Below are 57,671 nucleotides of genomic sequence, written 5' to 3'. Positions count from 1 at the left end.
GCTTCAGTTTCTACTACACGCATTACTGTCTACGAGAAACTGCCGCTGACCTGCATCGGATGCGCATCACCTTTGCCGACCCGTCACCGATTGACGGAACTAAGAAAAGACGTTGAGTTCCACGTGTGGTGGTGTCCATCGGAAGTATGCGCGTCAACACAAATTACTAAATATGGCATATCTCACACTCTAGGAAGTGTCCCCTATAGTGTAAACGGGGTGCCCGAAAGCACCCCGTTTACACATTATGACGTTTTAGTACTCGTCTAAGAGGTCATCCAATTCGTTGATTTCATCGGCACTGAGCTCATCGTCGATGTCATCTTCAGATTCCTGAACAGATTGACGAGACCAGCTCGGTGATTCAATGTCTCGGCGAATGGCGTCAAGGATGGCGTTGACGAAGCCCGCAGACTCTTCGGTGGAAATCGACTTGACGATGGAAATCGCCTCATCAATCGCAATCACCGGAGGAACGTCTTCGGAGTTTGACAGCATTTCCCACACCGCGACGCGCAAAACTGCGCGGTCGACCGCAGGAACTCGATCTAAGCCCGTTCGCGCATGAGAATCAATGAGCCGATCAATCCGATACAGCTCATCGGCAACTCCTTCGATAATTTGAATCGAATAGTCGGGCAGCGGAGTCAGTGCGGCGGTGATTACCTTGCGTTCGCGAAGGAGATCGCGCAGCACGCTCGCATTCCTGCCCATGCCACGCTGGTCGGCCTCGTAAACGACGTCGGCAGCACGCTTGCGAGCCTTCGTCCGAGAAGTGAATTGGTGCTTCTTGTGAGACATTATCAGTCGGTCACGCGTCCGGAGTAAGAGCCATCGCGGGTATCGACCTTGACTCGTGTTCCTTCTTCCATGAAGAGCGGAACCTGAATCTCGTAGCCGGTCTCGAGGGTCGCGGGCTTGGTGCCAGCGGAAGAACGATCGCCCTGCAGGCCGGGCTCGGTGTGGGTGATCGTCAAGACGACGGTTGCGGGAAGTTCGATGAACAGAACCGCGCCGTCATGCTGAGAAACAATGACGTCCTGGTTCTCAACCATGAAGTTACGGGCATCACCAACGACCTCGGCAGGAACGTTAATCTGCTCGTAGGTCGAAGCATCCATGAAAACGTAATCGGAGCCATCCTGGTACAGGTACGTCATATCACGACGATCGACTGTAGCGGTTTCGATCTTGACGCCCGCGTTGAAGGTCTTGTCAACGGTCTTCCCGGACAGAACATTCTTAATCTTGGTGCGCACAAAGGCAGGGCCCTTACCCGGCTTCACGTGCTGGAATTCGACAACCTGCCACAGCTGGCCGTCAATCACCATGACAAGGCCGTTCTTCAGATCATTTGTCGTAGCCACTATAAAAGTCCTCCCAAATCGGGTGAGTTTAAACCGTGGCCATCTTACACGCCACGATGATGTTCTCCGCTACCTCACTCGGAGTTTTTAAACCAGTGTCACAAGAAAAACTAGCAAACTCAAGGTAGGTTCCATCCAATTCGCGGGTCATCATCGCAAATAACGAGCGTGGTGCGCCAAGCCCCACCGAGCGTGGAGCATTGAGGCCAACGCGTCGCGCGGCTTGGTCAATGGGAAGCTGGAGAAGAACAACAGCACTCCCCTGCTCCTTCAAAGCAATCAAACGGTCGATAATTCTTTGATGACGCACCTGCGATGGTGAGAGCACCGCAATATCGCACACGCCGCTCAAAAGCCGCTCGCCGGCCTCTTCGAGCGCACGGTCAAAAGGAAAATCTTCATCCGCGATGAGTTCGTCAAATGAACGCGAATACTCTGACTGAAGGATATCGATGTCTTCAGTGAGGCTCAGCCCGCATCGAGCCGCGATCTCACGTGCAATTGTCGTCTTCCCGCTCCCCGAAGTCCCCACCAAAACAAGTTTGGGGGTAATAGCCGAACTCAATGCTTCATTCCCATTGACTCAGCGCATACGCGCACTTCATCGGGAGTAATGGGAAGTGTTACAGGATTGTCGATCCCATCAAGAAGCACGAATCTCAAGACGCCGGCACGCACCTTTTTATCGGAAAGCATGACGTTGAGAAGATCTTCGATTGACGCATCCAGATAATAGGTTGGCAACCCAAGAGAAGCAAAGTCATGCTCATGACGAAGGACGTCTTCTTCGGTAAGAAGACCTCGCTGATGGGCAAGATTGGCCGCAAATACGCAGCCGATGGCGACCGCTTCACCGTGGCGGAACTCGAAGTTCTCAAGCTTTTCGATTGCATGGGCCAGAGTATGGCCATAATTAAGAAACTCGCGCGGGCCACTCTCGTGCAGATCCATACTCACTACACGAGCTTTGACCGCAATCGAACGTTCGATGAGTTCAGCGATCACCTCTCCCTTCGGATCAAAGATCTCCTCAGGATCAGATTCGACGATCTCTAGGATCCGCGGATCCGCAATAAAACCACATTTGACGACCTCTCCCAAACCCGCTCGGTAGTCTTGCTCGCTCAGCGTCTTCAAATGGTCAAGGTCGACGATGACGCGACGCGGAGAATGGAAAGCTCCAACAAGGTTCTTACCCACCGCAGTGTTAATACCGGTCTTTCCTCCAACTGAGGCATCAACCATTCCCAAAAGTGTCGTTGGAACCGCAATAAAGTCAATTCCTCGAAGCCAGGAGGCAGCAAGGAAACCACCAACATCTGTCGTTGCTCCCCCACCGATCGCGACAACGCAATCAGCTCGCCCAATTCTCTCGCGTCCGGCGAGGTCCCAAAGATCAGAAAGATTATCGATTGTCTTTGCATCTTCCCCATCAGGAAGAACGTGGGTGATTGCCGTGTAGCCCAGATCTTGAAGTTTGCGCATCATAGAAAGCGCATAAGTGTGAAGCGGCGGCGCGCATAGGATCAAGATCTTTGTCGCATTTTCACGAAGTTTCTCGGTGACGGCAGCGATAGGAAAATCGCGAGCGATCACAACATCGTAGGGCTGATCTACTTCGACAGGAATGGTACGAACCATGGTTATTTCTCCCAACGCGCCAAGGATTTGCTGGACGACTTCTTGAGATGGACCAGCATTGGTCTGAACAGTTACCGACGCAACCTCACGGAAATAGTCTTTTCGCTGTTCCCACAGTTCATTGAGGCGTTCTTCCGCGTTTCCCGCGAGGAGTGGACGCGTCGATCCCGCAGCGCGCCGAAGTAACTCGCTCAGTTCAGCTTCGATGTAGATCACACACCGACCGCGCAATCGTTCACGTGTACGCGCACTGATAAGCGCGCCGCCTCCCAAAGACAAAACACCTGGAAGCTCAAGGGCCTGAGCAATGACCTCTTCTTCAATTGTGCGGAAAGCGTCCTCGCCGTCGCTGGCAAATATCTCGGGGATACTCCGCCCTTGGCTACTTTCAACGAGTGCATCAGAGTCACGGTGTGCGACGCCCAGTGCAGCGGCAAGCTCACGTCCAACTCGGCTCTTGCCGCTCGCTGGCATCCCAACGAGAACAATCACTGCCGCATTCACTGCGTCAGTCCAAGTCGCTCACTGATATGCGCGCAGTAAGCCTCAAGATTACGCTTGCACTCCCTCAAGGAATTACCACTCGCATGATCGCTCAAAGCACGGGCAAGGACCAAAGCGACCTCAGCCTCGGCAATGACTGCACCGGGGACCACCTGGCAGGTGTCAGAGCGCTGATGAAGAGCTCGTGCGTCTTCACCCGTCGCAAGATCAACCGTCCTCAAAGTGTGGGGCACGGTTGAGATCGGCTTAAAGGCAGCGCGCACGACGATCGCCTGACCGTTTGATGTTCCGCCTTCTATGCCACCAGCGCGGTTCGAGGCCCTCGTGAGAGTTCCATCGGCGGCTCGAATAATCTCGTCGTGAGCCTGGGAGCCAGGCAGGCGCGATTGCGCGAATCCGTCGCCGATCTCAACGCCCTTGACAGATTGAATGGACATCAGGGCTGCAGCAAGCTGCGCATCAAGACGGCGATCAGATTGAACGTGAGTCCCTACCCCAATCGGAACATTCCACGCCACGACTTCAACGATTCCGCCAACGGTATCGCCAGCGGCGCGGGTTTCCTCGACACATGCCAAAAATTCGGATTCATCATCCTTATCGAGTGCGCGCATCGGCGAGGCATTCAGATGTTCTTCATCAGATGGCAAGGGAAGGCGACTCAACTTCGCTTCGCACGGCCCAACGCCAACCACATGGGAAACCAGTTCGATGTTTGCAAGCTGACGCAGAAAAGCCTCTACGCAAGCTCCTAAAGCAACGCGAGCAGCCGTTTCGCGTGCGCTCGCTCGCTCAAGAATCGGGCGAATTTCATCAAGATCGTAAGACAAGACACCCGGAAGATCTGCATGCCCGGGACGAGGTTTTGTCAACGCGCGATTTCGCGCAACTTCGCGTTCATCACCTTTACCAGCGTCAACGAGAAGCTCCTCGGGCGAAACGGGGTCGGCGGACATCACCTTTTCCCATTTCGGCCATTCAGAATTCGCAATCTCAATCACGATTGGAGCGCCAGTTGTCAGCCCGTGGCGGACTCCCCCAAGAATTCGCACTTCATCGGCTTCAAACTTCTGACGCGCACCACGTCCGGCGCCCAAACGACGTCGAGCAAGGGCATCGCGAATAGTCTGGGTGGTCAGTTCAACCCCGGAAGGCATGCCCTCAAGAGTTGCGACCAGCGCTGGACCGTGTGATTCACCTGCAGTAAGCCATCTGAGCATGTTCGTAGTTTCTCACACTTACGCTCAGGGCTTCCAAGGAAGCCACACTATGAGGCCGGAGCCGTCGCCAGGATATCGATGATGATGCATAAAGTATCGTCACCGGTTGCTTGATCAGGGGGAAGAGTGATCGCTAGACGTGAGCCGACTTTTTGGTCGATGAGAAGGGGGCGAAGACCCGGCATAAGTTCGCTGAGCCGGACGCGTTCAGGAACACCCGTTCGCCAGGTAGATTCGCGTTCAATCCCATCGCTCCACCCGCTGACGAAATACTGAACGACAATGTCATCATCGGCGCGCACCTGACCGCCAGAACCAGTCAGTAGCGGCTGGACAGTCGGGCCTGAAGGAAGCTGATCACCGTGAGTGATGACAGGGCCTTCGTCGCGCATCGTGACTTCAAGCGGACCGCTTCCATTAACCTGCGCGGAGGCTTGCCCCGAGGCCAGGGTCGGCAAGATATCGATGACGACGACTTCGCCGGTGTTTAGACGCGTCGTGGGAGTTGTGGGTACGTCCGAGGCCGGAGCACTCGAAAGAGGGCGAGCAATGAGGAGGCGGCTTCCTTCGCTTCGTCCCGTCACTTCGCGGGCCAGGTCCGCCCCCAGCGAGTCATTGTCAGCCCGGCCGACGACGAGGCGTGGGCGTCCATTGGGGGAAAGCAGCTCCCCCGTGCGCGCATCGAAGACAGTGACGGATAAAAGAACCGGGGAACCCGCGGTAATCGCACGACCTTCGCCCTGCGAAATAATCGCATGTTTTGTGCTGACAATTTGAAGCGGTTCACTCAACTTGACCGTGGGCGTCGCACCAACGCGTCCGGAGACCTCAACTGAGGCTAGAACAGAACGAGGGGCATCGCCCGAGACAGAGCTAGCATTCCTATGCACGACAAACCACACAGAAGAAGCAATTACTGCGCACACAACTAGTAGCGCAATAAGCGCAAAGACCCAGCGTCGCCTCGGGCGCTGCGACTGTCGACGGGCACCACGCATACGCTGACGTCGAGAACTCAAACTCTGAGCGTGTTCACTCATGCTGGAAGGAATTCGTCTCGAGCGCGCAACCCTGAGATGAACTGATCAACGGATTCAGATTCGGTCGCGAAAGGATCATTCATCAGAACGTAGCGACCGGGATCATCAATTCGCGAAGCGCGCACCCAGTCAATTGCCAATTCAATGCCAGCAGTTTCTGCAGCATTAATGATCGAAGAACGAAGATGCGCGCGCGTTGATCGCGGTGCCTGAATGCAGGCTTGTTGCACTTGTTCCTCGGTTGTGAGGCGTCGCATGAGACCGCTACTTTCCAATCCGCTACGAAGCCCGTTGGGACCAATGTCGTGATAGGACAACAGCAAACGTGCAACTCGCGGATCATCAAGCGTGGTCTGTTTACGCTTGAGATACTCCTGGATCAAACGGAACTTAATGGCGAAATCGAGCTCACGATCAACAGACGACCAGTCACCACTGCGTAGGGCCGCAAGTGCTCGTCGCCACAGGTCAATAACTTGGCGAGTCGAAGCGTCGCATGAAGAATCATTGATATCAATTCCCAGAACATCGACCACGCGTTGAAGAATCCGCTCTTGGATGTCGAGGGCAGAAAGCTCCCCACCATGTGCCATCGGAATCTTCACTTGAGCCGACAGGTCTTGATTAACCTGACGAATTGCCAGCATGGGATCGGCCAATTCAAGATCTGACAGGTTCATCCCGTCTTCGACGGCATCTAAGACCAAAGAAGTCATTCCCACTTTGAGGAATGTCGTCGCTTCGCACACATTCGTGTCACCGCTGATGACGTGGAGTCTACGGTATTGGCCCGCGTCGGCCAAAGGCTCGTCACGCGTATTGATGATTGGACGAGTTCGCGTGGTCGCTGAGGAGACGGCCTCCCACATCTGCTCCGCGCGCTGTGAAAAACAATAGCTAAGTTTGTTCCCCGAACGCCTCAGGTGCCCCGCACCAACAAGCACCAATCGCGTGACAAAGAAGGCAACCAGCCCTTGAGCGACTTGCCGGAAGTCACGACGACGGTGAAGAAGATAATTTTCATGGCAGCCGAAGCTGTTGCCCGCGGAGTCCACATTGTTACGGAACAAGTAGATCCTTTCGGGATCTGCTAATCCCTCAAGTTCTGCACGGGTTCGATCATTGAGTTGGTTGAGTAACTCATCACCGCAGCGGTGCTGGGCAAGAAGGTCTTCAAAAGAGTCGCATTCGGCAGTCGCGTACTCGGGGTGAGCTCCCACATCAAGGTAAAGACGCCCACCATTTCGCAGGTAGACATTGGGAGCGCGACCACTTAAGGCGAGTGGCGCGAACAATAAACGTGCGGCAGCATCAGCATCGTGAATCGGAGGTGCACCTGAACGCGTCGCGCAGGTTAGCCCATACTCGGTCTCGATGCCGACGACTCGGCGCCTCACCTCACTGTCCTCCCTTTTGGACAAATCCCTGAACGAATGATTCCGCATTGGTTTCAAGAACGGTATCAATCTCATCAAGCAGTGCATCGAGAGAATCAGTCTGCGCGGAAGACGAGGCGTGGACCTGGCCCGCGGCCTCGTCATCTTCGTGCCCGCTACCGCCAGCAAATAACTGTGAAAGACTCATCTTTCCTCCTCTTCTGCACGGATCAGTGTACCGCGCTCAAGATCAGCCAAAAGTGTGGCATCGATACCGGCCGCTTCGACCAGCGGCCTACGAATCATGTGATCGCCCCGGCGTTCACATAGTGAAGTCCACGAGGCCGCAGCTAGTGCGGAAAGATTTCTTACAGCATACCCGCGTAGGTACGCCCGCGTGTTTTCAGGAGCCCAGTCGGCTGCATGTTCAACCTGTTCGGCAGTGAACATCCGCTTGACACGGCCTGCCCGCTCCAGCGCGACAACCAAAGAACGGTCCTCACGCAAATCCGCCCACTGCAGGTCCATTGCAGCAAGCCTCGGGTCATCCCAAGAAGTGCCCAAACGCGCACGCTGACGATCGAAAAGTTGGTACTTACCCACCCATTCGACTTCCGTTGCGACGCTAAAGAGATCACTCGACATACGGCTGAGAATGTCCTCCCAGTAGCGCATGACGAGTTCTTCTTCTTCGCTTAAGGCGACTGCGGCGCGTGTGAGGCTTTCATGAACGAGCTCAAGATAGATCTTTTGGATATCGAGCGCGCTGCGCGCTCCTCCTGCGCAACTGGCCTGGTAGGTCAAGGTCGGATCATGACTGATATTCCATGTTTCTTGAACCGGATCATCGAGTGCAAGCGCATCCCACTCCATCCCCAGGCCCGCCTCGATCGCTTTTAATACCAGCGCGGTAGTGCCCAAGCGCAGGAAAATCGAAGAATCGAATTGATTACCATCTCCACCGATCACGTGAAGACGCCTGTAGTAGGCGGGATTGGCGTGGGCCTCGTCGCGGGTATTAATAATCGGCCTATTGAAGGTCGTCTCAAGACCAACTTCGTTTTCGACGAAGTCAGCACGTTGGGAAAGCTGGAAACCAGCAACTTCACTGCGCTGACCAATGCCCACACGCCCCGCGCCGCAGATCACTGGACGCGTGACAAAGAAGGGTGTCAGTCCTCGAACAAGATCGTCTAAATCGATGGTGCGACTGATCTGGTAGTTCTCATGGGTACCGTATGCCGCGCCTTTGCCATCAGTGTTGTTTTTGACGAGCACGATGTCTTCTCCCACCTCACGGGCGGCCGCCATCATTCGTCGTGCAATGACTTCCCCGGCTCGATCCCAGAGCACGCCATCGCGAGCATTCGTCGTTTCAGGCGCGGAATACTCCGGGTGCGCATGGTCAACATAGAGCCGTGCCCCATTCGTGAGAACTGAGGAAACGGCGGCTGGCAAATATCCCTGTGATCGCCGAGGCAGTGGCAAGGTTTCGCTTCCACCCGAAGGAGCGAGGTGGTAAGGATCGTCAGTGAGCATCGAGGGATCAGCGGCCGCGCGAGTCAGCCGCATTCCACGTAAATCATTGAGTGGGTCTTCGGCAGTGTAATCCCAGCGAACAGGTTCGCTACCTTCACTTTGAGTCCCGCGGCGCGAAATCTTCGAATAGGCGTCAACAATCCGACACGAAAGGTCAACGGGATCAGCTCCAGGATCTGAAGGCGAATAGATGCCGTACTCGGTTTCTGTGCTCATCACCAGAGCAGACATTATTCGTCCTCTTTCTTGATCGGTCGGATCTCAACGATGTCTTGGTCGAGACCAATTGTGCGCGCCCAGTCCGACGGAGATTGACGGGTCGCCAGCTCCATTGATTCTCGGATTTCATCGTCAAGACCACGCATGAGATGTTCACTCGTCATTCCGTGTCGGGAATTCTCGATCGTGTCCAGAATTGCGTATTTCTTTGCTCGTTCGACAATCCCAGCAATCATGGCACCTGAAACAATGTCCGCGAGATAGATCGTTCTTTCAGCTCCGCTATGAGTACGCGCGCTCAGCAGTGCGGTGTCAGCTTGACGACGATAGAGATGATCAACCGCACGGGAGATCATCTCATCATGAGAGAGAGAATCAGACCCAGTGTGAAGTGGGACGGATGCGTCAAGGTGTTTCTTGAAGATCTCACGTGCCGAGGAAAGGTTCGGGCGATCAATGCGGATACGAACATCGAGTCGACCGGGACGCAAAACGGCGGGGTCGATCATATCCGCACGGTTCGACGCACCGACGATCACGACGTTATCGAGACTCTCAACGCCATCCATTTCAGCAAGAAGCTGCGGAACAACCATGGTTTCAACATCGGATGAAATACCGGTTCCACGAGTACGGAACAGGGCCTCCATCTCGTCAAAGAAGATCACGACCGGCACTTTCGCCGAGGCAAGAGCTCGGGCACGCGCGAAGATCGCACGAATTTGTCGTTCAGTTTCTCCAACAAACTTGGTCAGAAGTTCCGGCCCCTTGATTGAGAGGAAATAACCTTCACCAGAGGAACTGAAATCACGCAGAGAATGCGCAAGAGCTTGCGCGATCAGTGTTTTACCAGAGCCAGGAGGGCCGTATAGCAGGATGCCTTTCGTTGGGCGCAGGCCATACTGGCGGTAGAGTTCGGGATGCCTGAGCGGCAACTCAATTGCTTGACGGATCGTTTCGATCTGTTCATCCAAGCCACCGATATCATCAAAGGTCACCTGAGGAATTTCAGGAGTAAGAAGCTGCTCGACATCTTGACGAACGACCCGCTCATAGGCAAAAGCGGTACGAGTATCGACCAAGACGCTTTCACCGGGACGCAAAGTTCCATGGCGAAGAGGTCCTGCAAGTTCAACGATTCGATGGCTTCCAGCCTCCGCTGAGACAACCGCACGATCGGTACCAATCAATTCGGCAACCTGCGCAAGCTCGCCAACGCGTGAATATTCGCCTACCCCAACAACGACCATCTTGTCGTCGATCAGGACACGCTGCCCCGGAGAGATTGAGGTGATATCAACCTGCGTCGCTACCGCAAGACGCATCAGTCGCCCAGAAACATAGACCTCGACGCTTCGCGAATCTGTGTTCCCCCGATGAAAAACCCCAAAGGTCAACGGAGGTTGATTCACATGTTTGAGTTGTTCACGGAGGCGAACAAGCTCTTGACGAACTTGCGTAAGTGCTGCGCTCAGGTGCGCATTCTTTTGTTCGAGAATCGACAGTTCTGTCTGTTCAGAGCTCATCGCTCTCTCTTCCCTCAACCCACGTGCTGGCCTTCGCTTGAAGATCTCGGCGAACTTTTCGGATCTTTTTATCCGAACTCAGGCGCAAACCGACGCGAGACTCGCTCCATTCTTCTTCCTCATCCCATGCTCCCTGGAGGCCTTCAGCTGCCTTCGCGGGGCGCGTGGAACGTTCCTGGGGAAGAGTATTGGGAGCCAGACGTCGACAAATCATCAAGAAGCCCGTGTGCGCGACCATTCGGTGTTCGGGCCGAACGGCAAGACCGTCAACGTGCCACTCACGCGAAAGACTTTCCCACGCGAGGGGTTCGGTAAAGTTCTGCGTAGCTCGCAGGTCTTCAATCAAACGCGACATCTGAGTAACGGTTGCGATGTAGCAACACAAAACTCCGCCGGGAACAAGCGCATGAGCAACCGCCTCAAGATTCTCCCAAGGCGCAAGCATGTCCAACACAATCCGGTCGACACTGGCCTCGGGCATGCCAAGCAATTCCTCGGCAAGATCTCCTACGCGTAAATCCCACGCGGGGTGTGGCGTTCCAAACCACAGTTCAACATTATCCCGAGCGATCTCGGCGAATTCTTCGCGGCGCTCGACAGAAATGAGCCTTCCTTTCTCCCCCACCGCGTTAAGAAGGGCCATCGACAAAGCACCTGAGCCGGCGCCCGCCTCGACAACGACTGCTCCTGGGAAAATATCCGCGTAGTGAACGATCGTCCCAGCGTCCTTGGGGTAAACCACAGCTGCGCCTCTGGGCATCGACATGACGTAGTCGGCTTGAAGAGGACGCAGAACTTGGAACTGACGTCCTTCCTCAGTAGTGATCACCTGACCGTCGGGGCGGCCAATCAGATCATCATGATCGATAAACCCTCGGTTCGATTGGAAACGCCCACCCGCAACCAAAATCACCTGATGTAGGCGTCCTTTTGGATCACGAATTTGAACCCTCTCACCTTCGCGAAGGGGGCCACGATGGCGTTCTTGACCGAGGCCATGGACTGCAGTTTCATGAGTACTCATCGCCTCTACACTACCGTGAGCCAAAGATGAAATTCCTGTTAAAACCACACCTAAGAAGGTGGAACTCGTTACGGTAGGACCATGAGGAATTCCCGTCCGAGTCATCCAGCATTGTCGGCAAGCCGTGCGAAAGAGTATCAGCGCTGTCCGCTTCAGTTCCGTCTTCACGTTGTCGACCGGGTCAAAGAGCCTCCCACTCAGGCAACTCTCTTGGGAACTACCGTGCACAGCGCGCTCGAAAACCTCTACGCGGCTCCGCGAATGCAACGCGATGAAGCACTCGCTCACAACCTCTTGGAACGCGAATGGAAGGCGACTCTTGAGCAAGACCCCACGGTGATGAATCTCTTTCAAGATCATGCGGATTTTGAGCGTTGGTACGCACGCATGCGTTCAATGATCTCGAACTACTTTCAGATCGAGGAACCGCGCGCACTCGAACCTTATTCAAGGGAAGCCCTAGTAGAGGGAACGACTCAAGATGGCGTTCACCTCTTGGGGTATATCGACCGTGTCGATCGGGCTCCAAATGGCGACTTACGCGTCATTGATTACAAGACCGGTAAAGCGCCCTCCGAGCGATTCCAAGAAGAAGCTCTTTTCCAAATGCGTTTCTATGCACTTCTTCTCAGCCTCACTGAGCGGCTACCTAAACGTACCCAGCTCGTTTACCTCGCCTCGCAAAAGGTCTTAACTTTCGACCCAGACCCGGCAGATATCGATCGCTTGAGTGCGCAGCTGAGCACTCTATGGGAGCAGATCAGAAACGACGCCGTGAAAGAATACTTCCCACCACGCAAGAATCCCCTGTGCAATTGGTGCGGAGTACAGCAGCTATGTCCGCTCTTTAACGGAGAAAGCCCCAAGATTCCACAAGAAGGACTCGAGCGCCTTCTAGCCGTAGGGCCGGCTTCCCGTTAGGAACTTGCCTCCTGGACAAAATTCGGGCACTCACCTGCCATAATCGCCTCGATAACTTCCTCATTCAGGTCTGAAAGCTCACGAATGTACGGATAGTTCTTCGCGAAATCTTCGGATGCCGCACCTTTGATCGCCACAGGCACTCCACCACTCGCCTGAGCTGCTTGGAGTCCTACGGGAGAATCCTCAACAATCAGACAGGACGCAATATCAACCCCAAGAAGACGCGCTGCCTTGAGGTAGCCCTCTGGCGAGGGCTTTCCTTCGGTGACGTCGTCGCCGTAGACGGCTGTCGTAAAACCCGGAGTAACCGGGGCGTGGGCAAGTACGCGAGAAGCGACATGACGACGCGTCGCGGTGACAACCGCGGTAGGAATTCCCTTGGAATTCGCCCACTCAAGAAGCTCGCGAAGTCCCACTTTCCACGGCAGTCCCTCATCAAGGAGATCGATCACGCCTTGTTCAACGCGCTGGCCAACCACGGCCTCGTCAAGGGGATGAGCGGCGAAGGAACGCAAGAGCGCCACCATGCGCGGCAAGGTTGAGCCTAAGAGTTGAGCACGCATATCAGGGGTCATTTTCGTGCCCATATCGGCAAGAGCCCGCGCTTCGGCAGCTTCCCACAAGGGTTCTGTATCGACGATGGTTCCATCCATGTCGAAAAGAATTGCCTGAGGTTGTGTCATTCGTGCGGTCCTCTCTTCTTCGAACGATTACGCGCCCGCACCCGTTCCCAATGCAGAAAGCACGCCGGTGACAAGGCCAAGGGCTACAAGAATACCAATGGCTATGCGGTACCACACAAAAGGTGCGTAAGAACGCGTCGAAATGATCTTGAGGAACCACAAAATAACAACGATTCCAACCCCGAAGGCAATCACTGTTGCGAGGATGGTTGGGCCAACCGCAATAGCGTCCCCTCCGGTGACCACCTTGGCGACTTTATACAGTCCCGAGGCCATGATCGCGGGCATCGCCAGAAGGAAAGAATAGCGAGCTGCAGCTTCGCGGGAATAGCCGAGGAAACGGCCCATGGTGATGGTTCCTCCCGAACGGGAGACGCCGGGGATCAGAGCCATTGCTTGCGCAAGGCCATAGAGTATTGCGTCTTTCCAACTCATCGATTTCAGCTCGCGCGTATCCGGCGCATAACGGTCGACAAAGCCTAGAAGAAGGCCGAAGACAATGAGCATCGCAGAGGTAATCCACAAGTTACGCAGCGTCGTATCGATTGCGTCTTGGAAGAGTAGGCCCAGAATTCCGATGGGAAGGGAGCCAACGATGATCATCCATCCCATGCGCGCGTCAGGATCCGATGATGGGACGCGTGAGTCACGCGAACCGAGCGGCAATGAGTGGAACCATGCTCGAAGAATCCGCACGATGTCTTTCCAGAAGACAATGAGGACTGCGAGTTCTGTCCCGATCTGTGTAATTGCCGTAAAGGCTGCGCCCGGGTCAGAGGACCCCATCAGTTCTCCAACGATTCGAATGTGCGCCGAAGAAGAAATTGGAAGAAATTCTGTCAGGCCTTGGACAAGCCCGAGAATAATTGCATCAAGCCAGCTCATACCTCCACTGTAGGGCCCAGGGCCCTGTCAGGGCGAAATATGTGCATGTGTAGGCCGTCATAGAGCTGGCGTTCTACTCTAGTTCTATGGATATTCGACACTGCGGAAAACACGGCCTGGCCGTCTCGAGCCTTGGCCTGGGTACGTTGACGTGGGGGCGTGATACTGACGAGGAACAGGCCTGTGCAATGTTGACTGCCTTCGTTGATGCTGGGGGGAGCCTCGTCGAAATTAGCCCTCTCCACGGTAGCGGACGCGCACTTAGTGTCCTTGCGCAGGCGCTCAAGCAGGTCGGACGTCATCGCATTGTTATCGCTCTGCGAGGTGCAATGCGTTTTTCGCAAGGTTCTAACGAGGTTTCCGCTTCCCGCGGAGACATGCTGCGTTGCCTGGACACAACACTGGCGATTCTCGACACCGATTATGTCGATCTTTGGCTAGCGACGCCTTCAAGTACACCGATTCCCCTGGAGGAAACGCTGTTAGCGCTTCAGTGGGCCTATTCCAGCGGTCGCGCACACTACGTGGGGTTAAGTCACCGCGATACCTGGGATTGCGCATTGGCTTGGGCAAAGTCCGAAACGCTACCCTTAACTGCTGTCGAAGAAGAGTTCTCGCTTGTGTGCTCTTCTCCCCTCCTTGGTCGTGCCCGGGACAAGAATTTTGGTTTTCTTGCGCACTCGCCACTTGCCGGAGGCGTACTGACTGGAAAGTACCGCCATGCCACTCCCCCGGACTCACGCGCAGCCTCCACTCATCTGCGTCACACCGTTGCGCCTTACCTTGATTCCTGTGATCCCATTGTCGAGGCCCTCTCCCAGGCTGCGCAGGGGCTTGAGTCTTCAATCGCAGACATCGCGCTCGCTTGGGTACGCGATACTCCCGGGGTCACGAGTGCAATTATTGGGCCGAGGAACCTCAAGCAGCTCGAGCAGCTTCTTGGTGGACAGCTTGAATTGCCTTCACCGATCCGCGGCGTGCTCAACGAATTAGCAGCCGAATAGTAAGTGTGGGGCAGCCATCGAGCTGCCCCACACTTATAGATTTACTTGACCTTTAGGCGACAATCTCAGTTGTCATCGTCCTCATCTTCAACATCGATGAAGTCATCGTCGTCATCGTCCGATTCATCATCTTCGTCAAGATCAATGAAATCATCCTCATCGTCATCTTCTTCGTCTTCCTCATCGTCAGAGACAATGAGGTCGAAAGGAAGCTCGACTTCATACTGCGTGAAAAGTACATCGTCGTAGGTGAAGAAGGCGTCACGAAGTGCCTCTTCAGCGTCAAGCAGTGCCTGCTCGTCAACCTGGTCCGAAGACGTAACTTCATAGTGGTTTTCGAAGGCTGCGATCAATTGATCAAGAACGAGGCGCGGATTCGTGGTCATGGTCACATATCCTACACGAAACTCTAGGGCAAGTTCAGCTGAGAACGAATGCCCGAAACCATGAGGTCAGCGCCCTTGATCTCGGCAGTTTGATCCGCGCCTAGAATACGAGCATTTCCCTCATTATCGAGAAGCTGGGACACACCGTGCTCGGGACCCAGCGGCAAAATCACCCATTCATCACTGGGAACGTATTGAACTTCGGGAGCCTTTCCAGCCAGCTGTGCGGAGATATTTGCGATAACGACACGCGCCTGAGCACGCGCAGCATCCGCACGCTTTGACTCGCGAACATCGGTCAGGTCGCCGACTGCGTAGACCCGTTCTTGTCCAGATACAAGCAGCGTCGGTTCAACCCTCAGAGCACCATCGGGACGCAGCGCAGCTTCCAAAGAGGTGCCGACAACGTAGCCGGAATTTGGACGCGAGCCATAGCACTGGAACCAGATGTCTGCTTCGATGCTCTGACCGTCCTTGGTTTCGACATTGAAGTGACCGAGTTCACCGACATTAAACGGCGGGAGGTAGGCAAGCTCTGAACCTTCCAAAAGGCGAATGTTCAGTTCCGCCAGCTGCTCACGTACCTGCTCACGCAGAGCCTCAGAGAAGCCGTAAGTCGGCAGGATTTCGGGGCTCTTCTCGACCAAAGTGATGTCAATGTCGGGGAAGGCATGACGCAGTTCCCCAGCAAATTCGATGCCAACGGTTCCGCCACCGACAAGCAGCACAGAGCGCGCGCCATGCAGATACGCGGAGAGCTGGCTCAGACGAGCTTTTGCGACGTCTGAACGCGAGGCTGTGTACTTCGCGGGGAAAGGATAGGTAGAGCCAGTAGCGAGCACGACGTAGTCCGCATCAATCGGATCCTGCCCGAAAATGTGTACCCGAGTGCCTTCAACGCGTGAAACGGTTCCATGCACAACCCGGCCATTGGTCAGAAGGTTCGTGTAGGGCATAAAGATCGAGTGCTGCCACGCCTCATCAACAGCCGCACGCAAGGCAGCGGCATGATGAACGAATTGATCCTTTTGTTCAACCAAGATGACTTCAGCCAAAGGATCAAGTCCCTTGGCGACGGTGACACCACCGTATCCGCCACCGACAACGACGACTCGGGCCACAGCGCTCTCCTTTACTCGTTCGCTCCCCTTCATTGTCCCCGAAAACTTTCTGCGCGACGAGCGCAAAAAGTGTGTTATTGCTGACCGAGGGCTCGTGCAATGTTCGGGGTGAAGAAGTTCGGCCCCTTCAAAACCTTGCCGTCCTCGCGAAGCTTCACGCTTCCATCCGGCATCAGCTTTGACAAATTCGATGCCTGAATTTCAGCGAGGACGCGATTCAAGTCAATACCAGACTCGAGGGCCATGCCGTAGATGACGTAGACCAAATCACCGAGGGCATCAGCAGTCTCAATAATGTCACGGGTTCCATCGTCGGCTGCGGTTGCGCGCTGCGTCGCTTCTTCAACGATTGCACGCGCTTCCTTTCCGTACAGCGCGCCCAGGAGCTCAGCAAACTCTTCGCGGATCAAGCTCACTCGCATGTGGAGACGCTCATAGTCAAGTGTCGGTTCCTGACAGTCTCGGACGCGGTCAGGCATGAAGTACGTGCGGTGGAACTGCTGAACAAGATCTTGCGGACGCGATGAATCCAAGACTTCGGGTGCCCCAGCACTGGGACCGTCCCAGGCAGTGGCGGGAGTGCGCGGGTCGGTGGAAAGAATGCCCCCCACCCAGGCCTCGTAACCGGGAAGACGGACAACGCCTTCCTTGCGGAAGCCGTTCTTCCACACGGCCTTCCACGAACCCCAATTTCCTACATGTGCCGCCCATTCGACTCGGGAAGCGCCCAAGGTTCCAAAAGCAGCATCGAGGGCACAAGCAACCGCTTCCGTTGCAATGCCCTGTCCCCATTCATCGTGGCTAACAAAATATGAAACTTCATAACGGTCAGAAAAGTGAGCGTTTCGAATGAGTTCGAAGCGGCCAAGGAAACGTCCGTCGTCGACACTTCGGATGGCCCAATCTGTGCTCCCCTGTTCCCACTTCGCGGGGACTTTCGCGAGATTCTCTTCAGCCATCGACAAGGTGTAGGGATACGGAATCGAAGTTGTTTCGTGAAAAATCGGATCCTGGAGGGCTGCAGTGAGATCGGCGGCATCCTCAACTGAGATCGGAACCAAGACGATGCGATCGCCATGAACGTCAAATGACTGCATTAGTGTGTTTCCTCCGTCGTATTTGTGAAACTCGATGATTGGCTCCACGCGCTTTCCAAAATACGTACCGTCGCATCGAGGCTCTGGAGACCTTGAACAACGAAACGCCGATCGAAGAGATAGGTCGGTATTGAGTCAATCCCCATTTGAATTGCAATTTGGTAGTCCGAAAATACTTCGGACGAGGCCACAGGATCGCTGAGCGCGTCAACAACCAGCATTTCGGGGATTCGCACGTCCTGTGCGCACCCGATTAGCACGTCGGGGTCGGCAAGGTTTAAACCAACTTCAAAGCGTGCGCGGAACAAGGCCTCGGCGTAGGTGAATTGGTAGGTTGCTGCACCCGTCGTGATTCCAGAGCGTTCATCCATTTCTCGAGCTGCAGCCATAGCCTTATGGGCAAAGGACGTCGGAGCAAGAACCAAGGATTCAAAGTCCAAGGAAATACCATCTGCTCGCGAAAGTTCACTGACGCGCTCGAGTGCCTCATCGGCCTCGTCCAGGCTCATTCCGGGATGGGTATGAACCAGGAATTCCGCCTGAGACATCTCAAGGACGCTCGATTGCTCAGGATCAAGCAAATAGGCGTGGAAACGAACCTCAACCTGATCGCGATGTTCAAAACGCGTGAGAGCGTCTCGTAGATGATGGATACCGAGGTAAGACCAAGGGCACGCAAAATCTGCCCATACGTCGATATGCATGCATTCTCCTTGAAAAAACGGTATCTATCGTCCTACCCAAAAGGGTACGTGTGCCCTTCAAGAGTTACCACTGCAAAACGCGCCTTAACCCGCCCACGGCGTATTTTCATCCAACAATGATGCACGGAATGTAAAGAAAACCCGGGGATCAGATGATCCCCGGGCACTTGTGCGCGGAGGGGGACTTGAACCCCCACCCTCGTAAAATGAGGACTAGCACCTCAAGCTAGCGCGTCTGCCTATTCCGCCACCCGCGCAGGTGACTCACAAAGCCAAAGCTTTGCGGCTTGGAAACTTTAACACGCACGAGCGTCAGTCACAAATCGAGATCCGCGCGAGCGTTTCAAAAATTTCCGTGGGCGATACTGGGATCGAACCAGTGACCTCTTCCGTGTGAAGGAAGCGCGCTACCCCTGCGCCAATCGCCCGAGGTGGGTACCGGATTCGAACCGGTGTATACGGCTTTGCAGGCCGCTGCCTCGCCTCTCGGCCAACCCACCCTATCCAACCTCAACCACAAGGATTTTCGGAAGGTTAGAGCGGATGACGGGACTCGAACCCGCGACCCTCACCTTGGCAAGGTGATGCTCTACCAACTGAGCCACATCCGCACTCAGTCTCTATCAGACTGGGGCCTTGTCCGTCGTTAGATAACGACAGTGGGCGATACTGGGTTCGAACCAGTGACCTCTTCCGTGTCAGGGAAGCGCGCTACCACTGCGCCAATCGCCCGAGCGGATGACGGGACTCGAACCCGCGACCCTCACCTTGGCAAGGTGATGCTCTACCAACTGAGCCACATCCGCGTTTGAAACCATCGAAACGGTTTTGCAACGGATGGAAGCCTAACAGGGTTTGGCCCCAGAACACAAATCAGGAGCGAGTGTCCCCGCTCACACACCCTGTTTTTCATTGCGACGGCGCGCCTCCACCCCGACTTAGACGCTCCCCCATAAAGTCAAGGACGTGATCGAAGTGGCGCCACCAGAGGATTTCCGAACCGCACTCATGTCATTGCGCGGCGCGGTACATCCTCACGTTGAAATCGAGGAAGTCCCCGCACCGCGGGCACTTGCTCCTTTCACCGCTGCGCTTGCACTTCGAACCACTCAAATGGCTCACGATGAAGCACTCGCCTTCGGACGTTTCATCGTCTTACACGACCCAAACGGACAGATGGGATGGAATGGCCCATTCCGCCTCGTTACTCAACTTCGAGCCCAAATCGATGCGGATATGAGTTCGGATCCCCTCTTGTCTGAAGCTTTGTGGAATTGGACCCACGATTGTCTTGAAGAGCGCGGCGCAGGTTTCCATGACTTGACTGGAACTGTCAGCAAAGAAGTCAGCGAATCCTTCGGCGGTCTTCTCTTAATGGGTTCAACTTTGGCTGTGGAAATCCGCGCTTCACTCACTCCCAATACGCCATGGATTGGCGAGCACCTCCTCGCGTGGCAGGACCTCATGTGTCGTATTGCTGGCGTTGAAAACCAACGCTTTCTTGAGAGGGCTTAGGTCGTGTTAGTCGACAACCCCTACGGAATTCTCCGGGGCGACACCGAAGATCCACAGCTCATTGCCTATCCCCGAGACGGGATCCCCGAGGTCATTTCGACCGTTGAGGCCTTGAAAGATGCCGCTGAAAAACTCGGCCACTCAGCAATGCCTCTGGCTGTCGATGTCGAGCGAGCACAGGGCTTTCGCTACGGCTCCTCCCCGTATCTTCTTCAACTGCGCCGCGAGGACGTCGGTTCCTTCTTAATTGATACCGCTGAGCTCAGTGATCTGAAGATCCTTCAGTCATCTATTGAAGCCCCCTGGATTCTTCACGATGCCTCGCAAGATCTTCCCAACCTACGTGAGCTCGGCCTGCAAATCCCCCAGCTCTTTGACACCCAGGTCGCTTCTCGTTTAGTCGGCCTCACGCACTTCGGCCTTTCTGCAGTATGCGAACAGATCCTTGGACTTGCTTTGCTGAAGGACCACCAGGCCGCTAATTGGTCCGTGCGTCCGCTTCCCAAAGATTGGCTCCGCTATGCGGTCCTCGATGTCGAGCTCCTGACAGCATTAAAGGACGCGCTTGAGCTGCGCCTAGAGGCTCTCGGGCGCCTTTCATGGGCGCAGCAGGAGTTTTCTCACATTGCCGAGGCCGCGCCTCCCAAACCGAAGAAAGATCGTTGGCGGTCAATTCCCGGCATCGGCAAACTCACCTCCAAGAGAGCTCTGGCTATTGCCCGAGAACTCTGGTTTGAGCGCGATGCGATTGCGCAAGAAATCGACTTGGCGCCTGGACGTCTGGTGCGCAACAGTGGAATTATTCACGCTGCTCAACGCCCACCCCGAACCCGCCATAATCTGCTCTCGATCGCGGAATTTCGTTCACCGCAAACCCGCCGTTACGCTGACCGTTTTCTGGCCGCCGTCGGAAGGGCACTCGTTCTTCCCGACAACCAGCTCCCGCCTCGTCACCGCAAAGAAGACGATGAACACACCCCTAGCGTTCGTCACTGGCAACGCCTACGTGCAGAGGCACATGATTTGCTTCTCCAGGTGCGCGACTGCGTAGCCCAGCAGGCTCAACACCTCGAAATCAGCCCTGAGATCCTACTAGAACCCCGTATCCAGCGAGCACTCGCCTGGGACTACTCGCAGGGCGAGCCAATGGGCCCCGTTGATGAATACCTCACGGCTCAGGGCGCGCGCCCGTGGCAAGTTGCCATCGTTGCGCCCGAGCTTCATCAGCTACTTGCGGGCTAGTTCGCGCATGAGCGTCGCTGTGAGTCCTTCAGCATCCAAACCCAAGGTAGACACGATACTGGCACGACTAGCCTGATCAAGAAATTCCTTTGGAATACCCGCAGTGACAACGCGAATACCCAACGTTTCATCGTGAGCGCTCAATAGGTCGCGCAGCGACCAACCGAATCCCCCATCGACAAGACCATCCTCGATGCTCAAGACAAGATCTGCGCCTTTAGCCAACGAAACTAGAGCTTCCGGAACGGGAAGCGCCCACCTAGGATCAACCACTCGAACGCTGGCTTTGCCTTCCTCTTCAAGACGCGTTGCACTCTCAAGCGCAGCCGGAACCATCGATCCGAGCGCGACCATGCACACACGAGGCAGTGCGCTCTTTTCATCCCAGTCCTTAAGGACGTCGCAACCGCCTTCTCTACGCAGTTGAACGATCGGGTCACTCAAGGCGCCCTTGGGATAGCGCAAGACGGTTGGAGCATCACCAACAGCAACGGCCTCGCGAAGTTCTTCACGTAAGGTGGCTTCATCACGCGGCGCAGCCAGACGCAATCCAGGCACGGAATTCAGCATGGAAATATCCCACATGCCGTTGTGCGAAGCTCCGTCATCGCCGGTAATTCCAGCGCGGTCAAGCACAAAAGTTACGCCGCAGTGATGCAGGCCGACGTCCATGAGGATCTGGTCGAAAGCCCGGTTGAGGAATGTTGCATAGACTGCAAAAACCGGGTGAGCGCCCGCAAATGCCATCCCAGCTGCGGCTGCAACTGCGTGCTGCTCTGCGATACCCACATCGACAACGCGATCGGGATAATCATCTTTAAAAGGACCTAGACCTACAGGAAGCATCATTGCCGCCGTAATACCAACGATATCCGTGCGCTCATGGGCAATCTTTCGGATCTCGTCAGCGAAAACGCTGGTCCACGCAAAACGTGCCGGAGCAATAGGAAGCCCCGTTTCCGGATGTATCTTTCCAACGGCATGGAAGCGATCTGCGATGTCTTCTTCAGCTGGAGTGTAGCCGCGTCCTTTTTGTGTCATCACATGGATGAGTACAGGTTCATGAAGCTCACGGGCCCGATTGAAGATCTCTTCCATGGCAGCGATATCGTGACCATTGACGGGCCCAAGGTATTTCAAGCCGAGGTCTTCGAACATAGCCTGCGGAATGAGAGTGTCTTTCAGTCCGGTTTTCAGGCCGTGCAGTGCGCCATACGTTGCTCGTCCCGGCTCGCCGAAATTCATCAGAGTTCGTTTACCCCAGGACAGCGCCTTCTCATAGTTCTGAGAGGAACGCAGAAGATCAAGATGACGCGCAAAAGCACCAATCGTTGGCGCGTAGGAACGGCCATTATCGTTGACGACGATGATGGCACGTCTCTTGGGATCCGAGGCGATGTTATTGAGCGCTTCCCACGCCATTCCGCCGGTCAATGCGCCATCGCCAATGACCCCAATAGTCCACGTGGGGTCTCCCCTGCGTGCCTTTTCACGCGAGATTCCATCGACCCACGATAGGGATGAGGACGCGTGAGAGTTCTCCACGACATCATGAATGGATTCTTTACGACTGGGGTATCCCGAAATGCCGCCTTCTTGGCGTAGGTGTGAAAAATCCTGGCGACCGGTCAGCAACTTGTGGACGTAGGTCTGATGCCCGGTATCGAAGACGATTGTGTCAGAGGGAGAGCGGAAGACTCGATGAAGTGCGATGGTGAGCTCGACAACGCCAAGGTTCGGCCCCAGATGTCCGCCGGTCTTTGATACGTCATCGATCAGTTTCGTACGAATCTCTTCAGCAAGAGAGTCTAATTGCGCGGTCGGAATCCGCCTAAGATCGCGGGGTGAATCAATAGTGCTCAGCAGCGAAGCTTGATTCTCGGATTGCGTCATGGGAACGATTCTAGTGTCAAGGATGCAATGAGGCTGAAAGAGCGCCGGAATTTCAGCACACGACTTCTTCAAAGCATGAGATAGCGCCAGGAATTAGAATGGATGCGGCGAGAACTTTCCCCACATGCAGAAGGAGACATGATGAGCGTGCAACGCCCGTACGGACAGTGGGATTCTCCTGTAGAAGCTGATTCGTATACTCAGACATCAGTGCAGCTGTCGCAGGTACGCGTCGACGAGGCCGATACCTACTGGGTTGAAGGAAATCCCCGCGACCAGGGGCGCAACACCCTTTTGCGTTCGAATTCAATGGGACAGATTTCTGAAGTTCTTCCTTTGATCGATGGCATCCGCCTGCCTGACGTGCGTACACGCGTCCACGAGTATGGTGGTAAGGCCTACGCGGTCTCGGAAGGATTGATTGTCTTTTCTGACGGTTTTGATGGCCGGGTCTATGCATTCAATACCCGCGATCCTCACCGCAAACTCGTTCCCCTTACGCCCCTCGGCAAGGTGCGCTACGGTGACTTTGAAATCGCAGATGTACGAGGCCTCGTCTACGCCGTTGCAGAAGACCACTCAAACCCAGGTGAACCCGTCAACTCTCTTGTTGCGATTCCTCTAGACGGGCGCGCGGCCCGTAATGCCTTCGAAATCGTGTCGATCTTCAGCGGTACTGATTTCGTTTCTTCTCCTGCAATTAGCCCAGATGGCACGAAACTCGCGTGGCTGAGCTGGAATCACCCCGAAATGGCATGGACGCACTCCACCTTGCATGTAGGTGCTCTGGACTTTGAAGGCCGCGTATCTGCTTCCTTGGTTCTAGTTGACCGCCCGAAGGTCTGCGTCTACGAACCGCGATGGACCCTCAACGGCGATCTCATTCACGTTGACGATTCTTCTGGTTGGGCGAATCTCTACCGCACCGAGGGCTTCCACTGGAATGAAGATGAAGACGCGCTCGCATGGATGGGACGTTTGCGCACTCGTCCGCTCCACCCCAGTCCTCGTGCTTTCTCGCACCCGCACTGGCAGCTCGGTCTGCATTCCTACGACAATTTCGACTACGAGAATTTGATTTGTTCGTGGGCTGAGAACGGAACCTGGCACTTGGGAACAGTTCGCCTCGATAACGGAATGTGTGAAGAGTGGCACACCCCTTGGTGGCCGACTGGCAATGTTGCGTGCTTCGAGGGCCGCGTTGTCACTCTTGCTGACTCCCCCACCCACGAACCCGCGATTGTCGAAGTTTCCGGTGGTTCTTCTCGCGTCATGCGTTCCTCGTCGCAAGAGCGACTCCCTGAAGAACTGATCTCACAGGCGCAAGCGGTTTCGTGGACAAGCAGTGACGGAGAAACCGTCTACGGCTTCTACTACGCGCCTAAGAACCCGCAGTTTACTGCCCCCGAGGGGGATCTTCCGCCTCTGTTGGTCAACGTGCACGGCGGCCCGACCTCTTCGGCGCGCGCTGGCTTATCCATTGGGGTGCAGTATTGGACCTCACGAGGCTTCGCCTACCTTGATGTCAACTACCGCGGCTCCACCGGTTTCGGGCGTACATACCGTGAGCGCTTGAACGGGCACTGGGGCATCCTCGACGTCCAGGATTGCGCAGAGGGCGCTCAGTACCTGGTTTCTCAGGGCTTGGCCGATCCCGCGCGCCTTGCGATCCGAGGCCGCTCTTCCGGTGGCTACACCGTCCTTTCTGCTTTGGCCGATACCGACGTCTTCACCGCTGGAACTTCTCTCTTTGGCATTGCTGACCTCAAACTACTGGAAGCTACAACCCACAAGTTTGAATCCCACTACGATCTCAAACTGCTCGGCTCGGACAATCTGAATGACTCGTTGTGGATCGAGCGTTCCCCGATACACAAGATTGACCAGATCCATGCGCCGCTTCTTCTCCTCCAGGGAAGTGCCGATAAGGTTGTGCCTCCTTCCCAAGCTGAATCGATGTACGAGGCGCTTCGTGGAAACGGACGCGCGGTCGCTTTGCGTATTTACGAGGGCGAAGGCCACGGCTTCCGCCGCGCCGAAAATATTAAAGACTCGTGGGAAAGCGAACTCAGCTTCTACTCGCAAGTCTGGAAGCTTAATGCTTCATGTCCAGTGAAGGTAGAGATTCAAAACCTCTAAGCTTCTTGGACAGACAAGGCGTGGGGCAGACCGTTTTGGTCTGCCCCACGCCATTAGTGAGCCCAGCACGATGTGCTTAGTCGTCGATGCATCAATCCTTCGTGAGGGCCGTCATGACCTCGAAATGATGCGTGTAGGGGAACAAATCCCACGCCCTCATATCCGCAATGCGGTAGCCCCTCTCGCACAGATCGTGAAGATCGCGAGAAGCAGCTGCTGGATCGCAGGAAACCAGCACAATGCACTGAGCTCCAGTGTTGGCCATCGCATGACACACTTCCTGACCTGCACCCGCGCGCGGTGGATCCGCAACGATGACTTCTACGCCACCGATGTAATCGTTCAACTCGCGCACTGCACTGCCATCCACATCACCGACGAATGGCTCACAGACGCTGCGCCCAAGGTTGTTCGCAGCATCAGCAACCGCGGCCTCGTCAGCTTCGAGCGTGACCAAGGCACCCTGGTCGCCTACGACGCGCGAAAGGGGAAGCGAAAAGAGCCCCGCGCCCGAATAAAGCTCCATAACCCGAGATGGGGAATGCGCGCTCACGATCTCTTCGACGTTTCGTGCCAAGACCTCGGCGCCGCTGCGGTGAGTCTGCCAAAAACCCCACGGGCGAACCGCGTATTCATCCATCCCTTGAGGATGCGAAATGCGCCAGTGCAAAGGTTCGTCCCAAGAATTGCCTTCCCCATCCCAGCAACCCTGATCTGTGCAGACCACGGGGGTGCCACCAGGTGGCGCAATGAGGCGAACTCGAGAGCCCTGCGGGAGGGAAGAAAAGACCTCGTTACCTTCCCAAACGGGGAGTTCATTGATCTGCGCTGATGCCAAGGGCATTGAATCTAGCCGCACAATCTTGTGGGAGCGATACTGGCGCATCCCCAGAAAGCCTTCCGCATCAACAACACACTCAATGCGTGTGCGCCGCCCGAGAAGACTGTCGGATTCTTCATCACCAGGTGCGGGCCGGACTTCTACTCCGCCAATCGCATCGACCTGCGCCATGACACGATCGCGGCCAATACGCCCGAGCTGGTCCAATAGAACTTCGCTCTTCCATCGACGTTGACCTTCAGGACTCACATGCGCAAGTTCGCCGCCGCCCACGCCTCCAGGCCCCGCCGCCGGCCAGACGCTCGAAATTCTGTCTGGGCTGGCTTCAAGGATTTCTATAGCCTCGGCCCAGGCCATACGTTTCTGTCGATCAATGATGCGCGCACGAACGCGCTCACCGGGCAAGGCATGTCGGACAAAAACCACACGTCCAGACTCATCGCGAGCGACGCAGGCACCGCCGTGTGCGGGAGCGCCAATCGTCAGTTCGCAAATTTCTTCGCCCCTACTCATGCCCTCTCCTTTGCCTCACGCCGTTTGAAGGGATCGTTCACGCTCTGGCGTCCTTCAACCTCAGCTTCTTCACCGAGCTTCCACGGAACAATGGTCACGACAACCCCAGGAATACGAAGCAGAGACCGCGACAAGCGCAGTGCCATCTGATTGTGGAGCAGATTTTCCCACCAGTGGCGAACAAGGAACTCGGGAATATAAATCACGAGCATTTCTCCGGGGGAACGAAGCCTCCGTGCTCGCACATACGATTTCACGATCTGCGTGACATCTCTAAACGGAGAGGAAATCAATGTGAGCGGAACCGGAAGTCCCGATTCATCCCACTCGCGGCGAATATGTTCTTCTTCGTCAAGATCCGCGACCACTGAGACGATTTCAAGGTTGGTTGGCGATTGAACACGCGCTGTTGCGATTGCACGCATCGAAGGCTTTGAAAGGTTAGACACCAATACAAGGGCCCTCACACGAGTGGGAAGGGCACGTCGCGCATGCCAGTCATCGATACGTAGCTGACCGCGAATCGTGTCATAGTGCCGACGAATCAGACGCTGAATGCCAAAGACAAGTGCGATCATGACGACGGTGATCCACGCACCGTGCGTAAACTTCGTGACGAGAACGATGGTGAGGACAAAACCCGTCATCATAAAACCGACAATATTGATCGACCTCGAGCGCAAAACTTTACCGCGCTCTCCCCCATTTTGAGGCAGTCGAAGACGCTTATTCCAATGTCGGATCATTCCCAGCTGTGAGAGTGTGAAGGAGACAAAAACACCGACGACATAGAGCTGAATGAGGCGAGTCACGCTCGCATCGAAAAGAATAACCAAGGCCGAAGCGCCGACAGCCAAGACCATGATTCCGTTGGAATAAGAGAGCCGATCACCGCGCTTGTAGAGCTGGCGCGGTAAGAAAGAATCGCGTGAGAGGACCGAAGCCAGGGTCGGGAAGCCATTGAAGGCGGTGTTCGCAGCAAGAACGAGAATAAAGCCCGTCACTGCCGTTACCAGAATAAAGAGGACGGAGCCGTCTCCGAAGATTGTCGAGGCCAGTTGGCCAATAACCGGCGCAAAATGGACCTCAGGATGAGGCGTTCCGTTGAGGAATACCTTAGACGTATCGTCCACCATCTGTACCCCGGTGCGGCGTGCCAGCACAAGGATAGAAATCATCATCGTCGCCGCGATACTGCCCAGAAGTAGCAGAGTAATTCCGGCATTTTTCGATTTCGGGCGGCGGAAGTTTGGAACGCCGTTTGAGATTGCTTCGACGCCGGTTAGCGCTGCGCATCCGGATGAGAAAGCTCGCATGAGCAAGAAAGCGCCGCCCAGACCAACAAGTCCGTCAACGTGTGCGTTGCTCGCCTGAATCTCATAAGCAGCGCTGGCGGCCATGGGTAGATGGCCTGTGAAAAGTCGGATAAACCCGACGATCACCATGAGAGCGATCGCGAACATGTAGGTGTATGTCGGGATCGCGAAAGCGGTTCCTGCCTCGCGCGTGCCGCGCAGGTTAACAAGAGTGAGAAAGACGATGAGGCCCACAGCGATAGGAACTTCAGAACCCCGCAGGTGAGGAACGATAGTCGTGATGTAGTTTGCGCCCGAAGAAATTGACACTGCAACGGTGAGCACATAGTCGACTAGCAGAGCTGAAGCAACAAGAAGTCCCCAGCTCGGTCCGAGGTTGGTTGTGACGACCTCGTAGTCCCCGCCACCAGAGGGATAGGCATGAACCGTCTGCCTGTACGACAAGACGACCACAGCCAAAACGCAGGCAACAACGACCCCGATCCATACAGACTTGATCAAGGCTATTGACCCGGCAAGCGCCAAGGTCAGCAGAATTTCATCCGGGGCATAGGCCACTGATGACAGTGCGTCCGAAGCATAGATCGGCAAGGCAAGTCGTTTTGGAAGGAGCTGGCGAGCCGCGGCTTTCGAACGGATAGGGCGTCCGATAATTACTCGTTTCGCGGATTCAACGAATGAAGACACCTTATAAGACTATCCTTTGGAGGACCGAGCGTCATTTTTGTTCGACGGGTAACCGCTAAACAGTGTCAAGAGATGCTTTTTGCCCTTCGGGCGAGTAGCGTTGGAGTGTGCACTTCGTAATTATGGGTTGCGGCCGAGTGGGCGCAAGTCTTGCAGGCATTCTTGACGCGCAAGGCCACTCAGTCGCTGTGATTGATTCAGACTCCAAAGCCTTCCAGAGGCTCCCACGGGATTTTTCGGGACGCCGCGTTACTGGACTGGGCATGGACCGCGATACTCTCAAACAGGCGGGTATCAAAGATGCCTATGCTTTCGCTGCAGTATCCAGCGGAGATAATACGAATATCATTGCCGCACGTGTTGCGCGCGAAACTTTCCATGTTGAACGCGTCGTTGCCCGAATCTATGATCCCGAACGCGCCTTTGTTTACGAGCGCTTGGGTATTCCCACAGTTGCGACAGTCAAACGTACGACTGAATCAGTTTTGCGTCGCCTCATGCCTCCCGATGCCGCCGTCACCTGGACTCACCCTTCCGGTTTGGTCTCTCTGGTCACAGCGACACCGATCGCTGATTGGTATGGAATTCCCTTCCCAACTGTAGAGACGCTCACAGGCGAAAGAATTGCATTTGTCTCTCGTTTGGGAACGATTCTTCCGGCACGACCTGAGCTTGTTATCCAAGAATACGACCAGCTCTACTTTGCAATTTCGGGCGAAGATCCCCTTCCGCTCCGCGATATTTTGACGCGTGCTCCGCGTATGGAGGACTGAGAGATGAAAATTGTTATTGCTGGAGCGGGTTCAGTGGGCCGCGCAGTCGCCTTGGAGCTTCTCGACCATGGCCATGAAGTCACGTTGATCGATAAGAAGCCTGATCAGCTGCGTGTGGCATCCGTCGCAGATGCCGAGTGGGTTTTGGCTGATGCCTGCTCTCCTGAGGCGCTTTCCGAGGCAGGTCTGCGAGAGGCTGACGTTGTCCTCGCCGCCACGGGAGACGATAAGGCAAACCTCGTCATCTCGCTCCTGGCCAAGACTGAATTTGCAATTCCTCGAGTAGTTGCACGTCTGAACAATCCGAAGAATGAATGGTTGTTCAATGCCTCGTGGGGAGTCGATGTTCCCGTCTCAACGCCGCGTATCATGACTGCGCTGGTGGAAGAAGCAATTTCTGTTGGTACGCCGGTTAAGCTCTTTGCTTTCAATTCAGCTCAGGCAGCAATGTATGCCTTTGTTCTTCCCGAGAATTCTCCGATTATCGGCAAGAGCATCGCAGATGTCGCTTTCCCACCGCGTGTCGTACTGAGCGCGATTTTGCGTGACGGAGAGCCTTTTGCCCCGCGGGCAGACGACCAATATGAATCTGGAGATGAGCTAGTCTTCCTTATTTCCGCACGCGGCGGTCAAGTCTTGGATGCGCTCACTCAGATGGTGACGGTGCCGCTCGATTGAAATCATCTTTGAGCAACCACCACGTCAGCCACGCTACCGGAATAAACAGGGGAATACCTAAGGCAATTTTCATGGCGGATAGCCATGCGACTTGGTCACTCAGCCATAGTGGTACCTGAACCACAAGCCGAATAATGAAAAGCGCCGTCCACACGAGTGTGAGCCAGACACACTTGCGTGCGAGTTCGCGCATTTCGCTCTGACGCATCCAATTCAGGGGTCGTCCAGTAAGCGCTCCAAATATGACGGCGACCAACGGCCAGCCGACGGCAAGGCTCAAAAGCAGAACAAGCGCACTGGCAGCATTTGTCAACAACCCCCAGGTAAAGAAATGAATACCCCGGCCAGAAACAAGGGCCCAGACAACTGCAATAGCAACCCCGAATAGTCCCGAAATGGCCTGTACCACAGCCTGTCGTTGTGCAATTCGAATCACAGTAAAAATGACTGAGCACAGCGCCGATGCAAGTGCGGAATACACTAAAGCACCGCTTATGAGATACGCGCCTAAGAAGACCAAACCGGGGAGAACAGCCTCGGCTACTCCCCTAGCACCGCCAAGAACGCTGTGAAGAGAAAACTCTTCCTCAGCAAGCCAAGAGTAACGATTATTCGGCATTCTCTTCAGCGATCAGTCGGTAGAGAGGGTTGATCATGACCTTCACGCCATTGGTTAATCCGACAGTTCCTTCAACTTCAAGGTGGATTCCCGCATGCAAACCGGGGATATCAGTGCGCCCAGGCCATCGAAGAACGATCGTCCCTGTTCCGTCAAAGAGAGTCGCATCAATCAGCGGACGAATCTCTTCCGGGTAATAGGTCACCGATTGAATTGCACCAAATAGCACGGCCTCTTCACGAGGAAGAACATCGGCAACTGCCCGTCGTCCACGCTCTTCTCTGCTCCGCTTTTCATCGTCGGCGTCAAGGTCTTCTCGTGTTACAGAAAATAGACGCGAGATACGAGCAAAGATTTGCTTAAACATTCGGAACTTCGACACTTTCTTGCGAAGGCAGATGCAACGGGAGAAGATCGAGGCGCGGATGGGGCTCGCTGCCGCGAACAACAACGATTCGATCGATCAGTTCTTCGAAATCGTTGGCTTCTTGCCCGCCGAGAGCAGCCGGTCCAACCATATCGATGCGGGCAAACCAGCGGTCACCTTCTCGCCCGATAATACGAGTACGAGTCGTCCCCTCTGATCCGTCGGGTAGCGTCACCGACTCATCGACTTCAAGCTCGTGACCGTAGCGAGTGTGTCGATCACGTACGGTGCTTCCGCCTTCTTCATAAGCTGCACGAATTTGAGGGCGAAGCTCATCCCAGGTCCCACCCGAGCGGGGTGCAGCCGCGATAGAAAACTGAAGGCCTGACGAAGCCAAGACCAGCATGATACGGATGATGCTCTTGCCATCTTCGCCCGCTTGAGCGCGAATCTGCATTCCTGGGACAGCAGGGATACGCAACGATCCTAAATCAACGTAGTCCACCGAGGTGTCTACTTCGTATTCCTCACGAGGTCCAGGGATCTCCCACAACTCTGACTCATCGTAGAGCTGCGGAAGCTTTACCTCTTCGACCTCTTCTTCTACCTGAGATTCCTTACGCGTACGTCCGAACATAACTGAATTATCTCACGCTCAGCCGGCACACTCAGTGCAGACGGGCTGGCCGTTGTCATCTGTGTAGGCCAGCTGCGAAGCGTGATGCACGAGGAAACACATCGAGCAGGTGAATTCATCATCCTGCTTGGGGACGACGTGAACCGTCAATTCTTCCTTCGAAAGGTCAGCACCGGGAAGCTCAAAATTCTCTGCAGCTTCATTCTCGTCATCATCAACGTTGGCAGAGCCAGAATCGTTGCGGCGAGACTTCAGTTCTTCAATCGAGTCTTCCGCAACATCATCGTCATTCTTACGAGGTGCGTCGTAATCGGTAGCCATAATGCCCTCCCCTTTTCTGTCGTGATGCGTCACATTCACACACAACACATTCGCTGGGCTGCAGGGTAACACGTTGAAACTTTTCGCGCTACTGAAAAGGACACGCGCCCCGGCAATCGCCGATTTTCGCTGCATCTTTGAGAAAATCTGAGAGCAGATGCAAGGAGGAAACGATGATCGATCTTGATCTTCTCGGAGTTGGCGCTGACGAGGAAACACTGGTCTTCACTGATAGCGAGGGCCGTCGTTACACCACCCCAATTACCGATGAGCTACGCGGAGCCGTTCGTCGCGACCGTCCACGCATCGAGGCAGTGAGTGAGGACAAGCCTTTACGCCCTCGCGAAATTCAGGCGCTCCTGCGTGCAGGTGCGCGTGCTGTAGATATTGCACGCGAACACAATGTTGAGGTTTCCCAAATCACGCGTTACGAAGCCCCCGTTCAGGCTGAGAAGGATTACGCACTTTCACGCGCGCTTTCCAGTCACATCGGATCACTTCCGGACTCTCCGGTCATGGGAGATTTGGTTGTTGACCGTCTTGCTGCCCGAGGCGTTAGCCCGGATTCTCTTAATTGGTCGGCCTCACGCCAAGCGGATTCTCCCTGGGTCATTCAGTTGACCTTTGTCCAGGGAGCCGTCGAACACGGCGCTCAGTGGCGTCTTCCTTCCTCCGGCCATCTCGAGGCCATTGACGAGGAAGCCCGCTGGCTTACCGAAACTGCCTCTCCGACGGGCGTTCAGACCTTCGCTGCTCTTCCGACCCCTGCGCCGCTACCAACCGCGGACGAAGATGATATGCAGCAGCGCGAGGCGCTCATCGATCAGCTCAATTCTCAAAGGGGGAAGCCCCAAGAGATTGAATATGACATCGATGAAGACGAGGAGGATGAAGATCTTCCGCATCTTCCCGCGGGAGTTGAATCTCTTGCTGCACGAATCCACTCTTTGACGGAAGCACGTCGAAGCTCAACCCAGGCAGATGAAGAGACACAGTCTGGTGCGCAAACCGATGAGCCCCCGCTTCCTTTGGAACAGCTCGAAGATGTGCCCTCGGCACCTGCGCCGAAGAAATCGAAGCGGCGTTCAGTACCGAGCTGGGACGAAATTGTTTTCGGCTCGCGCGCCTAAGCTAGGCGAATGAGCGGGATCAGCATTTCCTCTTGGGTCAAGGAGCCGTGAACGCCGGTAAGGGACATCGCGCCTGCACTTTGCGTGCGGCTGTCGACGATCCCTCCACGGCCTCGTGAAAAAGCAACAAAGTCACCCGTTTCGGCTAGGCCGGGGCCGTCTCCCATCAATTCGGCCAGCTCGCTAGGCCCCACAACCCAAGCCCGCTCACCAAGGAGGTTTTCCCAACGCTCTTGAACGCGTTCGGGATCTTCACCGCGCTCGCAGTGGACATGAACCGCGCGTGTCTCCCCTGCGACCACGCGAACTCCATCGCGCAAAGCAGGCGTTAGTGCGACGTCAAGAATCTGCGAGAAATCAATGTTGACCATGCCGTGGTCTGCAGTCAGCACAACGCGCACACCAGCAGGGATTCGTGAAAGGAAGCGTCCCAGTCCGGCGTCAAAGTCTTCAAGCGCATCGCTCCACTGCGTTGAATCGGTACCGTAAGAGTGTCCACAAGCATCGATATCGGACCAGTAGAGGTAGACAAGCTTCCTGCCCTGTTTCAGCTCAGTCACCGCTGCATCACAGCGCTCATCCCAGCCAGTTGCGGGAACAAAATGGGCGCCACGTAGCGCTGCGGTGGTGAGCCCCGATCCAGCGAACTTAGCGGGAAGAATAGTCGCACTCTGAATTCCCAACTCGCGAAGTTCTTCAAAATATGTAGGACATTGCTGCCAGTGCGCGGGATCAATCCCCTCGGTAAATGCAAGGAGATTGAAGATCTGCTCGCCATGAAACACGCTATAGCCCACCATGCGCGTTCGGCCCGGGAGCTGGCCAGTTCCGCAGGCCGTAATACCCGCTGCCGTTGTTGAAGGAACAACCGAGTACGCAGCCTCAATACTGTCACGAAAACTGCGAAGAGTTCTGGCGTGCCCCAAGTGCTCTTGAAGGGGAAGCAAGCCCAAACCGTCGACAAGAATAACGACCACTGCATCAGCCGATGGCATTGCAAGTCGCCGAGCAAGATCGGGGCGAGCAAAAGCTAACGATGGAGTAACAGCACCCAGCGCAGTCGGAATAACATCAGTCAAAGAGATGTCGTTATCCCCTGCCAAACACGCGCCACGCGCACGAAGATTAGAGATGCTCATCACTGATCACCTGCGTGAGAGCATCAATCAAGTTCTGAGCATCTGCACATGCTCGCGCACCATCTCCGAGCTGCGAGATTCGGATCGTCACATCATCTGGATAGGTGCGAGCCTGGAAACCATGATCAGCCTGGCAAGAGGGATCATCGCACCGAAGCGACTCAATGTCACTGCGTCTTTGGGAAGCCATGTCGACGCTGATCGTAATTTCGCTGATCTCCTCGTTATCCGTCGGATCTGCAAAAACTTCTTGGACTGAAACTCCACGAATCGCCCGTATTGAGTGCACGGCGGAAGTCACAACAGCACTGTGATTGTCCGCCTCGTCAATGTGGACTTGAATAAAAGAAGTGCCGGTGAGAATCAGAATCGTCAGGTGACGGAACATGGATCCGCGGTCAAATGCAGCCTCGACTTGAACGACGGACGCCTTGACTTCGTGACCACCAACGAGCCGATGAACAGCGCGCGTGGCCAGCTGCGGGAAGAAACCCGCACGTTCAATGTCGAGATCCAGTTTCACCACACAATCTTAACAAGAGCGGCGTGTACTTGGCGGATTCTGAACCTTTTCGTAGAGAATCGACCCATGCGAACAAAGGAAGAAAAACTAATCCTGCCCGAGGATGATCAGAACATTACCGAGATTGATGTTTCCTCAGAAATGCGGGGTTCCTTCCTCGAATACGCTGTCTCTGTTATCCACGCACGTGCACTTCCTGATGCTCGAGATGGCCTAAAGCCTGTCCAGCGTCGCATTCTCTTCCAAATGGACCAGATGGGGCTGCGTCCCGATCGTGGTCATGTGAAGTCCCAACGCGTGGTCGGCGAGGTCATGGGTAAGCTTCACCCCCACGGCGATTCCGCAATTTATGACGCACTTGTTCGACTCGCACAGCCCTTCAATCTTCGTGTTCCACTGGTTGATGGACACGGTAACTTCGGTTCGCTCGATGATGGTCCAGCAGCAGCACGTTATACGGAAGCTCGCATGGCCCCTGCAGCGTTGGACTTGGTTGCTTCCCTTGATGAAGACACGGTCAATTTCGTTCCCAATTACGACAACCAATTCATGCAGCCCGAAGTACTACCTGCTGCTTTCCCTCAATTGCTTGTCAATGGCGCCTCGGGAATCGCCGTCGGCATGGCAACGAATATTGCCCCCCATAATCTGGCAGAAACGATCGCTGCTGCCCAGTATCTTTTGAAGAATCCTGAGGCAACAGTTGCCGACCTCATGCGATACGTCCCCGGGCCGGACCTCCCCGAAGGCGGCGTGATCGTTGGACTCGAGGGTGTCAAAGAAGCCTACGAAACCGGGCGGGGTTCCTTTAAAACTCGTGCCAAGGTCCAAGTTGAACGCGTTACTGCGCGAAAGATGGGGCTCATTGTCACTGAGCTTCCCTACATGGTTGGCCCCGAGAAGGTCATCGAAAAGATCAAGGAGAATGTCTCTGCAGGTCGTCTCAAAGGCATTTCGGCAGTTCAAAACCTTACCGACCGTATCCACGGCCTTCGCCTAGTTATTGAAATCAAGAACGGGTTTAATCCAGAAGCTGTTCTCCAGCAGCTCTATGCGCGAACGCCTCTTGAAGATTCTTTCTCGATCAACGCCGTCGCCCTGGTCGATGGAAAGCCCGAAACCTTGGGCCTCAAAGAAATGCTGCGCGTTTTCCTAGACCACCGCATCGAGGTCACGACCCGACGCTGTGAGTTCCGTCTTTCTAAGCATCGCGATCGACTTCATTTGGTCGAAGGCCTACTGATCGCAGTCCTTGATATTGATGATGTCATCGCGATTATCCGTTCCTCTGACGATGTGGAAACTGCACGCGATAGGCTCCAAACTGCTTTCGATCTTTCCGAAGTCCAGGCCAACCACATCCTCGAATTGCGCCTGCGTCGCCTCACAAAGTTCTCACGTCTTGAGCTTGAATCCGAACGCGACGAATTGAACGCGAAGATTGCAGAGCTTGAAGAAATTCTGGGTTCCCGAGAGCGCCTTTATGAACTCATTAGCAATGAAATGAGCGACGTCGCTAAGCGTCTGGGCACTCCGCGTCGTACTCTCCTCTTGTCGGCGACTGGCACCCAAGTAGATCAGGCGCTTCCTGGCGCTGCCCTCGCAACCCTGCCAACGGCCTCGGGCAAAGCCTCAACGATGGCTCTTGAGGTACCCGACGATCCGTGCGTCGTCGTGCTTTCCGCTCAGGGAGGTCTTGCTCGCGTCGAAGGTGGAGATCCGATCGAGGCCGGGCCGCGTGCCTCCCACGATGGAATCCGCGCGCAATTGATATCGACCGCCCGTTCGCAAATTGCCGTCGTAACCGCAGACGGGCTTGCGCACCGCATCGAAGTTGTCGATCTTCCGGCTCTTCCCCGTTTTGAAACCGGGCTTTCATTCGCCGCTGCGACTCCCAGCGCGCTTCTGCTTCACACGGATTCTCCCGCTATCGGGCTTTTGGATCCCGAGGCATCGACTGTCATGGCAATGGGAACGCGGATGGGTGTCGTTAAGCGACTCAAGCCCGATGTCCTCCAGCGTGACGAGTGGGAAGTAATCTCCATGGAGGACGGAGACGAGTTGGTTGGTTTTGCGCCGAGTACCGATGCATCAGACCTCGTCTTTATTACTTCGGACGCACAACTTCTGCGCACTCCCGCCGACAAGGTGCGCCCGCAGGGACGTACTGCTTCGGGAATGGCGGGAATGAAGCTTTCCGACTCCGCGCATGTGCTGGGATTCTGGGTAGTTGACGCACCAGAAGAAGCGCTCGTCGTCACGGTTGCTGGGGCAGCTGGAGCTCTCCCCGGAACCGGTCAGACGACCGCAAAAGTGACGCCTCTTGCCCTGTATCCCTTCAAGGGACGAGGCACTCAAGGTGTACGCGTCCAGCGTTTCCTTCGCGGGGAAGACCGCTTGGATATTGCTTGGGTCGGCGAAAACCCCCGTGCGGCCTCGGCGGACGGAAGCCCTGTGGAGCTGCCGGCCCCCGACGAGCGACGCGACGGTTCAGGGACCCCACTCACTCACGCGATCGCTACTATCGGCTAGTGCTCAGGTCAAGGTGACGAGGTCAAGGTAGGAGTCATCCCACAGGTCCTCGTCCGCGTCTGGCAAAACAAGCACGCGCTGCGGTGAAAGCGCGGTCACTGCACCAGGATCGTGGGTGACCAGCACGACTGCTCCTTCGTAAGAGTGCAGTGCATGCAAAATCTCCTCGCGCGAGGCGGGATCAAGGTTGTTTGTCGGTTCGTCCAGCAGTAGGACATTGGCGCCTGAGACAACCAGAGTTGCAAGCGCAAGACGTGTCTTTTCGCCGCCGGAGAGCACATGCGTGGGTTTATCGACGTCGTCGCCGCTAAAGAGGAACTGACCGAGAACATTGCGGACGTGAGTATCGTCGAAATCGGGCGCGCTATGGGACATGTTCTCTCGAACTGTCGCCGCCATATCCAAAGTGTCATGTTCCTGCGCGTAGTATCCGATTTTCAGTCCATGACCGGCTTCGACGACTCCGCTGTCGGGCTCTTCAACTCCGGCCAAGAGGCGCAGGAGCGTTGTCTTTCCAGCACCGTTGAGGCCGAGGACAACAACCTTCGATCCCCGATCAATTGCTAAGTCAACACCGGTAAAGACCTCGAGGGATCCGTAGCTCTTCGACAGGCCCTGAGCACTTAATGGCACTTTGCCGCACGGAAGTGGATCTGGGAATCGCAAGCGCGCGACCTTTTCTTGGACGCGTTCAGCACCAACAGAGGCAACTAGCTCCTCTGCTCGACGCAGCATTTGTTGGGCAGCAACCGCTTTTGTCGCCTTCGCACGCATCTTTTCGCCTTGTGCACGCAGTTGTTCAGCTTTTTTCAGTGCGACAGCGCGTTCTTTTCGGCGACGGCGTTCATCTTCTTCGCGTTGTTTGAGGTAGGCAGACCAGCCAAGGTGATAGATATCGACCTCTGCGCGGTTGGCATCCAGGTAGAGCACTTGATTGACAGTGTCGCCCAAAAGCTTCACATCGTGGGAGATAACGAGTACTCCGCCAGGGAAGGTTTTGATCCAATCACGAAGCCAGATGATTGAGTCGTGGTCGAGGTGGTTTGTCGGCTCATCAAGCAATAGGGTGTCTGCCCCTGAAAAGAGGACACGGGCCAGCTCAACGCGGCGCCTCTGGCCGCCCGAGAGAGTCGACAGCGTCTGAGACAAAACCCGATCATCTAAACCAAGAGAATGGGCGATTTGCGCTGCCTCGGCATTGGCGGCCCAGCCGCCAGCTTGAGTAAATTCGTGATCGAGACGAACGTAGCGTTCCATCGCTTTTTGTTGGCGATTTCCCTCTGTCGTCGACATTTCTTGTTCTGCGCGCTTAATTTTCTTGATGATCGCGTCGATTCCGCGAATTGAAATGATGCGATCACGTGCGAGTTGATCAGGATCTCCTTCACGCGGGTCTTGAGGAAGATATCCAATCGTTCCGTTGCGCGTAATGGTCCCCTCATACTGGGCGCTTCCATGATCCTCTTGCCCCGCAAGGAGCCTCATGGTTGTGGTTTTTCCAGCCCCGTTGCGACCGACTAAACCAATGCACATCCCTTTATCAATTCTGAAAGAGGCATTGTGGATGAGCTCGCGTGGGCCGATACGCAACGAGAAATTGGAAACATTGATCACATATTCATTCTAATGGGCGCCTCCGCAGGCGCCCAACGCGCACTCAGGTAACGACTGCGGGCACAATAGAGAGGTTGACAATATGCAGGAAGGAACCCCGATGACCGAGCCGACTGGGCACACCAAAGCTCCCCGAGTTTATGACATTGTTGCTGTCAGTTTCGTTGCTTTCTTATTGATCTCTAATATCGCTGCAACGAAGGTAACAGTGCTCGATGCTGGCCCGATTCACTTGGTATTTGACGGCGGCGCGGTTCTCTTTCCCTTGACCTACATTCTCGGCGATGTGCTTTCCGAAGTGTACGGTTTCGCGCGTGCACGCAGAGTCATCATCATGGGTTTCGCGGCTTCTCTCCTTGCCTCGCTGACTTTCTGGGTTGTGCAATCAATCCCCGCTGGCCCCGGATACGAGAACCAGGATGCCTTCGTCGCGGTGCTCGGTTTCGTTCCTCGAATCGTTGCCGCATCGATCGGCGGTTACTTGGTCGGGCAGCTCATGAATTCCCTTGTTTTGGTGAAGATTCGACAGCGCTGGGGTGCAGACCACCTCTGGGCGCGTTTAATCGGTTCGACTCTTGTCGGTGAGGCTTTTGATACCGTGATTTTCTGCACGATCGCTTTTGCTGGAATCATTCCCGGAAGCGAGTTCCTCAACTACATCGTCACGGGCTATGTCTACAAGGTTGGAATCGAAGTTGTTTTCCTCCCCATCACGTACCGCGTCATTGCTTTGGTTCGTAAGGTTGAGCATCTGCGCCGCGAAGAGGTCCTAGCATGACTCTTTCGTCTCAGTGGATTGGCGCCCCTATTGATGTCGATTCTTCTTTCCCTCAATCCGATCGGGATCGCGGTTTTGACTGCCACACGCGCCTTGAATACGGCCCAGGTCTTGGGCGCACCGGCACCCTTCACACTGCACACGGCACGATTTCTACCCCCGCATTCATTCCGGTGGGAACTAAGGCGAATGTTAAGGCGCTTGTTCCTGAAATGGTGCGAGGCCTCGGTGCTCAGGCGGTCCTTGCCAACGCCTACCACCTGTACCTCCAGCCGGGTTCGGATATCGTTGACGAGGCCGGGGGCTTGGGTTCTTTTATGAACTGGGCAGGTCCGACCTATACGGATTCGGGCGGCTTCCAGGTCCTTTCCTTGGGCGCCGGATTCAAGAAAGTTCTCTCTGCGGAGTTTTCAGGCGATGCTGATTTCAAGGATCCCAAGCTCAATAAGCAGGCAGTCAAGGCATCCCGAGCAGTTGTTGACGATGAGGGCGTGATTTTTAGCAGTCACATTGACGGTTCCAAACACCGTTTCTCGCCCGAAGTTTCCATGCGCATTCAGCATGAATTGGGTTCCGACATTATGTTCGCCTTCGATGAGCTCACTTCTTTGCTCCATCCACGCAGCTACCAAGAAGAGTCTCTGGAACGCACCCATGAGTGGGCACGTCAGTGTCTGGCAATCCACCGCCGATTGACCCAGGAGCGTGAGGGAAAGCCCTATCAGCAGCTGTGGGGAGTTGTTCAGGGTGCTCAGTACGAGGATCTTCGACGCATCGCTGCCCGCACATTGGCCGAAATGAATGTCGATGGACAGATCTTCGACGGCTTTGGGATCGGTGGCGCCCTTCAGAAGGAAAACCTTGGAACGATCGTTTCCTGGGTAAGTTCGGAACTTCCTGAGGACCGTCCGCGCCATCTTCTGGGGATTTCTGAGCCCGATGACCTCTTCCGAGGCGTCGAGGCCGGTGCCGATACATTCGACTGCGTGAATCCCTCACGCGTTGCGCGAAATGCGGCGATTTATTCTCCCGACGGCCGTTTCAACATCACGAATGCTCGTTTTAAGCGCGATTTCACCCCTCTTGTTGAAGGCTGTGGGTGCTACACCTGCACGCACTACACTCGCGCCTACGTCCATCACCTTTTTAAGGCCAAAGAAATCCTCGCTTCAACGCTGACCACTATTCACAATGAGTGGTTCACCGTTCGCCTTGTTGACGCCATCCGAGATTCGATTAATACCGGCGAATATTCGGACTTTAAAGAGGAAATGCTTGGGCGTTTTTCAGGCACACAACACTGAAACCTACGGTAACGTAGGGTCAGACATTCCACTAAGGAGGAGACATGGTCTCAGAGCTGACGGCGAAGTCGAGGCTTCAGTATGATCCCGGTACTCCCTACGAGGTTCCGGTCGCTGATACCTCCCTTATTACCCTTCTCGAGACATCCGCGCGCCTCTACCCTGAGCGAATTGCGATTGACTACTTGGGGGCAACGCTGACATACACTCAGCTCTACGCTCAGGTTCTCCGCGCTGCACAGGTGCTCGTTGAAAACGGCGTTCGCAAGGGTGATGTTTGCGCGATCTGTCTGCCTAACTGTCCTCAAGCATTGGTCGCTTTCTACGCCTGTATGCGCATTGGCGCCGTTGCAGCCCAGCACAATCCTCTTGCGCCAATCGAAGAGATCCATCAGCAGTTGGATCGCCATCACGGAAAAGTCGCTATCGTTTGGGAAAAGTCTGTCGACGCCTTTATCCGTGAGGGAGATCAGGCTCTCGACTGTGTTTTCACCGTCGATATTTCTGCGCAAATGCCTCGTAGCTCGCGCGCTTTGCTCAAACTCCCCATTGAAAGAGCACGCTCCACACGCGAACAAATGCGCGGCGAACGCCCCAAGGGAACACACTCGTGGGATCACGCGGTTGCGCGCACACGCCTCGTCCACCCAGACACCCCCGGCGCCTCGGCCCAAGACCTTGCCGTCATTTTGCACACCGGTGGCACCAATGGCGTTCCCAAATCTGTTCCGCTTACCCACCGCAATATTGGCTCGAACGTCAACCAATGCATCATGTGGGTGTGGAAACTCCATGAGGGCGCGGAAACTTTCTACTCTCTTCTCCCCTACTTCCACGCTTATGGACTGACTCTCTTGATGTGCGCTGCTGTTCGCCTTGCTGCGACTCAGTTGCTTCTCCCCAAGTTTGATGTCCATCTGGCACTAGAGGCTCACAAGCGTCATCCAGTGACCTTCTTCGTGGGGGTTCCTCCCATGTTCGAACGCCTCATGCAGGCCGCACAAGAAGAGCACATTGATTTGACCTCAATCAAGTGGTCATTGTGTGGCGCAATGCCGCTGTCTCAAACTCTTGCGCAGCAGTGGGAAGAAGCCACTCAGGGAATGGTCATTGAAGGCTACGGCATGTCTGAGACTTCCCCGGTGATCGCTGGAGTCCCTCTAGCAGCCAATCGTCGCCATGGTGCTTTAGGACTAGTCTTCCCCTCAACTGACATTCGCCTGGTTGATCTTGAAGATCCCTCTGTCGATGTTGAAGAAGGGACTCCGGGTGAAATCATCGTTAAAGGTCCGCAGGTGTTTAGCGGTTACCTTGGTGCTCCTGAAGAAACTGCTCGTGTTTTCACCGAGGACGGATGGCTGCGCACCGGTGATGTTGCAGTTATTCGCGATGGCTTCTTGATGATGTCGGACCGAAAGAAGGAACTGATTCTTTCGGGCGGCTTCAATGTCTATCCTTCACAGGTCGAGGATGCGATCCGTTCGATGCCCGGAGTGAAGGACGTTGCTGTCGTTGGTCTTCCCTCGGGGGATGCTCGAGAGGAAGTTACCGCAGCGCTGATCTTGGAAGATGATGCTCCGATGATCACCCTGGCGCAGGTGCGTCAGTGGGCGGAAAAGTATGTTTCCCACTACGCACTCCCACGCCAGCTTGCCATTATTTCCGAGCTGCCGCGTAATCCTTTGGGAAAGGTCATGCGTCGAAAGGTCAAGGAGCAACTTCTTGATCCCGCAAACCGTATGTTTTCCACTGCTTCCAAAGCAATTGGCGAGGCCGCGGCTGCGGTAAGCGAACGTCTTTCTCCTACCGATACTTCCGTAGACGATAAAGACTCCGACAATGAGTAAACAATCCCCCGACAAATCGATGAGATTGATTCGCCATTCTCGTGCAATCGTTGATTCACTGAGCCGAGGGGCGCAGCGTCTCGGCTCTTCAACTGCGCAAAGACTGCGTTCCGGTCGTAAGAGCGAGATTGAACCCCGTCCTCTATCTCCGCGTCGCACAGTGCAGTGGGTTCCACCCCAGCGCGTCGAGCGCCGGGGGGCGCGTCCTTCATCGTCGGATGCTCGAAAGCCTCTGATCCCCCGGTGGCTTGCGCAAGCGGGGTATGGATCGTGGGCGATCATCGGTGTACTGATTGTGATCTCCGCCGTTGTCTTCGCAATCGCCCAAGCAACGCCAGTATTTGTTGCAATTTTTGTTGCCCTCTTGCTCACCGCGATTTTGAATCCTTTGACGAACTACCTCAATCGCTGGGTGAACCGCTGGATTGCAGTTTTCGCTGCGCTTTTTGCGTTTATCGGGACTTTTGTCGCCCTGCTGACCCTTGTTGTGTCCTCCATCGCGGGACAATGGCCGAATCTTCTTTCAGAGGTGGGCAATGGTCTGGGAAAGCTCTCTGATCTTGTTGCTCGTCTGCGTCTTCCTTTCCAAATCCCGCTCAATGATCTCAGCCATTTAAACGAAACTCTGATCGCTCAAGGAAAGAGCTTTATCGCATCCAATTGGTCAGGACTGCTCAGCGAAACTCTGGCGAATGTTTCCAATGCTGCGGTCGTCGCCTCGGTATTGGTCCTCGCCTTCTTCATCACGATCTTCTTCTTGCACTCGGGCGGACAGATGTGGGACTGGTTCGTCTCCTTGCTTCCCTATCACCGACGCAAGATCACCAATCGAGCTGCGCAAGCAGGCTGGAGCACCTTCTCCGGCTATGCGCGAGGAACGATGCTGGTGGCCGGAACAGACGGCCTCTTTGCTGGAATTTTCCTCCAATGCATCGGGGTCCCCGTCGCCCCTGCTCTTGGTATTTTGGTTTTCATCGGTGCTTTCATTCCGCTCATCGGTGCGCCTACAGCGATGATCCTCGCGATGATCGTCGCTCTTGCAGCAAAGGGCATCATTACAGCAGCAATCGTCGGGCTTGGAATCGCATTGATTGGCCAGATCGAAGGACATATTCTCCAGCCGCTCATCATGGGGCACCAAGTTTCTCTCCACCCGGTCGTCGTCGGTATCGGCGTCATGGTGGGAACCTTCACCGCTGGACTCCTCGGCGCGATTATCGCAATTCCGATTATTGCGGTTGCTTGGGCGATCTTCTCTGAGCTTTATACTCCGCGCGAACGTAGCTAGCTTGCGGCACGCAAGTTTCAGCGGAAATCTCGAGAGTTCAAACGCAGCTGAGTAGAAAACGGATAAATCCGAAAAGCTCGGATGCTTCGCGTACCATAAGCATTTTCGCAGTACCCATCGACGACTACCGCAGAGGCCATCACTTCACGTCGATGTTGCCTCCACGTCGTCTCTGTAACTGTCACGTTGACGCTGCCGCTCTCGTCTTCCAAGCTAAGAAAGAGCACCCCGCCTCCGCTGCACGGACGCTGTCGATGCGTGATAATTCCTGCAACTCTGATCCTCGACTGATTTTCTTGACGGAGGATCTCGCAGGCCGGAATTACTCCCTGTGCGTTCATCTGCTTTCGAATCAACGCAAAAGGATGGGCCGTAACAGATAGGCCCATGGCTTCATAATCCAGATTCATCTGCGCAACAGAATCGAGCGGTGGAAGGGAAGGAAGATGGTATTCCATTCCAAGTCCTTCCAGCATCGGTTGGTACTCCTTCTCTTCGCCACCATCTTGTCCTAAGACGCCACTGGCCCAAATTCCTTCGCGGCGCTGATATCCCATCGAATCGACAGCACCAGCTTGAGAGAGCCTTTCAAGATCTGTGCTGCGAAGCCTGGCACGCGAGGCAAGATCCTCAAGATCTTGATAGGGGCCTTCGTGACGCCCTCGGAGGATCCTTTTGATGCTCGCCTGATCGAGGCCTCGGATCATATCGAGGCCAAGAACGATCCCCCACTCGGGATGGACATCAACCAGTCCTTCTTTGCCTTCCATTCCTATTCCGCATGCTTCCTGTGCTCGCTCAGCGCCAATAACCTGCACGATCTTGCTCAGCGGAAGCACCTGCGTGGACTCTAGTGAAAGGTTTACGTCAGGTGCGCACACACGCAAGCCGTGGCCTCGTGCATCGTGCACAAGAGAGGAGGGGGAATAAAAACCCATGGGTTGATGGGAAAGGATCCCCGCATAAAAGTGCTCGGGATAGTGGACCTTAAGCCAAGCGGACGCATAAACGATATAGGCGAAAGAAAAAGAGTGAGATTCCGGAAAGCCAAAGTCGGCAAATCCCTGGACCTGTCGAAAGACTTCTTCGCAAATTTCCATCGGGATACCCCGATCTTTCATCCCTTCAATGAAAGGACCTCGCAGTTTTTTCATTTTCTCCGTGCTACGAGAAGAGCCCATGGCTCGACGCAATTCATCAGCTTGAGCAGCAGAAAAGCCCGCAACATCCATAGCGATGTGCATCATCTGTTCTTGAAAAAGAGGAACTCCCAAGGTCTTTTCTAGAGCCGGACGCAGAAGAGGATGAAGATAACTCACCTTTTCTTCCCCCCGACGACGACGCAAATACGGATGCACCGATTCTCCTTGAATAGGACCGGGACGAATGAGTGCGACTTCAATGACAATGTCATAAAAGCAACGCGGCTGGAGCCTGGGCAAAGTATTCATCTGCGCGCGAGATTCAACTTGAAAGACTCCCATCGTGTCTGCTGCGCACAATAAGTCGTACACTCGCGGGTCTTCGTCTTCGAGCTCATAGAGGGAAAGAACTTTTCCTTGAGAATTTCGAATCCCCTCCTTCTCAAGAGAATCAAAAATCGCCCCCAAGGCTCCAAGCATTCCCAGCCCAAGGAGGTCAAACTTCACCAATCCTGCGTCTGCACAATCCTCTTTATCCCATTGGATCACGCTTCTTCCACGCGTTTTTGCCCAGCGAATAGGGCAGATCTGGCTCACGGGATGTTTGCTGAGGATCATTCCTCCCGAGTGAATCCCCATATGACGCGGAAGCCCGCTCAAAAGCTGAGCGCAGGTGGCAAGCATCAGCTGCGAAGGGGCCTTGTCTGTTTTGTGACTCTCTTCCCTTCGCTGAGCTCGACTTGGAACGTGAGTCGCATCAATTCCCAGAGCCCTGGCAGCATCTTTGTAAGCCAATTGCGAACGGTACGTAATCACCGTTGCCACTTGAGCGGCACGTCTTCTTCCATAGCGTTGGTAGACATATTGGATGACTTCTTCGCGTCGGGCACTGTCGATGTCGATGTCGATATCTGGGGCTCCTGAGCGTCCCGGAGAAAGAAAACGCTCAAAGAGCATTCGATGGCGGATAGCATCAACTGCTGTAATCCCCAAGCAATAGCAGACGGCAGAATTCGCTGCAGAACCACGTCCTTGGCACATAATTCCCCTCCTTCGACAAAAATCCACGATGTCGTAGACGATGAGAAAGTAGCCAGCAAAATCAAGCTGTCCGATAATCGACAGCTCATGGTCAATGACCTCCCAGGCGTGCGGGTTGGAGGATCGGGGACCATAGAGTTCCTGCGCTTTTGCATAGGAAAGCGCAGTGAGCCACGAAATCGTTGTATGGCCTTGAGGAACCTCCGTTTCGGGTAAATCCCAGGTATCAAATGACATCGGGTAATAGCATTCACGCGCAATCCCAGCTGCGTTGGAAACCGCCTGAGGAGCCCTGCGATGAAGGGCAAGCATTTCTTCTGCGCTCTTCAAAAAAGAATGCTGGGCTGGAAGAAGATAGCGAATCTCATCCAAAGATTTGCTTTGTCTTAGAGCACACAGAAGGTCCGCTCGATACTTTGAGCCCGGAGAAGCCATAGTGACGCTACCCGTAGCAGCAAGAGGAAGTTGATGCTTATGCGCGAGATCAGCAAGCTCGGCCCCCATGTCGTCTTCCCCGGGCCGCAGCACGCTTTCAACGATGATGCGCTCGCGCCCGAAGAGGGAAATGAGGTCATTGAGAAAACGATCCGCTTGGTTTCTTCCCTGCGCATGCAAAATTCGCCTGAGAGGTCCGCGGGGCCCTCCCGTTAAAATCCGTATATCCTGCGCATTTTCGGCAATATTTTCGAGGCCGTGGCTGGGGTTTTCGCCATCTGCGTCCTCAAGTGTTCGTTCACTCATCAGCGAGCACAGGTCTCGATATCCATCGCGAGATGTTGTGAGGATCGGTAAGCGAATTCCGGTATCTTCCCATCCGCAAGGAAGACCCCAGCCAGGTGTTCCTATCGAGGCTTTGGCATCGTAGCGAGAAAACTGAGTGGCAGAAAGAGTGAGTTCAGTTCCAATAATCAACGGGAAAGATGACTCGCGTGCGGCCTGCAGGGAGCGGATCAGGGAGTACATTCCATCGCGCTCTAACAGAGCAAGAGCACTAAGACCGAGCTGCTTGGCGCAGAGGATATAGTCTTCGGGAGCATCTGCCCCCTCTAAAAACGTGAAGTAGGAGTGCGCGTGTAACTCGGCATAAGGATGGGAAACCACCCCCCTATTATATCGAACAGATGTTCGATAGCTATTGCTGAGGTTTCACTCCCCCGCACCCAAAAGTTCGATCAATTGATCAATATCCATCCCTTGAGTGCCCCCATCACCAACGTCATCAACGACGGTATCAATCAGCCTTTGCTTATGCGCTTGAAGCTGACAAACTTTCTCTTCAATCGTGTCCTGGGCAACTAGACGATAGACATTGACCGCGCGATCTTGCCCGATCCGGTGTGCCCGATTAATTGCCTGAGCTTCAACAGAAGGATTCCACCACGGATCCATGATGTAGACATAATCTGCTTCCGTGAGCGTGAGTCCAACACCCCCAGCCTTAAGAGAAATGAGGAAAACTGATTCTTCCCCTCTACGGAATTTTGCGATCACTTCCTCGCGCTTTCGCGTTTTTCCTTCAAAGAGAAGACATGAGATTCCGCGCTGTTTCAAAGCAGTATCGATTCGCTCCAGAAAACTCACGAATTGACTGAAAACAAGTACTTGGTGGCCTGCAGGAACGATTTGTTCCAAATGCGAACACAGTAGATTAATTTTTGCAGAACCGACCCCCTCATAGCGCTCATCGACAAGAGCCGGATCAAGGGAAAGCTGACGCAGCCGCGTGAGCGCTGCAAGAACTTCAAATCGCCCTTGAGATCCTTCATTATTGAGCTGAATACGAAGGAGCCGAGCACGCTCACGAGTAAGGTAGCGGTCGTAGATCTGGCGTTGTCGCCCTTCTAGGGGAACGGGAAGTAAGGTTTCGATGCGTTCGGGAAGCTCAGGTGTCACTTCTTCTTTCGTGCGACGAAGGACGAACGGAGCAATCAGCGTATGTAAGAGTTCTAAAGCACTGTCTTGTTGAGTCCCTTCAATGGGACGTCGGAATTTCTCGTTGAAGTGCGCATGCGTCGACAGGAGACCAGGGACGCTTAAAGACATTAATGCCCATAGGTCCTCCAGTGAATTTTCAATGGGAGTTCCGCTCACGCAAATTCGCCAGGGAACCTGGAGCTCTTTCACACTTCGATAGAGCATCGTGCGCGGATTCTTGAGAACCTGCGCTTCATCGATGACGAGGCCGCTCAGTGAGCGCTTGCTCCACAAAAGGTGATCCATTCGGAAGAGAGTGTGTGAAGTGATGATGATGTTGGATTGAGGGATGTCATCCCACGCATGCGGATTTCGTTGATGAGAGGCGCGAAGCACGCACGTCCTGAGCAGCGGAAAACAGCTCGTGGCTTCATCTGCCCAGCTTGAAATGACGCTGGTCGGAACAAGAATCAAGACAGGTGAATCAAGACTTCCTTCCTCGCGAAGAGCATCAATTGCTGCAAGGATCTGCCTAGTTTTTCCCAGCCCCATATCGTCGGCAAGAATGCATCCAAAACCTGAGGAAATCCGGCTGTGAAGCCAGTTGCGACCTTCAAGCTGATATGGGCGAAGACGAGGATCCTGATCGTGATCCGTATGGGACTGGGCGCTTAGTGCAAGTTGTTTTAGCCCTTGAGTGCGGGAGCGCCATTGCAGGTCTTCTTGTGCGACATCAACTGTCCGGCTCAGGCTTTCCCACAGCCCAAGTTGTGAAGTATGAAGACGAATATCATCAATCGAACGCGATCGCGTCAGTTGCGCAGCTCCGCGAAGCAGGACGCGAAGACGTTCGACGTCAACACCTTCTAGGCGAGCCCACCGTCCATCCGTGATACGAATGTATTCTTCACCTGAAGAAAGTACCTTCAAAACTCGTGAAATTGGAATTTTCTCGTTACCGACTTGGATAGCGACGTGAAGCCCCCACCAATCCGGAGAATCTGTTGCCTCGATAGCAGCAGTAACAGTCGCTGTTTCTTCGCTAAGAGTTAACTTCCTGAGGCTGTCGTCAATATCCCAGCGCACCGATGAGAATGGCCACGTTCCAATCTCCTGTATGAATGCGGGGACTTGAGGAAGCGAAATTAAAAGGCCTTGGACACTCGGATGAAGTGACGCCGAGGCGAAATAATGTCGTAAAAGAGCGTGTGCATCATTAAAGTCACCTTGAATATCCTGATCAAGCTGTGAAATCTTTGTCTGGGGAGGCAAAACGACACGAAAACGTTTATTTCCAAGGTGATATTCCAGCGCCCATTCGATCTGTGCATACATACGGTTTTTGGGATGCAAAATGAGCCAGAGCTTTGGCTGGCAACTTTCTACAGGAAAGGTTCCCGTCGATGAGATGCACTCAAAATGCTCGCGCAATAATGGCATCCATTTGAACAGGAAATCCCCAACGGATTTAGTAGGGATCTGAACGATCTGATTGGGCAACACTTCATCATCGATATCCTCGTCACTTATTGCCCCATCACCGCCGTCACAAAAGGTCAGCGACATATGCGGGGCTCGCCGAGGAAAAGGGATTTCTTTGTTTGTTCTGGTGACATAGTGGCGGCGATACGTGAGCTCAAGATTCTTCTCAGTCAGATTCATGTCGATCACGAGGCGAGACAAACTAAGTTCGAAGTGAAATCTCTGAAACTGCGGTGTTAAAAGAGCGACTCCCCCACATTGAAGTCGATATAGCCATCGCGGCGCCTCCGTGCCAAGAGAATCCAGGCAAACGTCGTATCCCGTTGAGATATACCCCTGAGATTTCCGGCTGCACTGGTAGAGGCGACGGAGAAGTTTCAGCTGCTCAGGTGCTAGAGCATCAATAACCCCACCCCAGCGCGACTGCGCCAATTCCGCCCAGCTCAACCTGCGAGGCGGTAGATGGTCTTTGTTCAAACGCACTGGAGTCAACCACACCGGGTCTGCGGGATCATGTGCGTCAATCACAAGCCCTAAGGATTCTCCTCCGTCCGTTGAAAGCAGGATCTCAAGATCACGGTTCCATGCCGGTTGACGTGTACGCTCCTCACTCGCAGAGAACACATTGTCTATCGCGCACTGAAGTAAAGCTGCAGCATGAGTACAGTCGCCGTTAAGAAAACACGCACATTTCAGACGTAGATGCGGGAAAGGTAAGGAAGACGCATATTCGATCTCGCTTCGATAGGACACACCTTTTGCACGTACCCGCGCCCAGACGCGCTGGTCTTCCCATGTCACGTCTTGAACGTCACCGCGTTTGAATGCAAGCGCTCCTTGTGCCCATAGAGCATGACCGACACATGCCGTTGCCCCCTCCTCGCCACAGGAGAGTAGCGCTGCGCGGATCGGTGATGTGTCCATCCCTTCAGGATAATCCACACTCAAAAGAAGCCTCACATTCATATATCCCCACGAGGCTCCACCCATGATGGTTCCACATCAAAAGCAGATCTGGAGAAGAATCAGACTTCACTCGAAGGTAATGAGTCTGCGGGTCATGGGACATATCCTCGGCTGGTTCAGACCACCATTGCTGAGGCACAGCCCATGGCCCATTCCAGGACAGAACGTGATATCGGTATTCTTCTCCAAAGGCACAGACTTTTACTTCTTGAGGGCTGCTTGTCAAAGCAGATCGTCCATTAACACGTACATCTACTTTTCGGAACCCCTCGATCTTTCCATAGACCTCCGCTGGATATGGATGGACGCATAGCCTTGATGGAGCGTCTTCGATTCCCCCTTCAAGACAAGTCACTTGTTCTTTTTCTTTTCTTTCATCAACAGAGGCGAATCCTGCGCGTTGAGTGGGTGAATATCCAGGAATGATACGAGGAATACGAATGGCATTTTCACCTTTATAGGCACAAATTTTTCGCAGAACAGAATCGCGTTGAGATGACTCACCTGCCCGCCATAAAGCTCGTGAAGCCCCCACACGCTCGCAGTGCTCAGCCCGCACATTCACGCGTACAAAGCCCTGCTCACTTTCAGAAGCAGACAACCAAGCAACCAACTGCCATCGAATTCGATCGGCAATTTCATCTTCCTCTCCGTCTATCCCCCACCATTGCCGTTCATAAGATTGCGATGCAGAATCTTGAGCACTCACAGCGATACTGGAACAGCGCAGTCCACGAGAATCCAACTTTTCGCAGATTTGATGTGCTAAGCGTCGCGCACAAAATGTAACTTGCTCCTCGCGTTCAAGGCTCTCTTCACATTCTTCTTCCACTTGAAGATCGTCGAGAAGAATCTGCCTCTCAGGAAGCCATAGATCTTTTCCCGTGAAGAGTTCCCACACATGTTTTCCAATGCTGCCAAAACGCGAATACAGGGCAGCAGATCCCATTTTCCGAATATCGATTCCTCTTGTAATCCCAGCAGAATGACACGTCTGTACGAACTGAGAAAGTGCGCTTTGCTGTTTTGGTGGAAAAAGAGAAAGGCACTGATGGACTTCGAGATGATCAAGAAAATCTTGAGTGTCTTCTGGGGCAAGAATTATGCCGCGCCTGGCCGCGCCATAACTTGCAAGAGGTCCAGAAGCTATTCCAACGTTGCTCTCTGAACCGGTGCAATCTGAAATAGCATCAACAAGATTTTCAGCTAATTGCGCTTCTCCCCCGCTCCAGCGAGCAGCTCCAGCAGCCGGAGCCCAGGCAAGCCCCGGATAAATGCAGGCTATTCGAGCGATCCACTGCTCGCATGCCCGCAAAATTACTTCAAACGAAGAAATTTCCCGGCGCATATCGAATGGAAGAACTAAAAGATCAGGGCATAAATACCGGGCCATCGATACTTTCATCCCCTGCCTGACACCACATTTTCGAGCAGGCGGAGTGACGACCCGTATATATCCTCCTGTTTCAATTGCACCATGAGTTCCGGGAGGAATGTCAACAACCAAAGAATTCACAGGCCAATTAGGGATCCACACCATGACATAGCGCATATCAAACAGCCTTTCGTCTTTCATAGATTTGATCGCACCAGAGCCTGCTCATCCCTCCCCACGAGACAGCAGTAAAAAGTGCAGCTCTTTCTTGACGTACTTGAGCGCCGAGACGACGCATATCGCCAATCTCTAAGGGACACTTTCCGAGATAAAGAACCCTGTAGTGAGGAAGGAGTAAAGAGACGATGCGCGCGTCTGCCGCGGAGGATGGAACATGCACGCAACGCGCAAGATCAAGGCCTTGCTTGGCGGCGTATTCCCATCCAAAGTCATCAGCACCTATGAGGGCACAGGAGTTTTCTTCATCGGTGAGCGCCACTAAAATTCGGGTCAACAGCGAGTAGTTATCCCCGAATTCCCACACACCCGTACAACTTGATACACGTTCCCAAGACGCTTGGTTTTGCTCAATCCCCAAACGAGTTTCAACATCATTCAAAACCTGGCGGGCAATATCTAGACGCGTCACACAACCACCTCAATCGAACAAGTGTTCTATTAGTGTATGTGGCTCCGCCTCATTTGCGTCCACTTTTGATCCACTTCGAGAAGTGAAAGAATAACGCCATGCATCTCTTTGACCGCCCGGCCGCCCCGAATCCTTATGACGCTTTGCCGCCGACCCAGACTTTTACTCTTGAATCCAACAACCTGACTGACGGCCGGCCCCTTCCCTTGCTCCATAGCGCGCAGGGAGGAAACGTCTCACCACATCTGCAATGGAGCGGATTCCCTCAAGAAACAGAGAGCTTCTTTGTTTCTTGTTTTGACCCAGATGCCCCGACCCCTTCAGGTTTTTGGCATTGGATGATTGTTGATCTCCCCTCTTCATGCACTTCCCTTGCCCAGGGGGCTGGGCGCTCAGATCTTGAACTCGATGGAAGCGCCTTCCATCTACGCGGAGACCACGGCGATCATTCCTACTTCGGAGCAGCACCTCCAGCGGGAGATCGCGCACACCGTTACATCTTTTCGGTCCACGCCCTTGATGTCCCCACCTTGCAATGTGATGACGAGATCTCTTTGGCGATGTATTCGTTCCTCGCAATCGAACATTCCATCGCCCGCGCCACTTTGACCGCTACTTTCTCTACTCCACTGAACTGACATGCTTCACATCATTTTTCTTGAACCTGAAATCCCCGGAAACAGCGGAGCTGCAATCCGCTTAGCAGCCTGCACGGGAGCCTTCCTTCATTTGGTCGAGCCCCTGGGATTTGATATGTCCGATACCAAGCTCAAGCGCGCAGGCTTGGATTACCACGACCTCGCACATGTCAAAGTCCATCACACCTTCGATGAGGCTCTTGCAGAGGTTCCAGGGAGGATCTGGGCTTTCACCGGACACGCATCACGCCACTACAGCGACATCACCTACGCCGATGGCGATGGGCTTCTTTTTGGCCGAGAATCCGTTGGCTTGCCTGATTGGGCGATGTCTCACCCTCGAGTCAACGAGTGCGTGCGCATCCAGATGCGCGAAGGCATCCGCTCTCTCAACCTTGCAAATTCCGCTTCCATTGCCCTATACGAGGCCTGGCGCCAGCTTGGCTTCCCCGACGGAGTTTAGTGTTTCGCCCCTGTTATTTTTGACGAACGTAAGCTCAATCCCGGACGCTCAACTTGCTCGGCGAGCTCAACGATCCTGCGCGGATTCGATAACCACATCCAGATAGCACCGATGAGCGCAACAGCAAGCGGAAGGTAGGAGTAGTCACTCCCAAACGAATTCCACGCATTTCTTACCAGAGCAAGCTGCGACAGATGATTCTGGGCTAATCCACAGACCAGTGGCCCAATAAGCCCTAGAGCAATCATGCACCAACCAAGGATGCGCATGCGTCGCCCATTATGCGTCAAGGCAACGGCGGCAATTACATAAATAAGACCGATAAAGATGGCAGTGAAGCGTACCCACAGTGGCACATCACGGCGATGATACGCATCGACAACGGCCAAGGTAGTAACAGCAAGACTGAACAACCAGTACAGAGCAATGACAAGTCGACCAGAACCACGTGACGGTGGCCGGTTATCTTGAGACTGCTCGTGTGCTGCTTCGCTCACTTCTCCTCCTTCGTTTAGTGCCATAGTAGTTGTTTATCCTGAGAAAGCTCGTCATTTTCGACTGCGCAACATGTGGGCTGTCTAACCGATTAAGCAGCCATTTTCTCGCGGACAAATACAGTGACTAGTGGAAGAATAGGACCTAAGTCGGACATTGAAGGTCCGTTCTCTTCGCTATCAAGGAGTGGAACACGTGAGCGAGTCTGTATACGACCTCGTCATCCTCGGTGCAGGGTCAGGCGGCTATGCTGCGGCTTTACGCGCCTCCCAATTGGGATTGAAAGTTGCCCTTATCGAAGGTGACAAGGTTGGTGGAACCTGCCTCCACCGCGGCTGCATCCCAACAAAGGCATATTTACACGCAGCAGAGACTGCCGATGCGATTCGCGAGTCCGATACCTTTGGAGTCCAGGCTACTTTGCAGGGAATCGACATGGCCAAGGTTGGTCAGTATCGCGATTCCATCATCAACAAGCTTTTCCGAGGCGTTCAGGGGCTGCTCTCTTCGCGCGGCGTTGACGTGATCGAGGGCTGGGGACGACTTGCTTCCCCTGACACCATCGAAGTTAATGGCCGCCGCATCGTCGGCCGGAACATCATTTTGGCAACAGGCTCGTACTCACGTTCAATTCCTGGACTCGATATCAGCGGCCGAATCATTACCTCGGATCAAGCACTCCAAATGGAGTGGGTCCCGCAGCGTGCAGTTGTTCTTGGTGGTGGCGTTATTGGCCTCGAGTTTGCCTCTGTGTGGCGTTCTTTCGGCGCGGAAGTCACCATCATCGAGGCGCTTCCACACCTGGCAAATAACGAAGACGAAGCCGTTTCCAAGCACCTTGAACGTTCTTTCCGTAAGCGTGGAATCACTTTCCACACCAATACGCGTTTTGCAAGCGCCACTCAGGATGATTTCGGCGTTCACGTTGCAACTGAAGATGGCAAGACCTTTGATGCAGATGTTCTCCTGGTTGCCGTCGGACGCGGTCCCGTCACCGAAGGGCTCGGCTTTGAAGAGGCCGGTATTCGCATGGAACGTGGCTTCGTCCTGACCGACGAACGTTTGCACACCGGAGTTGGCAATATCTATGCAGTTGGAGATATCGTTCCTGGCCTTCAGCTCGCACACCGCGGCTTCCTCCAAGGAATGTTTGTCGCTGAAGAGATTGCTGGCCTCGCCCCCAAGCTGATGGATGAGTCCGGTATCCCGCGCGTAACCTTCTGTGAGCCTGAAATCGCTTCTGTTGGCCTGACCGAAAAGCAGGCCCGCGAGAAGTACGGCGACCGTGTGCGCACTGTCGAATACAATCTCGCTGGTAACGGAAAGTCCAATATTCTTGGAGCGACTGGCTTCATTAAGCTAGTCTCCGTAGAAGGCGGGCCGATTGTCGGATTCCACGGCATCGGTGCGCGCATCGGTGAGCAGGTCGGAGAAGGCGAGCTCATGGTCAACTGGGAAGCCTACCCCGAAGATCTCGCAGCGCTGATCCATGCCCACCCGACGCAAAACGAAGCTATTGGCGAAGCAGCGATGGCTCTGGCCGGTAAGCCTCTCCACGCACACAACTGACCAGCCACCGACAAGGAGATTGAACATGGCAACCGCAGTGATCATGCCCGCTTTGGGTGAGTCGGTAACAGAAGGCACCGTCACCACCTGGCTGAAATCCGTGGGCGATACCGTCGCACTCGATGAGCCCTTAGTCGAGGTTTCCACAGATAAAGTGGACTCTGAAGTTCCCTCCCCAGCAGCGGGCGTTCTTCTGCAGATTCTCGTTGCAGAAGATGAGACCGTTGAGGTCGGCACACAGCTGGCCGTTATTGGAGATCCTTCCGAGGCCCCTCAAGATGGCCCCGCGCCGGCACAAGAAAGCGCTCCCGAGCCCACCTCTTCCGCTCCCATCGAAGCACCTGTTTCGGCTCCCGCTCCGGCTGCCTCGTCGCCAGTCGCCGGAACCGAGGTACTTATGCCGGCATTGGGTGAGTCCGTCACCGAAGGCACCGTCACCACGTGGCTGAAGTCCCTCGGCGATGCCGTTGAACTCGACGAGCCTCTGGTTGAAGTTTCGACCGACAAGGTAGATTCAGAGGTTCCCTCCCCCGCCGCTGGTTTCCTAGCAGAGATCCGCGTAGCCGAAGACGATACTGTCGAGGTGGGCACTGTCTTGGCTGTTATTTCTGCTCAGGCACCCACGGGTAGCGCTGCGCCTGCTCAGCCGGTCGCGCCCGCAGCAAGCGCGCCAGCACCGGTTGCGCCTGCTGTTTCTGCTCCGGCAGCTCCCGCAGCACCTGCGCCTGTCGCACCTACGCCGAGCGCACCTGCTCCGGTCAGCCCGTTCCCGACTGTGGCCTCGTTGGCTGAAACCGCAGCAAAGGGCGAACTTGCCACCCCGGCACCTGCTGAAGTGACAGCTACCGGCTATGTCACGCCGATCGTGCGCAAGCTTGCCCGCGAAGCAGGTATCGACCTTGCTGAGATCACGGGCAGCGGTATTGGCGGACGGATCCGCCGCGAGGATGTCGAAGCTGCGATTGCAGCACGAAAGGCTGCTCAGGCTCAGCAGGCACCTGCTAGCCCAGCGCCTGCACCAGCGGTTCAATCTGCAGCATCGGCAGGAGAAAACGTCTTTGCCGGCCGTGAGGCTTCACCGCTGCGCGGAACAACGGAAAAGATGTCACGTTTGCGACAGACCATCGCCCGTCGCATGGTTGAGTCACTGAGCACCGCTGCACAGCTCACAACGGTCATTGAAGTTGATGTCACTAAGATCGCTGCTCTACGTGCGCGCGCCAAGGATTCTTTCGCGCAGCGTGAGAATACCAAGCTCACTTTCCTGCCGTTCTTCGTCAAGGCAGCTACCGAAGCTCTGCGCTTCCACCCAAAGGTGAACGCAACGATCAACGACAAGGAAGTAACCTACTTCGATCACGAGAATATCGGCATTGCAGTCGATACTGAGCGAGGCCTTCTCGTTCCGGTCATCAAGGGAGCCCAAGAGCTTTCCTTGGCGGACATTTCTCGGTCGATCAACGACCTCGCAGCACGCACACGTGAGGCGACCATTGGCGCGGACGAATTGTCCGGTTCAACCTTTACGATCACCAACACCGGTTCGGGCGGCGCTCTCTTCGACACACCGGTCCTCAACATGCCTGAAACAGCAATCATGGGTGTTGGGACTATTGTGAAGCGCCCCGTTGTAGTTAAGGATGCACTCGGCAACGATTCCATCGCTATCCGCTCGATGGTCTACCTGTCGCTGTCCTATGACCACCGCTTGGTCGATGGCGCCGACGCATCGCGTTTCTTGATGGACGTCAAGCGCCGTCTCGAAGAAGCTGCATTTGAATCAGAACTGGGTCTGTAAACCTAACTGATTTCAAAATGGCGGTGGGGAAAGTGGTGGTTTCCCCACCGCCTTTATTTCACTGCGTCAGAAACAGTGTCTGTATCTAGCGACCGACGTTCAAACATGAGAAACTGTCAACCGATATGCGGGGTTGCGTCGCCTCGCGACGCGCTCAATATCCATGCTCATCCCTATCTATAT

The 57,671-nt window shown here is 54.7% G+C and carries 49 protein-coding genes and 6 tRNA genes; 17 read left to right on the top strand and 38 right to left on the bottom strand.

Annotated features, from left to right (window positions below; all coding sequences use genetic code 11):
* Nucleotides 1-255: 255 nt before the first annotated feature.
* The 11 genes from nusB to ACWNMW_RS05785 are packed head-to-tail and all read right to left on the bottom strand — an operon-like array spanning nucleotide 256 to nucleotide 11,456.
* Nucleotides 256-801: a transcription antitermination factor NusB gene (gene nusB, locus ACWNMW_RS05835; RefSeq protein ID WP_072455733.1), complete on the bottom strand. Its 546-nt coding sequence runs from the start codon at nucleotides 799-801 to the stop codon at nucleotides 256-258.
* Nucleotides 802-803: 2 nt separating this feature from the next.
* Nucleotides 804-1,367, bottom strand: a complete 564-nt coding sequence (gene efp, locus ACWNMW_RS05830) for an elongation factor P (protein ID WP_034503263.1) — start codon at nucleotides 1,365-1,367, stop codon at nucleotides 804-806.
* 28 nt (nucleotides 1,368-1,395) lie between these two features.
* Nucleotides 1,396-1,932: a shikimate kinase gene (locus ACWNMW_RS05825; RefSeq protein WP_449490339.1), complete on the bottom strand. Its 537-nt coding sequence runs from the start codon at nucleotides 1,930-1,932 to the stop codon at nucleotides 1,396-1,398.
* Entirely contained in the window at nucleotides 1,929-3,500 is a 1,572-nt protein-coding gene (gene aroB / locus ACWNMW_RS05820; RefSeq protein ID WP_449490338.1) for a 3-dehydroquinate synthase, read from the bottom strand. The genes ACWNMW_RS05825 and aroB overlap by 4 nt, the downstream gene beginning before the upstream one ends.
* 8 nt (nucleotides 3,501-3,508) lie before the next feature.
* Nucleotides 3,509-4,732, bottom strand: coding sequence for a chorismate synthase (gene aroC, locus ACWNMW_RS05815; RefSeq protein WP_449490337.1), 1,224 nt, complete (start codon nucleotides 4,730-4,732; stop codon nucleotides 3,509-3,511).
* 47 nt (nucleotides 4,733-4,779) lie between these two features.
* On the bottom strand, nucleotides 4,780-5,772 hold the full coding sequence (locus ACWNMW_RS05810) for an FKBP-type peptidyl-prolyl cis-trans isomerase (RefSeq protein WP_449490336.1): 993 nt from the start codon (nucleotides 5,770-5,772) through the stop codon (nucleotides 4,780-4,782).
* On the bottom strand, nucleotides 5,769-7,169 hold the full coding sequence (locus tag ACWNMW_RS05805) for a proteasome accessory factor PafA2 family protein (protein WP_449490335.1): 1,401 nt from the start codon (nucleotides 7,167-7,169) through the stop codon (nucleotides 5,769-5,771). Before ACWNMW_RS05805 ends, ACWNMW_RS05810 begins: the two co-directional genes overlap by 4 nt.
* A 1-nt stretch (nucleotide 7,170) precedes the next feature.
* Nucleotides 7,171-7,356, bottom strand: a complete 186-nt coding sequence (locus ACWNMW_RS05800) for a ubiquitin-like protein Pup (RefSeq protein ID WP_072455725.1) — start codon at nucleotides 7,354-7,356, stop codon at nucleotides 7,171-7,173.
* The gene (gene dop, locus ACWNMW_RS05795) at nucleotides 7,353-8,918 is read right to left on the bottom strand and encodes a depupylase/deamidase Dop (protein ID WP_449490334.1); all 1,566 of its coding nucleotides are present in this window, start codon (nucleotides 8,916-8,918) and stop codon (nucleotides 7,353-7,355) included. Before dop ends, ACWNMW_RS05800 begins: the two co-directional genes overlap by 4 nt.
* Nucleotides 8,918-10,432: a proteasome ATPase gene (gene arc, locus ACWNMW_RS05790; RefSeq protein ID WP_449490333.1), complete on the bottom strand. Its 1,515-nt coding sequence runs from the start codon at nucleotides 10,430-10,432 to the stop codon at nucleotides 8,918-8,920. Before arc ends, dop begins: the two co-directional genes overlap by 1 nt.
* Nucleotides 10,422-11,456 (bottom strand): tRNA (adenine-N1)-methyltransferase, encoded by a 1,035-nt coding sequence (locus ACWNMW_RS05785; RefSeq protein WP_034503228.1) that lies wholly within the window; start codon nucleotides 11,454-11,456, stop codon nucleotides 10,422-10,424. The genes arc and ACWNMW_RS05785 overlap by 11 nt, the downstream gene beginning before the upstream one ends.
* An 81-nt stretch (nucleotides 11,457-11,537) precedes the next feature.
* On the opposite strand from ACWNMW_RS05785, the gene ACWNMW_RS05780 reads away from it, so the two are divergent.
* The gene (locus tag ACWNMW_RS05780) at nucleotides 11,538-12,377 is read left to right on the top strand and encodes a RecB family exonuclease (RefSeq protein WP_034503225.1); all 840 of its coding nucleotides are present in this window, start codon (nucleotides 11,538-11,540) and stop codon (nucleotides 12,375-12,377) included.
* On the opposite strand, the gene ACWNMW_RS05775 is transcribed toward ACWNMW_RS05780, so the two are convergent.
* Nucleotides 12,374-13,063: an HAD family hydrolase gene (locus tag ACWNMW_RS05775; RefSeq protein ID WP_295893519.1), complete on the bottom strand. Its 690-nt coding sequence runs from the start codon at nucleotides 13,061-13,063 to the stop codon at nucleotides 12,374-12,376. The genes ACWNMW_RS05780 and ACWNMW_RS05775 overlap by 4 nt on opposite strands.
* Before the next feature lie 27 nt (nucleotides 13,064-13,090).
* A complete protein-coding gene (locus ACWNMW_RS05770) occupies nucleotides 13,091-13,948 on the bottom strand; it encodes an undecaprenyl-diphosphate phosphatase (RefSeq protein WP_034503220.1) in 858 nt (285 codons plus the stop codon).
* An 86-nt stretch (nucleotides 13,949-14,034) separates the two neighbouring features.
* Here ACWNMW_RS05770 and ACWNMW_RS05765 point away from each other — a divergent pair, with 86 nt between their 5' ends.
* A complete protein-coding gene (locus ACWNMW_RS05765) occupies nucleotides 14,035-14,952 on the top strand; it encodes an aldo/keto reductase (protein WP_299058612.1) in 918 nt (305 codons plus the stop codon).
* A gap of 65 nt (nucleotides 14,953-15,017) precedes the next feature.
* Here the strand turns inward: ACWNMW_RS05765 and ACWNMW_RS05760 are convergent, their stop codons facing one another.
* From ACWNMW_RS05760 to ACWNMW_RS05715, 10 genes are all read right to left on the bottom strand, one after another.
* Nucleotides 15,018-15,338 carry a DNA primase gene (locus ACWNMW_RS05760; RefSeq protein WP_449490332.1) on the bottom strand — a complete coding sequence of 107 codons (321 nt, stop codon included), beginning with the start codon at nucleotides 15,336-15,338 and terminating at the stop codon, nucleotides 15,018-15,020.
* A 23-nt stretch (nucleotides 15,339-15,361) separates the two neighbouring features.
* Nucleotides 15,362-16,459 (bottom strand): FAD-dependent oxidoreductase, encoded by a 1,098-nt coding sequence (locus ACWNMW_RS05755; protein ID WP_034503211.1) that lies wholly within the window; start codon nucleotides 16,457-16,459, stop codon nucleotides 15,362-15,364.
* A gap of 74 nt (nucleotides 16,460-16,533) precedes the next feature.
* Nucleotides 16,534-17,556, bottom strand: a complete 1,023-nt coding sequence (locus ACWNMW_RS05750; RefSeq protein ID WP_449490331.1) for a GNAT family N-acetyltransferase — start codon at nucleotides 17,554-17,556, stop codon at nucleotides 16,534-16,536.
* Nucleotides 17,556-18,260 carry a DsbA family oxidoreductase gene (locus tag ACWNMW_RS05745; RefSeq protein ID WP_449490330.1) on the bottom strand — a complete coding sequence of 235 codons (705 nt, stop codon included), beginning with the start codon at nucleotides 18,258-18,260 and terminating at the stop codon, nucleotides 17,556-17,558. The genes ACWNMW_RS05750 and ACWNMW_RS05745 overlap by 1 nt, the downstream gene beginning before the upstream one ends.
* A 170-nt stretch (nucleotides 18,261-18,430) precedes the next feature.
* A tRNA-Leu gene (locus ACWNMW_RS05740) sits at nucleotides 18,431-18,517 on the bottom strand.
* 99 nt (nucleotides 18,518-18,616) lie between these two features.
* A tRNA-Val gene (locus tag ACWNMW_RS05735) sits at nucleotides 18,617-18,688 on the bottom strand.
* Between the two features lies 1 nt (nucleotide 18,689).
* Nucleotides 18,690-18,760: transfer RNA gene (locus ACWNMW_RS05730), tRNA-Cys, on the bottom strand.
* Nucleotides 18,761-18,798: 38 nt separating this feature from the next.
* A tRNA-Gly gene (locus tag ACWNMW_RS05725) sits at nucleotides 18,799-18,871 on the bottom strand.
* 49 nt (nucleotides 18,872-18,920) lie between these two features.
* A tRNA-Val gene (locus ACWNMW_RS05720) sits at nucleotides 18,921-18,992 on the bottom strand.
* Nucleotide 18,993: 1 nt separating this feature from the next.
* Nucleotides 18,994-19,066, bottom strand: a tRNA-Gly gene (locus ACWNMW_RS05715).
* A gap of 160 nt (nucleotides 19,067-19,226) precedes the next feature.
* On the opposite strand from ACWNMW_RS05715, the gene ACWNMW_RS05710 reads away from it, so the two are divergent.
* Together ACWNMW_RS05710 and ACWNMW_RS05705 are read left to right on the top strand one after the other, a co-directional pair.
* Entirely contained in the window at nucleotides 19,227-19,775 is a 549-nt protein-coding gene (locus ACWNMW_RS05710; RefSeq protein WP_081940811.1) for a DUF3000 domain-containing protein, read from the top strand.
* Between the two features lie 3 nt (nucleotides 19,776-19,778).
* Nucleotides 19,779-21,017 (top strand): HRDC domain-containing protein, encoded by a 1,239-nt coding sequence (locus ACWNMW_RS05705; protein ID WP_449490329.1) that lies wholly within the window; start codon nucleotides 19,779-19,781, stop codon nucleotides 21,015-21,017.
* Here ACWNMW_RS05705 and dxs read toward each other — a convergent pair.
* Complete coding sequence (gene dxs / locus ACWNMW_RS05700) at nucleotides 21,003-22,910, bottom strand: 1-deoxy-D-xylulose-5-phosphate synthase (protein WP_449490328.1); 1,908 nt, start codon at nucleotides 22,908-22,910, stop codon at nucleotides 21,003-21,005. The two genes, ACWNMW_RS05705 and dxs, sit on opposite strands and share 15 nt — an antisense overlap.
* Before the next feature lie 141 nt (nucleotides 22,911-23,051).
* Here dxs and ACWNMW_RS05695 point away from each other — a divergent pair, with 141 nt between their 5' ends.
* A complete protein-coding gene (locus tag ACWNMW_RS05695) occupies nucleotides 23,052-25,049 on the top strand; it encodes an alpha/beta hydrolase family protein (protein ID WP_449490327.1) in 1,998 nt (665 codons plus the stop codon).
* Between the two features lie 91 nt (nucleotides 25,050-25,140).
* Here the strand turns inward: ACWNMW_RS05695 and ACWNMW_RS05690 are convergent, their stop codons facing one another.
* Entirely contained in the window at nucleotides 25,141-26,403 is a 1,263-nt protein-coding gene (locus ACWNMW_RS05690; RefSeq protein ID WP_449490326.1) for a class I SAM-dependent RNA methyltransferase, read from the bottom strand.
* Entirely contained in the window at nucleotides 26,400-28,406 is a 2,007-nt protein-coding gene (locus tag ACWNMW_RS05685; RefSeq protein WP_034503191.1) for an APC family permease, read from the bottom strand. The genes ACWNMW_RS05690 and ACWNMW_RS05685 overlap by 4 nt, the downstream gene beginning before the upstream one ends.
* Nucleotides 28,407-28,528: 122 nt before the next feature.
* On the opposite strand from ACWNMW_RS05685, the gene ACWNMW_RS05680 reads away from it, so the two are divergent.
* Nucleotides 28,529-29,179, top strand: coding sequence for a potassium channel family protein (locus ACWNMW_RS05680; protein WP_295895127.1), 651 nt, complete (start codon nucleotides 28,529-28,531; stop codon nucleotides 29,177-29,179).
* 3 nt (nucleotides 29,180-29,182) lie between these two features.
* A complete protein-coding gene (locus tag ACWNMW_RS05675; protein WP_034503185.1) occupies nucleotides 29,183-29,857 on the top strand; it encodes a potassium channel family protein in 675 nt (224 codons plus the stop codon).
* On the opposite strand, the gene ACWNMW_RS05670 is transcribed toward ACWNMW_RS05675, so the two are convergent.
* The 4 genes from ACWNMW_RS05670 to ACWNMW_RS05655 are packed head-to-tail and all read right to left on the bottom strand — an operon-like array spanning nucleotide 29,826 to nucleotide 31,801.
* Complete coding sequence (locus ACWNMW_RS05670) at nucleotides 29,826-30,476, bottom strand: DUF3159 domain-containing protein (RefSeq protein ID WP_449490325.1); 651 nt, start codon at nucleotides 30,474-30,476, stop codon at nucleotides 29,826-29,828. The two genes, ACWNMW_RS05675 and ACWNMW_RS05670, sit on opposite strands and share 32 nt — an antisense overlap.
* Nucleotides 30,466-30,843: a DNA-binding protein gene (locus ACWNMW_RS05665; protein WP_314213290.1), complete on the bottom strand. Its 378-nt coding sequence runs from the start codon at nucleotides 30,841-30,843 to the stop codon at nucleotides 30,466-30,468. Before ACWNMW_RS05665 ends, ACWNMW_RS05670 begins: the two co-directional genes overlap by 11 nt.
* Nucleotides 30,836-31,480, bottom strand: coding sequence for a DUF3710 domain-containing protein (locus ACWNMW_RS05660; RefSeq protein ID WP_449490324.1), 645 nt, complete (start codon nucleotides 31,478-31,480; stop codon nucleotides 30,836-30,838). Before ACWNMW_RS05660 ends, ACWNMW_RS05665 begins: the two co-directional genes overlap by 8 nt.
* 18 nt (nucleotides 31,481-31,498) lie before the next feature.
* Complete coding sequence (locus ACWNMW_RS05655; RefSeq protein ID WP_034503172.1) at nucleotides 31,499-31,801, bottom strand: DUF4193 domain-containing protein; 303 nt, start codon at nucleotides 31,799-31,801, stop codon at nucleotides 31,499-31,501.
* 173 nt (nucleotides 31,802-31,974) lie between these two features.
* Here ACWNMW_RS05655 and sepH point away from each other — a divergent pair, with 173 nt between their 5' ends.
* Nucleotides 31,975-32,931: a septation protein SepH gene (sepH, locus tag ACWNMW_RS05650; RefSeq protein ID WP_299063033.1), complete on the top strand. Its 957-nt coding sequence runs from the start codon at nucleotides 31,975-31,977 to the stop codon at nucleotides 32,929-32,931.
* On the opposite strand, the gene ACWNMW_RS05645 is transcribed toward sepH, so the two are convergent.
* Entirely contained in the window at nucleotides 32,928-34,070 is a 1,143-nt protein-coding gene (locus ACWNMW_RS05645; RefSeq protein WP_449490323.1) for an alkaline phosphatase family protein, read from the bottom strand. The genes sepH and ACWNMW_RS05645 overlap by 4 nt on opposite strands.
* Complete coding sequence (locus ACWNMW_RS05640) at nucleotides 34,057-34,593, bottom strand: DUF5998 family protein (protein ID WP_449490322.1); 537 nt, start codon at nucleotides 34,591-34,593, stop codon at nucleotides 34,057-34,059. The genes ACWNMW_RS05645 and ACWNMW_RS05640 overlap by 14 nt, the downstream gene beginning before the upstream one ends.
* A 66-nt stretch (nucleotides 34,594-34,659) precedes the next feature.
* On the opposite strand from ACWNMW_RS05640, the gene ACWNMW_RS05635 reads away from it, so the two are divergent.
* Nucleotides 34,660-37,125: a DNA gyrase/topoisomerase IV subunit A gene (locus ACWNMW_RS05635; RefSeq protein WP_449490321.1), complete on the top strand. Its 2,466-nt coding sequence runs from the start codon at nucleotides 34,660-34,662 to the stop codon at nucleotides 37,123-37,125.
* A 3-nt stretch (nucleotides 37,126-37,128) separates the two neighbouring features.
* Here ACWNMW_RS05635 and ACWNMW_RS05630 read toward each other — a convergent pair whose 3' ends face one another.
* Nucleotides 37,129-38,739, bottom strand: a complete 1,611-nt coding sequence (locus ACWNMW_RS05630; protein WP_448750905.1) for an ABC-F family ATP-binding cassette domain-containing protein — start codon at nucleotides 38,737-38,739, stop codon at nucleotides 37,129-37,131.
* A gap of 100 nt (nucleotides 38,740-38,839) precedes the next feature.
* On the opposite strand from ACWNMW_RS05630, the gene ACWNMW_RS05625 reads away from it, so the two are divergent.
* From ACWNMW_RS05625 to ACWNMW_RS05610, 4 genes are read left to right on the top strand one after another with little or no spacing between them, the layout of a single operon-like run.
* Complete coding sequence (locus ACWNMW_RS05625; protein WP_314213148.1) at nucleotides 38,840-39,517, top strand: queuosine precursor transporter; 678 nt, start codon at nucleotides 38,840-38,842, stop codon at nucleotides 39,515-39,517.
* A complete protein-coding gene (tgt, locus tag ACWNMW_RS05620; protein ID WP_449490320.1) occupies nucleotides 39,514-40,821 on the top strand; it encodes a tRNA guanosine(34) transglycosylase Tgt in 1,308 nt (435 codons plus the stop codon). The genes ACWNMW_RS05625 and tgt overlap by 4 nt, the downstream gene beginning before the upstream one ends.
* A gap of 44 nt (nucleotides 40,822-40,865) precedes the next feature.
* The gene (locus ACWNMW_RS05615; protein WP_449490319.1) at nucleotides 40,866-42,668 is read left to right on the top strand and encodes an AMP-binding protein; all 1,803 of its coding nucleotides are present in this window, start codon (nucleotides 40,866-40,868) and stop codon (nucleotides 42,666-42,668) included.
* The gene (locus ACWNMW_RS05610) at nucleotides 42,661-43,956 is read left to right on the top strand and encodes an AI-2E family transporter (RefSeq protein ID WP_449490318.1); all 1,296 of its coding nucleotides are present in this window, start codon (nucleotides 42,661-42,663) and stop codon (nucleotides 43,954-43,956) included. The genes ACWNMW_RS05615 and ACWNMW_RS05610 overlap by 8 nt, the downstream gene beginning before the upstream one ends.
* A gap of 17 nt (nucleotides 43,957-43,973) precedes the next feature.
* Here ACWNMW_RS05610 and ACWNMW_RS05605 read toward each other — a convergent pair whose 3' ends face one another.
* The 4 genes from ACWNMW_RS05605 to ACWNMW_RS05590 all read right to left on the bottom strand — a co-directional run bounded on the left by ACWNMW_RS05605 (nucleotide 43,974) and on the right by ACWNMW_RS05590 (nucleotide 52,525).
* A complete protein-coding gene (locus ACWNMW_RS05605) occupies nucleotides 43,974-47,240 on the bottom strand; it encodes an error-prone DNA polymerase (RefSeq protein WP_449490317.1) in 3,267 nt (1,088 codons plus the stop codon).
* A gap of 45 nt (nucleotides 47,241-47,285) precedes the next feature.
* Nucleotides 47,286-49,139: a DEAD/DEAH box helicase gene (locus tag ACWNMW_RS05600; protein WP_449490316.1), complete on the bottom strand. Its 1,854-nt coding sequence runs from the start codon at nucleotides 49,137-49,139 to the stop codon at nucleotides 47,286-47,288.
* 1,324 nt (nucleotides 49,140-50,463) lie between these two features.
* Complete coding sequence (locus tag ACWNMW_RS05595; protein WP_081940809.1) at nucleotides 50,464-52,077, bottom strand: Y-family DNA polymerase; 1,614 nt, start codon at nucleotides 52,075-52,077, stop codon at nucleotides 50,464-50,466.
* Nucleotides 52,055-52,525 carry a hypothetical protein gene (locus ACWNMW_RS05590; RefSeq protein WP_314213140.1) on the bottom strand — a complete coding sequence of 157 codons (471 nt, stop codon included), beginning with the start codon at nucleotides 52,523-52,525 and terminating at the stop codon, nucleotides 52,055-52,057. Before ACWNMW_RS05590 ends, ACWNMW_RS05595 begins: the two co-directional genes overlap by 23 nt.
* Nucleotides 52,526-52,623: 98 nt before the next feature.
* Here ACWNMW_RS05590 and ACWNMW_RS05585 point away from each other — a divergent pair, with 98 nt between their 5' ends.
* Complete coding sequence (locus tag ACWNMW_RS05585; protein WP_449490315.1) at nucleotides 52,624-53,163, top strand: YbhB/YbcL family Raf kinase inhibitor-like protein; 540 nt, start codon at nucleotides 52,624-52,626, stop codon at nucleotides 53,161-53,163.
* A gap of 1 nt (nucleotide 53,164) precedes the next feature.
* The gene (locus ACWNMW_RS05580; RefSeq protein WP_295895546.1) at nucleotides 53,165-53,626 is read left to right on the top strand and encodes a tRNA (cytidine(34)-2'-O)-methyltransferase; all 462 of its coding nucleotides are present in this window, start codon (nucleotides 53,165-53,167) and stop codon (nucleotides 53,624-53,626) included.
* Here the strand turns inward: ACWNMW_RS05580 and ACWNMW_RS05575 are convergent.
* Nucleotides 53,623-54,147 (bottom strand): hypothetical protein, encoded by a 525-nt coding sequence (locus ACWNMW_RS05575; RefSeq protein ID WP_052040917.1) that lies wholly within the window; start codon nucleotides 54,145-54,147, stop codon nucleotides 53,623-53,625. The two genes, ACWNMW_RS05580 and ACWNMW_RS05575, sit on opposite strands and share 4 nt — an antisense overlap.
* Before the next feature lie 169 nt (nucleotides 54,148-54,316).
* Between ACWNMW_RS05575 and lpdA the strand changes: the two genes are divergently transcribed.
* Together lpdA and sucB are read left to right on the top strand one after the other, a co-directional pair.
* On the top strand, nucleotides 54,317-55,690 hold the full coding sequence (lpdA, locus tag ACWNMW_RS05570) for a dihydrolipoyl dehydrogenase (RefSeq protein ID WP_449490314.1): 1,374 nt from the start codon (nucleotides 54,317-54,319) through the stop codon (nucleotides 55,688-55,690).
* Between the two features lie 25 nt (nucleotides 55,691-55,715).
* Entirely contained in the window at nucleotides 55,716-57,488 is a 1,773-nt protein-coding gene (gene sucB / locus ACWNMW_RS05565) for a 2-oxoglutarate dehydrogenase, E2 component, dihydrolipoamide succinyltransferase (RefSeq protein ID WP_034503114.1), read from the top strand.
* Nucleotides 57,489-57,671 lie beyond the last annotated feature (183 nt).

The sequence above is a fragment of the Actinomyces sp. Marseille-QA0893 genome, assembly GCF_976954355.1.
This window is presented reverse-complemented; position numbering and strand designations above follow the sequence as displayed.

What these genes read in the sequence shown, in the direction of transcription:
- ACWNMW_RS05810 (WP_449490336.1), bottom strand. Translation starts at nt 5,772, where the DNA reads ATGAGTGAACACGCTCAGAGTTTGAGTTCTCGACGTCAGCGTATGCGT.
- ACWNMW_RS05680 (WP_295895127.1), top strand. Translation starts at nt 28,529, where the DNA reads ATGGGTTGCGGCCGAGTGGGCGCAAGTCTTGCAGGCATTCTTGACGCG.
- nusB (WP_072455733.1), bottom strand. Translation starts at nt 801, where the DNA reads ATGTCTCACAAGAAGCACCAATTCACTTCTCGGACGAAGGCTCGCAAG.
- ACWNMW_RS05690 (WP_449490326.1), bottom strand. Translation starts at nt 26,403, where the DNA reads ATGAGTAGGGGCGAAGAAATTTGCGAACTGACGATTGGCGCTCCCGCA.
- ACWNMW_RS05775 (WP_295893519.1), bottom strand. Translation starts at nt 13,063, where the DNA reads ATGACACAACCTCAGGCAATTCTTTTCGACATGGATGGAACCATCGTC.
- ACWNMW_RS05660 (WP_449490324.1), bottom strand. Translation starts at nt 31,480, where the DNA reads ATGTTCGGACGTACGCGTAAGGAATCTCAGGTAGAAGAAGAGGTCGAA.
- dxs (WP_449490328.1), bottom strand. Translation starts at nt 22,910, where the DNA reads ATGACGCAATCCGAGAATCAAGCTTCGCTGCTGAGCACTATTGATTCA.
- ACWNMW_RS05645 (WP_449490323.1), bottom strand. Translation starts at nt 34,070, where the DNA reads ATGAGCATCTCTAATCTTCGTGCGCGTGGCGCGTGTTTGGCAGGGGAT.
- aroC (WP_449490337.1), bottom strand. Translation starts at nt 4,732, where the DNA reads ATGCTCAGATGGCTTACTGCAGGTGAATCACACGGTCCAGCGCTGGTC.
- arc (WP_449490333.1), bottom strand. Translation starts at nt 10,432, where the DNA reads ATGAGCTCTGAACAGACAGAACTGTCGATTCTCGAACAAAAGAATGCG.
- ACWNMW_RS05670 (WP_449490325.1), bottom strand. Translation starts at nt 30,476, where the DNA reads ATGCCGAATAATCGTTACTCTTGGCTTGCTGAGGAAGAGTTTTCTCTT.
- ACWNMW_RS05800 (WP_072455725.1), bottom strand. Translation starts at nt 7,356, where the DNA reads ATGAGTCTTTCACAGTTATTTGCTGGCGGTAGCGGGCACGAAGATGAC.
- ACWNMW_RS05665 (WP_314213290.1), bottom strand. Translation starts at nt 30,843, where the DNA reads ATGTTTAAGCAAATCTTTGCTCGTATCTCGCGTCTATTTTCTGTAACA.
- ACWNMW_RS05585 (WP_449490315.1), top strand. Translation starts at nt 52,624, where the DNA reads ATGCATCTCTTTGACCGCCCGGCCGCCCCGAATCCTTATGACGCTTTG.
- sucB (WP_034503114.1), top strand. Translation starts at nt 55,716, where the DNA reads ATGGCAACCGCAGTGATCATGCCCGCTTTGGGTGAGTCGGTAACAGAA.
- ACWNMW_RS05625 (WP_314213148.1), top strand. Translation starts at nt 38,840, where the DNA reads ATGACCGAGCCGACTGGGCACACCAAAGCTCCCCGAGTTTATGACATT.
- dop (WP_449490334.1), bottom strand. Translation starts at nt 8,918, where the DNA reads ATGTCTGCTCTGGTGATGAGCACAGAAACCGAGTACGGCATCTATTCG.
- ACWNMW_RS05655 (WP_034503172.1), bottom strand. Translation starts at nt 31,801, where the DNA reads ATGGCTACCGATTACGACGCACCTCGTAAGAATGACGATGATGTTGCG.
- ACWNMW_RS05580 (WP_295895546.1), top strand. Translation starts at nt 53,165, where the DNA reads ATGCTTCACATCATTTTTCTTGAACCTGAAATCCCCGGAAACAGCGGA.
- ACWNMW_RS05635 (WP_449490321.1), top strand. Translation starts at nt 34,660, where the DNA reads ATGCGAACAAAGGAAGAAAAACTAATCCTGCCCGAGGATGATCAGAAC.
- sepH (WP_299063033.1), top strand. Translation starts at nt 31,975, where the DNA reads ATGATCGATCTTGATCTTCTCGGAGTTGGCGCTGACGAGGAAACACTG.
- ACWNMW_RS05675 (WP_034503185.1), top strand. Translation starts at nt 29,183, where the DNA reads ATGAAAATTGTTATTGCTGGAGCGGGTTCAGTGGGCCGCGCAGTCGCC.
- ACWNMW_RS05760 (WP_449490332.1), bottom strand. Translation starts at nt 15,338, where the DNA reads ATGACCACGAATCCGCGCCTCGTTCTTGATCAATTGATCGCAGCCTTC.
- ACWNMW_RS05695 (WP_449490327.1), top strand. Translation starts at nt 23,052, where the DNA reads ATGAGCGTGCAACGCCCGTACGGACAGTGGGATTCTCCTGTAGAAGCT.
- ACWNMW_RS05615 (WP_449490319.1), top strand. Translation starts at nt 40,866, where the DNA reads ATGGTCTCAGAGCTGACGGCGAAGTCGAGGCTTCAGTATGATCCCGGT.
- ACWNMW_RS05770 (WP_034503220.1), bottom strand. Translation starts at nt 13,948, where the DNA reads ATGAGCTGGCTTGATGCAATTATTCTCGGGCTTGTCCAAGGCCTGACA.
- ACWNMW_RS05595 (WP_081940809.1), bottom strand. Translation starts at nt 52,077, where the DNA reads ATGAAAGACGAAAGGCTGTTTGATATGCGCTATGTCATGGTGTGGATC.
- tgt (WP_449490320.1), top strand. Translation starts at nt 39,514, where the DNA reads ATGACTCTTTCGTCTCAGTGGATTGGCGCCCCTATTGATGTCGATTCT.
- ACWNMW_RS05745 (WP_449490330.1), bottom strand. Translation starts at nt 18,260, where the DNA reads ATGCATATCGACGTATGGGCAGATTTTGCGTGCCCTTGGTCTTACCTC.
- ACWNMW_RS05765 (WP_299058612.1), top strand. Translation starts at nt 14,035, where the DNA reads ATGGATATTCGACACTGCGGAAAACACGGCCTGGCCGTCTCGAGCCTT.
- ACWNMW_RS05750 (WP_449490331.1), bottom strand. Translation starts at nt 17,556, where the DNA reads ATGCAGTCATTTGACGTTCATGGCGATCGCATCGTCTTGGTTCCGATC.
- ACWNMW_RS05575 (WP_052040917.1), bottom strand. Translation starts at nt 54,147, where the DNA reads ATGGCACTAAACGAAGGAGGAGAAGTGAGCGAAGCAGCACACGAGCAG.
- ACWNMW_RS05780 (WP_034503225.1), top strand. Translation starts at nt 11,538, where the DNA reads ATGAGGAATTCCCGTCCGAGTCATCCAGCATTGTCGGCAAGCCGTGCG.
- ACWNMW_RS05785 (WP_034503228.1), bottom strand. Translation starts at nt 11,456, where the DNA reads ATGAGTACTCATGAAACTGCAGTCCATGGCCTCGGTCAAGAACGCCAT.
- ACWNMW_RS05610 (WP_449490318.1), top strand. Translation starts at nt 42,661, where the DNA reads ATGAGTAAACAATCCCCCGACAAATCGATGAGATTGATTCGCCATTCT.